Here is a 57671-nt window from a genome sequence, read left to right as displayed (position 1 = left end):
GGCAGCACCGGCGCTCCGCGGCAGAAGCTGGAAAAAGTGGTCATCCGCTTCGCCGGCGACTCCGGTGACGGCATGCAGCTTACCGGCGATCGCTTCACCTCGGAGGCCGCCCTTTTCGGCAACGACCTGGCGACCCAGCCGAACTACCCCGCCGAGATCCGGGCACCACAGGGCACCCTGCCCGGTGTGTCGTCGTTCCAGATCCAGATCGCCGACTACGACATCCTCACCGCCGGTGACCGGCCCGACGTCCTCGTCGCGATGAACCCCGCGGCGCTCAAGGCCAACGTCGGCGACCTCCCGCGCGGCGGCCTGATCATCGCCAACTCCGACGAGTTCACCAAGCGCAATCTCGCCAAGGTCGGATACGACGCCAACCCGCTGGAGACCGAGGAGCTGTCCGACTACGTCGTGCAGTCGGTGGCCATGACCACCCTGACCCTGGGCGCCGTCGAGGCGATCGGCGCCACCAAGAAGGACGGCCAGCGCGCCAAGAACATGTTTGCGCTCGGACTGCTGTCCTGGATGTACGGCCGCGAGCTAGCGTCCAGCGAGTCGTTCATCCGCGAAAAGTTCGCCCGCAAACCCGAGATCGCCGAGGCCAACGTGCTGGCGCTGAAGGCCGGCTGGAACTACGGCGAGACCACCGAGGCGTTCGCCACCACCTATGAGGTCGCCCCGGCGAAGCTGAAGTCCGGCGAATACCGCCAGATCTCGGGCAACACCGCGCTGGCCTACGGCATCGTCTCCGCCGGTCATCTCTCCGGTGTCCAGGTGGTGCTGGGCACGTACCCGATCACCCCGGCCAGTGACATCCTGCACGAGCTGTCCAAGTACAAGCACTTCAATGTGATGACGTTCCAGGCCGAGGACGAGATCGCCGGTATCGGTGCCGCGATCGGCGCGTCCTATGGCGGCGCACTCGGTGTCACCAGCACCTCGGGTCCGGGTGTGTCGCTGAAATCCGAGGCGATCGGCCTGGCGGTCATGACCGAGCTGCCGCTCATCGTCATCGACGTGCAGCGCGGCGGCCCGTCCACCGGACTGCCCACCAAGACCGAGCAGGCCGACCTGCTGCAGGCGCTCTACGGCCGCAACGGCGAATCGCCGGTCGCCGTATTGGCGCCGTGCTCACCGTCGGACTGCTTCGACATCGCGGTGGAGGCCGCCCGCATCGCGATCGGCTATCACACCCCGGTGATCATCCTGTCCGACGGCGCGATCGCCAACGGATCCGAACCGTGGCGCATCCCGGACATCAGCACCTACCCGGCCATCGAGCACACGTTCGCCAAGCCCGGTGAGCCATTCGAGCCCTACGCCCGTGACCCGGAGACGCTGGCCCGCCAGTTCGCCGTGCCGGGCACCCCGGGCCTGGAGCACCGCATCGGTGGGCTGGAAGCGGCCAACGGTTCGGGCAACATCTCCTACGAACCCAAGAACCACGATCTGATGGTGCGGTTGCGTCAGCTCAAGATCGACGGCATCGCGGTGCCCGATCTGGTGGTCGACGATCCGACCGATGATGCCGAGCTGCTGATGCTCGGCTGGGGCAGCTCGTACGGCCCCATCGGCGAGGCGTGCCGGCGGGCGCGCCGCAAGGGCATCAAGGTCGCGCATGCCCAGCTGCGCCACCTCAACCCGTTCCCGTCCAACCTCGAAGAGGTGCTGCGCCGCTACCCCAAGGTGGTCGTGCCCGAGATGAACCTCGGCCAGCTCGCCCTGCTGTTGCGCGGCAAGTACCTGGTCGACATCCAGTCGGTCACCAAGGTCGAGGGCATGGCCTTCCTGGCGGACGAGGTCGAGGGCATCATCGATGCGGCGCTGGACGGCACGTTGCGCGAGAAGGAAACTGACAAGGCGAAGTTCGCCCGGCTGGCCGCCGCCACCGTGGAATCTGTGGGAGCAGGAGCATGACCGACCTCGTTGGCTCTGATCTGGGCCTGACCGAAGCCCTCAGCAAGACGGCGCTGGTGCCGACGACGGACCAGCCGCAGAAGGGCAAGGACTTCACCAGCGACCAGGAGGTCCGCTGGTGCCCCGGGTGCGGTGACTACGTCATCCTCAACACCATCCGCAACTTCCTGCCGGAGTTGGGGCTGCGCCGCGAGAACATTGCCTTCGTCAGCGGTATCGGTTGCTCGAGCCGGTTCCCGTACTACCTGGAGACCTACGGTTTCCACTCCATCCACGGGCGTGCCCCGACCATCGCGACCGGCCTGGCGCTGGCTCGCGAGGACCTCTCGGTGTGGGTCGTCACCGGCGACGGTGATTCGCTGTCGATCGGCGGAAACCATCTGATCCACGCGCTGCGCCGCAACATCAACATCACCATCCTGTTGTTCAACAACCGGATCTACGGTCTGACCAAGGGTCAGTACTCGCCCACCTCCGAGGTCGGCAAGGTCACCAAATCCACCCCGATGGGCTCGTTGGACTACCCGTTCAATCCGGTGTCGCTGGCGCTGGGAGCCGAGGCCACCTTCGTCGGGCGCGCCCTGGACTCCGACCGCAAGGGCCTGACCGAGGTGCTGCGGGGCGCCGCTGCGCACCGCGGTGCGGCACTCGTGGAGATCATGCAGGACTGCCCGATCTTCAACGACGGATCCTTCGACGCGCTCCGCAAGGAAGGCGCCGAGGACCGGTTGATCAACATCACCCACGGCGAGCCGATCACCTTCGGCGCCGATGGTGAGTACGCGGTCATCAAGTCCGGGTTCGGCCTGGAGGTCGCCAAGACCGCCGACGTGCCCGCCGATCAGATCGTGGTGCACGACGCCACCCTGGACGACCCGGCGTACGCGTTCGCGCTGTCGCGACTCTCCGAGCAGAACCTCGACCACATGGTGATGGGTATCTTCCGGCAGGTGAACAAGCCGACATACGACGACGCCGCCCGCAACCAGATCGCCGCGGCGCGGGATGCCAAGGTGCACGACACGGCCGCACTGCAATCGCTGCTTCGCGGCAAAGACACCTGGTCGGTGGACTAACCTGCTGGTGTGACCCCGCGCACACCCCCGGCCGCCGTCGTGCTGGCCGGTGGCGCGTCGCGCCGGATGGGGCGGGACAAGGCGACCCTGGTGTTCGAGGGGCGCACCCTCGTCGAACGGGTCGTCGACACCGTCGCCGGCCGCTGTGATCCGGTGTTCGTCGTGGCCGCGCCGGGACAGGCGTTACCTGCCGTGCCCGCCCGGGTGCTGCGGGATGAGGTGCGTGGCCTCGGCCCGTTGCTTGCCACGGCGCGTGGGCTGCGCGCAGCCGCCGATGCCGGCGCCGAGTGGGCCTTCGTATGTGCGGTCGACATGCCGTATCTGGACGGCGCATTCATCGACCAGCTGACCGGACCCGCGGCGACCACCCGGGCAGCGGTGCTGCTGGTGTGGGATGGCCGGGACCATTACCTGGCCGGCCTCTACCGGACTTCGCTCGCCGACCTCGCCGATGATCTCGTTGCGGCCGGTGAGCGCAGCATGCGGGCACTTGTGGACGCCGCGGACACCCAGCGCATCGTGACCGAGCCCCAGCGCGCGCTTACCAACGTCAACACCCCGGACGACCTGCCGGTCTGAAATCCGGGCGGACGCCAGCAAATCAGCAATTCGGACGCCTTCGGGGCCGAATTTGTGCGCCATCATTTCATGAATTGTTGATCACGGTCCTATAACTGCGCGGTGAATGAAACAATTCGGCGTTCCCATGGGAGCACGCGGTGGCGGCCGATGCCATCGGCTCACACGAGATATGTTGTGGTGAAACACTATTCGGTGAGAGCGGGGGCGTCGCGAAACCACCCTGTGCGGTGCCGAATTCGAGATCGAAGAATAGTTACCGAGGCTAAGTCCCTGCCGGCGATAACGGCGTGCGGCGGCCCACCCCCGGCCGCGGAGGCGGTCGGCGACCCGCGGCGGATCACCGCCCCATTCGTCACGCAATCAGTCTGGGAAACAACGACATTCATGGGACGACGGGCCAATCCTGCTGTGTATCGGTCCGGTTGGTGCCATGCGCCAGATCTCTCGTAAATGCCTGTGCGTCAACGTGAGTGGTGTGTTCGACGCGGATCCGGCCGCGGCGGTCCGGCAGCGAACCGCGGGGCGGGAATACGGCCGAGGGGAGGTGTCAACGGACGATGCCGGGGGTACACACCGCTATGCGACTCGTGCCGACGTGCCGGCGCGTGGTCCAGCTCACAAAATGTCTGTGATCTGTCCCACGTGCGCGCCCTCGACCTGCGATTAAGGGTTTGTGGCCGATATTGCCGTTGACCTGCGTGCTTTTCGGCAACCGCGCACCGTGATCATCCTGTGATCTGAGAGCGACACGTTCGACATCAAAGTGACTTCGAGTTCGGTCTTTTGTACGTTCATTTCCAGTTCCGGTACGGAGCAAACAATTTCATATTCAAGCATTTGCGTGTGAGTGGGCCGGATGCGAACTGCCGAGTCGTTCGCCGGTCACCGGGTGAAGCCACCCGGTGAGACGCCATGTTGTCTCCCACTGTCGTGCCTGACCGAGACGGCACGCCCCAATCCCACCGCCTGAGTTGTCAGGCATTGCGCGTCCGCTTCTCCGGCGGGCGTGTTCATTGGCGCGCGCGTGGCGAGAGGATTGACTTTGAAGAACATCCGCAAGACGTTCGGTATGGCCGCCATCGCCGGGGCGCTGGGTGCAGCCCCCCTGATGCTGGCGACCGGAACCGCACATGCGGACTCCGTGAACTGGGATGCCGTCGCGGCCTGCGAGTCGGGCGGCAACTGGTCGATCAACACGGGTAACGGTTACTACGGTGGCCTGCAGTTCACCATGGGCACCTGGCAGTCCAACGGCGGCGCGGGTGCTCCGCACGCTGCCAGCCGCGAAGAGCAGATCCGCGTCGCGGAGAACGTCCTGCGCAGCCAGGGCATCGGCGCATGGCCGACCTGCGGTGGCCGGGGCTGATCCCGCAATAGCAGATTTCCGCACAATGGCGCCGGGCTTCACGCCCGGCGCCATTGTTTTCTCATGAATACCGCCCGCCACATAAGAAACTGCTAAAACTTCAGCCTCCCCAGTAACGGGTGATATCGGTCACTCGACAGACCGGATAACCGCGTCGCAAGAGCACATCACACTTGATGTCGCGGTCTCGTATACCGGTCGGGGAAGGACCGCACTGCAATGACGAACCGCATGAGCAGCATTCGCGCCCGCATCACCAGCATCGTCGCCAAGAGCATCTGGGTGGCCGCTGCGACCGGCGCCCTGTCGGTGGCCCCGATGGCCATCTCGGCGACCGCAAGCGCCGACAGCGTCAACTGGGACGCCATCGCGCAGTGCGAATCGGGCGGTAACTGGGGCATCAACTCGGGCAACGGCCACTTCGGCGGTCTGCAGTTCAAGCAGGCGACCTGGAATGCCAATGGCGGGGTCGGCTCGCCGGCCCGGGCGACGCGCGCCGAGCAGATCCGCGTCGCCGAGAACGTGCTGCGGACCCAGGGCCTGAAGGCGTGGCCGAAATGCGGTTCGCGCGGGGCAGCCCCCGCGGTGTGGGGGACCCCGAACCTGCCGCAGGCCCCGGCGCCGGCGGCGACCGGATGTCAGGCCATCCGCGGCGGTGCCGTGCTGGGGATCTTCGACTTCCGTCAGATGTGCGTGGCGCTGGAGAACGTGGGACGCACGTTCCAGCCGCGCTGACCCCTACCCCGGCAGCACGAATGCCGAGCGTCCCGCGATGCTCGCCAGGTGTCGGGCCAACATTCTCTCCGGCACCAACGCCGATGCCCGACTGGCCACGGCGCTCAGCAGTGCAGGCCGCAGGTTCACGATCTGTCCGATGGTGCGCGCCTCGCCGACCAGCGCACGCACCCGGCGCCGCCGGACCGCCGCGAAGCGTGTGAAGGCCGCGGACAGATCGGCCCCGCCGGCGGTCAATGCGGCCAGGATGGCCGCGTCTTCGAGCCCCTGGCACCCGCCCTGTCCCAGATGAGGGCGCATCGGGTGGGCCGCATCGCCCACGATGACCACCCGACCCTGCGCCCACCGGTCGGCACGGGCCCGGTCATAGAGGTCGTTGCGCAACACCGCCGCGGGATCGGTTGCGGCCAACAGCGCGGGAATGGGTTCCGGCCAGCCACCGAAGACGTTCTGCAGATGAGCCAGCTCGCCGCCGGCCGAGGTCGCACCCCGGGGCGCGCGCTGCGTGGCGAACCAGTAGGTCTGCCGGGCGCCGAGCGGAACATGGCCCACCTCGAGTCCGGGGCCCATCGTCTCGCCGGCGAGTTCGGGATCCAGCGCGTACTCGGCGATACCCCGCCACGCCGTATAGCCGGCATATCGCTTCGCCAGGGTGCCGTTGAGGTGGCGCGCCACCATCGAATCGACGCCGTCGGCCCCGACGACGGCGTCCGCGCTCACCACCGCGCCGTCGGCCAGCGCGACCCGGACGACATCGGGCCCCACCTCCAGCTGCGCCGCGGTGCAGTCGTGCCTCACCGACCCGGCCGGCAACGCCGCGGCCAGGATGTCGGTGAGTGCGCGGCGGTGGATGACCACCAGCGGTTCGCCGAGCGCCCGCACGATCCGGTCGGGCGCAGGACGCCGTAGCCATCGGCCGTCATGCCAGCGGACCGCGCCGGCGCTGACCCGCCCGCCCGCCGCCCGGACGTCACCACCGAGGCCGAGGACGTCGAGCGCGGCGAGGGCGTTGGGCCAGATGCTGATGCCGGCGCCGGTGCCCGCGTCGGTTTCGGCCCGTCCCTCGATCACCTGCACATCGTGTCCGGCGTGGCGCAGCGCCAGGGCGGTGGACAGGCCGGCGATCCCGGCGCCGACGACGATGATGTGGTGTGGCATGGCCCTCCAGCGTAGGTGTCGACGAACCGAGACATCGGGAGCACGCCAGAGAGCAGCGGTGCCCCGTGGGCCCGCCCGTCCAGGACAGCCCCGCACACCGAAGTTGGGATCGGTAGCGGTCGGACGGCGGCACCGTCATCACCATGACCAGATACCCGCGCCTCGGTGTCGGCCTCGCCGCCGCCGCCCTTTCCATCTCGCTGCTCACCGGTTGCTCGCAGATCGAGCAGATCGAGCAGATCACCGACGCCGCTGCGACCGCCGTCGAGCAGCTCGGCGACACCGCCGACGGACTCGTCGACGTCGCCACCGGCGGCATGCTCGCGGCCGAACCCATCGACAAGGCCATGGCCGCCATCAGCGCAAAGGTGGGCGCCGACCCGATGCAGGTGGTCGAATTGGTCTTCACCGATCTGTCGGTCACCGTGCAAGCCGTCGATCCCGCCGCGCCCACCGAGCTCAACCAGTGGACCTACACCGCAGGCACGGTCGGCCCGCTGCGACCGGTCGACTACGGCGATGATGCCGAGGCGTTGCGGCAGAACGTGTTCGCCGCCGACGACGTATCCACCGCGGCCATCATCACCGCCATGGACAACGCCGTGCCGGCGAGCGGAATCGCCGACGGCGCCGTGCAATCGGTCGTCGTCAAGCGCAACCTACCGTTCACCGACGAGGTGCAGATCCTGCTCAACATCCAGGGTGAGCGCAGCACCAAGCAGGTCCGCGCCGACATCACCGGAACGGTCACCGACGTCGTCTGAGGCCGGCGAAGCGACCGGGTCGTGCCGTGACCCGCCCACTACGGTGGAACCATGACGCCGTTCGACGATCTCGACAGCTATCTGGCACTACCCCGGGTGGCCGGCCTGGCCGTCACCCCGGGTGGTGACCGGGTGGTCACCACCGTCAGCGAGCTCGATGCCGACGGCACCGAATACGTCACGGCGATCTGGGAATTGGATCCCGCGGGAGTCCGGTCGGCCCGGCGGCTGACCCGCGGTGCCAAGGGCGAGTCCGGGCCGGTCTTCACCGCGGACGGCGACCTGTTGTTCCTGGCGGGCCGGGCCAAGCCGGGGGAGGACTCCCCACCGACTGCGCTGTGGCGGCTGCCGAAGGACGGCGGCGAGGCCGTCGAGGAATTCGCGCCGGCAGGCGGGGTGTCGGCGGTGCACACCGCGGGGCGGGCGGCCAGAATCGTGGCGACCGCCCCGTTATTGCGTTCTGCCGCCGGATTGGACGACGACAAGCGACTGCGGACACAGCGCAAGGACAACAAGGTCTCGGCAATCCTGCACCGCGGTTACCCGGTCCGGCACTGGGACCACGACCTGGGTCCGGATCTGCCGCACCTGTTCGACATCGACGGAAAGCAGAACCTCACGCCGGATCCCGGGGCAGCACTGCGCGAGACCGCGCTCGACGTCAGTGCCGACGGCACCTTCGTGGTCACCAGCTGGCACGCGCCGGTGGCCGGGGTGGCGCTGCGATCGCGGATCGTGCGCATCGACATGGCCACCGGTCGGCGCACCGTGATCGCCGACGATCCCGGCGCGGATCTGGACGGGCCGGTGATCGCACCGGACGGCCGGCGCATCGCGTTCGTGCGGGAGACCACCTCCACCCCCACACAAGCGCCCCGGACCACGTTGTGCTGGGCCGATATCGGCGGGACTTCCTCGCCGGACGCGACGGGTCGGGGATGGACCGAGCTCACGGAATGGGACCGCTGGCCGGCGTCGGTGACGTGGAGCGCCGACGGCACCCGGCTGATCGTCACCGCGGACGACAACGGCCGGCATCCGGTGTTCGCGGTGGATCCCGCGACCCGCGCGGTGACCCGACTGACCGACGACGACCACGCCTACACCGATGTGTGTGCAGCCCCGGGCGGGGTGATCTTCGCCCTGCGCAGCTCGTATCTGGCGCCGCCGCACCCGGTGCGCATCGACCCCGACGGCACCGTCACCGTCCTGCCGTGCGTCGAGTTACCCCCGGTGCCCGGCACCGTGGCGGAACTGACCGCGGCGACACCGGACGGCGCGGCGGTGCGCTCCTGGCTGGTGCTGCCGAACGGGACCGAACCCGCCCCACTGCTGCTGTGGGTGCACGGCGGTCCGCTGGGCAGCTGGAACACCTGGCACTGGCGGTGGAACCCGTGGCTGCTCGCGGCCCAGGGATATGCGGTGCTGCTGCCCGACCCGGCGCTGTCCACCGGGTACGGGCAGGACTTCATCCAACGGGGGTGGGGTGCCTGGGGCGGACCGCCGTACACCGATCTGATGGCTGCCACCGACGCGGCGTGCGCCCACCCGCGGATCGATCCGGAGCGGACCGCCGCGATGGGCGGCTCGTTCGGTGGGTATATGGCCAACTGGATCGCCGGGCACACCGACCGCTTCGCCGCCATCGTCACCCACGCCAGTCTGTGGGCGCTGGATCAGTTCGGACCGACCACCGACGGCGCGTACTGGTGGGAGCGGGAGATGACCGAGCAGATGACACAACAGAATTCGCCGCACCGGCACGTCGAGCAGATCCGCACCCCGATGCTGGTGATCCACGGCGACAAGGACTACCGCGTGCCGATCGGGGAGGGCCTGCGGTTGTGGTACGAACTGCTCAGCCGGTCCGGTCTGCCCGCCGACGAGGACGGCGCGAGCCCGCACCAGTTCCTGTACTTTCCGTCCGAGGGGCACTGGGTGGCCGCGCCGCAGCACACCAAGATCTGGTACCAGGTGATCTCGGCGTTCCTGGGCAACCATCTGTTCGGCCGGGAGGTGTTTGTGCCCGAGCTCCTCGGGTAGCTTCGGGACCCATGACCTCTCCGCAGCGGGAATTCGACATCGTTCTGTACGGCGCCACCGGCTTCGCAGGCAAACTCACCGCGCAGTATCTGGCCCTGGCCGACTCGGGGGCGCGGATCGCACTGGCCGGGCGTTCGCTGGCCAAGGTGCGCGATGTCAGGGACAGCCTCGGGCCCAAGGCGCAGGACTGGCAGCTCGTCGAGGCCGACGCCGGCTCACCCTCGACGTTGGCCGACATGGCCGCGCGTACCCAGGTGGTCATCACCACCGTCGGGCCCTACACCAAGTACGGGCTGCCGCTGGTGCAGGCATGTGCCGCCGCGGGCACCGACTATGCCGACCTCACCGGCGAGACGTTGTTCATCCGTGACAGCGCCGAGCAGTTCCACAAGCAGGCCATCGACACCGGCGCGCGGATCGTGCACTCGTGCGGATTCGACTCGGTCCCATCGGATATCACGGTCTACGCACTGCACGACCGGGTGACCGCCGACGGTGCCGGCGAGCTGACCGAGACCAACCTGGTGTTGCGCACCTTCGCCGGCGGTGTCTCCGGCGGGACCGCAGCATCGATGATCGAGTTCATGCGGACCGCTGCCGAGGACCCCCAGTCCCGTCGCGATCTGGAGGACCCGTACACGCTGACCACCGACCGCGGCGCCGAACCGGAACTGGGCCACCAGTCCGACAACCCGTGGCGGCGCGGGCGCGATATCGCGCCGGAACTCGACGGCATCTGGACCGGCGCCTTCGCGATGGCCGCGCCCAACTCACGCATCGTGCGGCGCAGCAATGCCCTGCTGGATTGGGCGTACGGGCGCAACTTCCGCTACGCCGAGCAGATGAGCCTGGGTTCCTCGGTGCTGGCGCCGGCGGCCGCCGCCCTGGAGACCGCCGCCAGTGTCGCGACCTTCAGCCTCGGCAGTCGCTACATCAACAAGGTACCGACCGGCCTGCTCGAACGGATCCTGCCGAAGCCGGGCAGCGGGCCCAGCGAACGTACCCGCGACAACGGCCACTACCGCATCGAGACCTACACCACGACCACCACCGGGGCCCGGTACCGCGCGACCATCGCCCAGCAGGGTGACCCGGGGTACAAGGCCACCGCCGTGCTGTTGGCGGAGTGCGGGCTGGCGCTCGCGCTCGACCGGGATCAGCTCTCGGATCTGCGCGGGGTGCTGACGCCGGCCGCCGCGGCGGGTTCGGCGCTGCTGACCCGGCTGCCCGCCGCCGCGGTCACGCTGGAGACCGCCCGGCTGGACTGACCGAATGTGGCGTCGCACCCGGGATCGGTACGGGTGCGACGCCTCAAACCGCAGGGAGTCGGGGGCTTGTGTGGCGGCCGCGGCCGTTTACCTAGAATCGAGCGGTGACTGCCAGCCCCTCTTCGCGCGCCGATGCCCTGCCCAAGTCCTGGGAGCCGGGTGCGGTAGAGAGCGACCTGTACCAGGGTTGGGTCGACGCCGGGTATTTCACCGCGGACCCCGGCAGCGACAAGCCGCCGTACTCGATCGTGTTGCCGCCGCCGAACGTGACCGGCAGCCTGCACATGGGGCACGCCCTGGACCACACCCTGATGGATGCGCTGACCCGCCGCCGCCGGATGCAGGGTTATGAAGTGCTCTGGCTGCCCGGTATGGACCACGCGGGCATCGCGACCCAGTCGGTGGTGGAGAAGCAGCTGGCGGCCGACGGCAAGACCAAAGAGGACTACGGCCGCGAGCTGTTCATCGACAAGGTGTGGGACTGGAAGCGTGAGTCCGGCGGCACCATCGGCGGCCAGATGCGCCGCCTCGGCGACGGGGTGGACTGGAGCCGTGACCGGTTCACCATGGACGAGGGCCTCTCCCGTGCCGTCCGCACCATCTTCAAACGCCTGTACGACGCCGGGCTGATCTACCAGGCCGAGCGGCTGGTGAACTGGTCTCCGGTGCTGCAGACCGCGATCTCCGACCTCGAGGTCAAATACGAGGACGTCGAGGGCGAGCTGGTGTCGTTCCGGTACGGCTCCATGAACGACGACGAACCGCACATCATCGTCGCCACCACCCGGCTGGAGACCATGCTCGGCGACACCGCGGTGGCGGTGCACCCCGATGACGAGCGCTACCGCGCACTGGTCGGCAGCACGTTGCCGCACCCGTTCCTGGACGACCACACCATCGTGATCGTCGCCGACGCGCACGTGGACCCCGAATTCGGCACCGGTGCAGTCAAAGTCACCCCGGCGCACGACCCCAACGACTTCGAGATCGGACTGCGGCACAACCTGCCGATGCCGTCCATCCTGGATACCGCGGGTGCCATCACCGGCACCGGGACCCGTTTCGACGGGATGGATCGCTTCGAGGCGCGCGTCGCGGTGCGCGAGGCGCTGGCTGCGCAGGGACGTATCGTCGCGGAGAAGCGCCCGTATCTGCACAGCGTCGGCCATTCCGAGCGCAGTGGCGAGCCGATCGAGCCTCGGCTGAGCCTGCAGTGGTGGGTCAAGGTCGAGTCGCTGGCGAAGGCCGCCGGTGACGCAGTTCGCAACGGCGACACCGTGGTTCACCCGGCCAGTCTGGAGCCGCGCTGGTTCGCCTGGGTGGACAACATGCACGACTGGTGCATCTCGCGTCAGCTCTGGTGGGGCCACCGCATCCCGATCTGGCACGGCCCCGACGGGCAGCAGGTCTGCCTGGGCCCCGACGAGACCCCGCCGGAGGGCTGGGAGCAGGACCCCGACGTCCTGGACACGTGGTTCTCCTCGGCACTGTGGCCGTTCTCCACCATGGGTTGGCCGGACGCCACCCCGGAACTGCAGAAGTTCTATCCCACAACGGTTCTGGTGACCGGCTACGACATCCTGTTCTTCTGGGTGGCGCGGATGATGATGTTCGGCACCTTCGTGGCCGGCGACGACGTCATCGATCCCGGTTCGGTGCCGTTCGAGAACGTCTTCCTGCACGGTCTGATCCGCGATGAGTTCGGTCGCAAGATGAGCAAGTCCAAGGGCAACGGCATCGACCCGCTGGACTGGGTGGAGAAGTTCGGTGCCGACGCGCTGCGCTTCACCCTGGCCCGCGGCGCGAGCCCCGGCGGCGACCTCTCGATCGGTGAGGACCACGCCCGCGCCTCGCGCAACTTCGCGACCAAGTTGTTCAACGCCACCAAGTTCGCGCTGATGAACGGTGCGGAACTGACCGACCTGCCGGCGGCGGATCAGCTCACCGATGCCGATCGCTGGATCCTGGGCCGCCTCGAGGAGGTGCGCGCCGAGGCCGACGCCGCGCTGGAGGCCTACGAGTTCAGCCGGGCCTGCGAGGCGCTGTACCACTTCGCCTGGGACGAGTTCTGCGACTGGTACCTGGAGCTGGCCAAAGTCCAGGTGTCGCAGGGCTATTCGCATACCCCAGCGGTGCTGGCGGCCGTGCTGGACACACTGCTGAAGCTGCTGCACCCGGTGATGCCGTTCGTCACCGAGACGCTGTGGAAGACACTCACCGGTGCCGAGTCGGTCGTCATCGCAGACTGGCCGGTCGCCTCTGCCCACACCTCCGACGCCACCGCGACCCGCCGCATCGCCGACATGCAGAAGCTGGTGACCGAGGTGCGGCGGTTCCGCAGCGATCAGGGCCTGGCCGACCGGCAGAAGGTGCCGGCGCGGCTGAGTGGGCTGGATGCCGCCGACATCGAGTCGCAGGTGCCCGCCGTCACCGCGCTGGCGTGGCTCACCGAGCCCGCCGACGGATTCACCGCGTCGGCGTCGGTCGAGGTGCGGTTGACCGTTGGCACCGTGACCGTCGAGGTGGACACCTCGGGCACCGTGGACGTCGCCGCCGAGAAGCGCCGGCTGGAGAAGGACCTGGCGGCCGCACAGAAGGAACTGGCGCAGACCGCGGGCAAGCTCGGCAACGCCGACTTCCTGGCCAAGGCGCCCGAGGCGGTCGTCGAGAAGATCACCGCCCGTCGGCAGTTGGCGCAGGAGGAGGTGGAGCGGATCACCGCCCGCCTCGCAGCGCTGGCATGAGGACAGCGAGTAGCGAAGCGGACCGCGGATGACACAGCCCACCCCCGACGAGGTCGCCGCACTGCTGCAGGTCGAGCACCTGCTCGACCAACGCTGGCCGGAGACCAAGATCGAGCCCAGCACCACCCGCATCACCGCGCTGCTGGAACTGCTCGGCGCGCCGCAGCGTGCATACCCGTCGATCCACATCGCGGGCACCAACGGCAAGACCTCGGTGGCCCGCATCGTCGACGCCCTGCTGATCGCGTTGCACCGCCGCACCGGCCGCACCACCAGCCCGCACCTGCAGTCCGCGGTCGAACGCATCTCGATCGACGGAAACCCCATCAGTCCAGCGCAATACGTGGCGACCTACCGCGAGGTCGAACCGTTCGTCGAACTCGTCGACCAGCAATCCGAGGCCGGCGGTGGTCCCAGGATGAGCAAGTTCGAGGTGCTCACCGCGATGGCATTCGCGGCCTTCGCCGACGCGCCCGTCGACGTCGCCGTCATCGAAACCGGACTGGGTGGCCGGTGGGACGCCACCAATGTCGTCGACGCCCCGGTCGCGGTGATCACCCCGATCGGGTTGGACCACACCGACTATCTCGGTGACACGATCGCCGAGATCGCGGGGGAGAAGGCCGGCATCATCCACAAGCAGGACGACGCGCTCATCCCCACCGACACGGTCGCCGTCATCGCCCGCCAGGTCCCAGAGGCGATGGAGGTGCTGCTGGCCGAGACGGTGCGTGCCGACGCCGCTGTGGCACGCGAGGATTCGGAATTCGCGGTGGTGGACCGGCAGATCGCGATCGGTGGGCAGCTGTTGACCCTGCAGGGCCTCGGCGGCGTATACGACGAGATCTTCCTCCCGCTGCACGGCGAGCACCAGGCCCACAACGCAGTCCTGGCGCTGGCCGCGGTGGAGGCCTTCTTCGGCGCCGGTTCCCAACGTCAACTCGACATCGACGCGGTGCGCGCGGGTTTCGCCGCGGTGGCGAGCCCGGGCCGGCTGGAGCGGGTGCGCAGCGCGCCGACGGTGTTCATCGATGCGGCGCACAACCCGGCCGGGGCGGCCGCGCTCACCCGGGCGCTGGGCGACGAATTCGACTTCCGCTACCTGGTCGGCGTGCTCTCGGTGATGGCCGACAAGGATGTCGACGGGATACTGGAGGCCCTCGAGCCGGCCTTCGACATGCTGGTGGTCACGCACAACGGGTCACCGCGTGCGATGGATGTGGACGGTCTGGCCGCGCGGGCCGAGGAACGTTTCGGACCCGACCGGGTGGTCGCCGCCGCCTCGCTGCCCGACGCGATCGAGGCGGCCACCGCGCTGGTCGAGGAGTCCGGTAACGATGGTGAGGGCTTCTCCGGCAGCGGCATGGTCATCACCGGATCCGTCGTGACCGCCGGTGCGGCCCGCACCCTGTTCGGGAAGGACCCCGCCTGACATGAGCGACGCGTGCAAGCGAATCAACGGTCGGACATGTGACAGCCGAGCCTGCGAGGCAGTCACATGAGCGACGCCGACCAGCCTGCCGTGACACCCGGCGAGTCACCCGACCCCGATGCTGCGCCCGCGGTGACCGGCTCGGACCCGTGGAAGAGCTTCCGCGGCATCATGGCCGGCACGCTGATCCTGGAGGCCATCGTGGCGCTGCTGGCGCTGCCGGTGGTCGCCAGCGGCGCGGCCGGCCTGACCGCGGCCAGCGGCGGGTTCCTGATCGGGTCGGCCGTCGTGCTGGTGCTGATGTCGGGAGTGCAGGGTCGCCCCGGCATCATCTGGGTCAATTTCGGCGTGCAGTTCGTGCTGATCGCCGGGGCGTTGGTGCACGCCGCGATCGGCTTCATCGGCGTGGTGTTCGCCGCGGTGTGGGCGCTGATCATCTATCTGCGCGCCGAGGTGAAACGCCGCCAGGATCGCGGCCAACTGCCGTGGCAGCAGACGGCCCGCCGACCCGACGCCGAGTAGTCGTTACTGCCCGGTAGGCTGTGCGCCGTGACTGAGCGGACTCTCGTGTTGATCAAGCCCGACGGCGTACAGCGGAACCTGATCGGCGAGGTGCTCGGCCGGATCGAGCGCAAGGGCCTGACCTTCGCGGCGCTGGAACTCAAGACCGTCAGCGAGGATCTGGCCCGGCAGCACTATGCCGAGCACGACGGCAAGCCGTTCTTCGGTTCGCTGCTGGAGTTCATCACCTCCGGGCCGGTGGTGGCCGCGGTCGTCGAGGGGGAGCGGGCCATCGCCGCGTTCCGCCAGATTGCCGGCGGCACCGATCCGGTCGAGAAGGCCACCCCGGGCACCATCCGCGGTGACTTCGCCCTCGTGACCCAGGAGAACCTGGTGCACGGTTCCGACTCGCCCGAGTCGGCTGCGCGCGAAATCGCGCTCTGGTTTCCCGCCCTGACCGGCTCTTAGCGCCCGCTTTCGCCGCCTTGGTCAGATTCGGGCGAGCGATATGGGATAATGAACTCGGGAGACCGGCGCCACACTGGGGCCGGGAACCCGGATGAAGACTTCGACGAGTGCGACCATCGTGACTGCGGTGCGGCGCCAGACCGTCCAGCCATCATTCAGCCAGGCACCGAACGGGTTCGTCGTGGACCCCTCGGGGCGAGACCATAACAAGTTCGGGAGAAGTTCCCCGGACCCATAGCGGAAGCCCTCGCGTGGCCGCGTCGTAGGACGCGCCCGGGGGCTTGAGGAGAATTGTGGCCGAAGATGCCTCTAACCAAGACCTATCCGAAAACACCGCGCACAGCGAGGAACTGCCGGCGAAGCTGAGAGTCCACTCGCTGGCCCGTGTGCTCGGGACCACCAGCAAGCGGATCGTCGACGCGCTGGCCCAACTCGACGGCCGGGCGCGCAGCCCGCACTCGACCGTCGCCCGCGACGAGGCTGAACGCATCCGCGAGGTGCTCAACGCCGAGGCCGCCGCGTCCGCCGTCGAGGTTCCGGCCACCGCCGAGCCCTCGCCTCCCGCTGAGCCTCCAGCCGACGCGGACGTCGCAGTAAATGACGTCGTGGTGGACACGGTCGTCGAGGTCACCGCTACCCCGACCGAGGTGGTCGTCGTCGAGGAGACCATCACCGAAGTTCCGCAGGCCGCCGTCGAGCCCGCTGAGCAGGTGATCGAGGAGCCCGAGTCCCGGCTGCTGCTGGAGGCACCGCCCACACCGCCGCCGGCCGAAGAACCCGCGCCCTATATGCCGTTGTTCGTGGCACCGCAGCCCGTCGAGTTCGCACCGCGTCCGCCCGCACCCGAGCCGGCCACCGACACCGAGGCCGAGGACGGCGATGTCGACACCGACACCGACACCGACGCCGAAGACGCCGACGGCGATGATTCCGAGCGGCCCGCCGCCCGCCGCCGCCGTCGCGGTCGCCGGGGCCGGGGCCGTGGTCGTGGCGAGCAGAACGGCGAGGACGGCGAATCCGACTCCGACGGCGACGCCGAGTCCGCCGAGCAGACCACCGACGATGCCGAGGACTCCGAGGACGCCGAGGACTCCGACGAGGACAACGGTGAGGAGGGTGCCGGCGGTGAGGCCGGCAGCCGTCGCCGCCGTCGTCGCCGTCGCCGCAAGTCCGGCTCGGGCGATTCGGACGACAGTGCCTCCCCGGACGATCCGCCCAACACCGTCGTGCACGAGCGCGCGCCGCGGGCCAAGGCCGGATCTTCCCGCGACGGGAAAGATTCAGACGAGATCCAGGGCATCTCGGGATCGACTCGGTTGGAGGCCAAGCGGCAACGCCGCCGGGACGGCCGGGACGCCGGTCGCCGTCGCCCGCCGATCCTGAGCGAGGCCGAATTCCTGGCCCGCCGGGAAGCGGTCGAGCGGACGATGATCGTGCGTGACAAGGTCCGCACCGAACCGCCGCACGAGGGCGCCCGCTACACCCAGATCGCGGTGCTGGAGGACGGCGTCGTCGTCGAGCACTTCGTGACCTCGGCGGCATCGGCCTCGTTGGTCGGCAACATCTACCTGGGCATCGTGCAGAACGTGCTGCCCTCCATGGAGGCGGCGTTCGTCGACATCGGCCGTGGCCGCAACGGCGTGCTCTACGCCGGTGAGGTCAACTGGGAAGCCGCCGGGCTCGGTGGCGCGCAGCGCAAGATCGAACAGGCCCTCAAACCGGGCGACTATGTCGTGGTGCAGGTCAGCAAGGACCCCGTCGGGCACAAGGGCGCCCGACTGACCACCCAGGTCTCGCTGGCCGGCCGCTACCTGGTCTACGTGCCCGGGGCGTCCTCGACCGGGATCAGCCGCAAGCTACCCGACACCGAACGGCAGCGGCTCAAGGAGATCCTCAAGGAGGTGGTCCCGGCAGGCGCCGGTGTCATCATCCGGACCGCGTCGGAGGGCGTGAAGGAATCCGACATCCGCACCGACGTCAACCGGCTGCAGGAGCGGTGGACCCAGATCGAGGCCAAGGCCGCCGAGGTCACCAGCAAGAAGGCCGGTGCGGCGATCGCGCTCTACGAAGAGCCCGACGTGCTGGTCAAGGTCATCCGCGACCTGTTCAACGAGGATTTCTCCGGGTTGATCGTCTCCGGTGACGAGGCCTGGAACACCATCAACGATTACGTCAATTCGGTTGCCCCTGAACTCGTTCCGCGGATGACGAAGTACGAGCCGAGCTCGCCGGACGGGCCGGACGTGTTCGCAGTGCACCGCATCGACGAGCAGCTGGCCAAGGCGATGGATCGCAAGGTCTGGCTGCCCTCGGGCGGCACGCTGGTGATCGACCGCACCGAGGCGATGACCGTCGTCGACGTGAACACCGGCAAATTCACCGGTTCGGGCGGAAACCTGGAGCAGACGGTCACCAGGAACAATCTCGAGGCGGCCGAGGAGGTCGTCCGCCAGCTGCGGTTGCGCGATATCGGCGGCATCATCGTCGTCGACTTCATCGACATGGTGCTCGAATCCAATCGCGACCTGGTGCTGCGTCGGCTGACCGAGGCGTTGGCCCGGGACCGCACCCGCCACCAGGTGTCCGAGGTGACATCGCTCGGACTGGTGCAGCTGACCCGTAAGAAGCTGGGCACCGGACTGATCGAGGCATTCTCGACCACCTGCTCGCACTGCGCGGGGCGCGGCATCATGCTGCACGCAAATCCCGTCGATTCGGCCGCACCGTCGGGTAATGGCCGCAAGTCCGACTCCGGCAACGGCGGCGGTAATGGTGGCGGCGGCAGTCGGCGCAGCAAGCGCGGAAAGAAGTCCGGCGCCAAAGCCGAGGAGTCGCAGGAAGCCATCCAGATGGCGAAGGTGCCCGCGCACGCCGCCGGTGAGCACCCGATGTTCAAGGCGATGGCCGCAGCGGGTCGCGATGAGGACGACGAGGATCAGACCGACGAATCGGCCGAGATCGATGCGGTCGAGCAGAACGGCGTGCCCGGGTCCGAGGCGGGCGAGCCGGTGCCGACCGACACCGAGGACCCCGAGGACGACCTCGATACCGAGGACGACGACACCGAGGACGACGACACCGAGGACGACGACGCCGAGCCCGGTATCGACGATGACATCGACGTGCTGGATGACGAGGACGACGAGTCGGACGATGACGACGAGTTCGACGACTCCGATGACGACGACTCAGACGAAGACGACTCCGACGATGACGACTCCGACGAAGACGAAGACGACGACGAGTCCGATGAGGACGACTTCGACGACGAGGACGAATCCGACGACGACGACTCCGACGATTCCGACGACGACGATTCAGACGACGACGAGTCAGACGACGACGCCGATGACGAGGACGATCAGCCGGTCGCCGTCGCCCCGGTACGCAGGCCCCGTCGTCGTGCCGCGGCCCGCCCGGCGGGCCCGCCGGTGGGAGAGGACTGACACCGAACAGCCGGTTTGACCCTCTCCACGCTGGTCACGTACCCTTGACCAGTTGTCGCGGGGCTTGCAGCCGCAACTGCTGGCTCGGCCCGCACCCAAGACCCGCACGTGCATGCTCCATAGTGCGCGCGCCCAGATGAACGAAGCAGAGGTAGATCCACGATGGCAGCCGAGAACGCCACGTACGCAATCGTCAAGACTGGCGGCAAGCAGTACAAGGTCGCCGTCGGTGACATTGTCAAGGTCGAGAAGCTGGAGTCCGAGCCGGGCTCCTCGGTCTCCCTGCCGGTCGCACTGGTCGTCGCCGGTGCCGAGGTGACCACCTCCGCCGACGACCTGGCCAAGGTCGCCGTCGCCGCCGAGGTGCTCGAGCACACCAAGGGTCCGAAGATCCGCATCCACAAGTTCAAGAACAAGACCGGCTACCACAAGCGGCAGGGGCACCGTCAGCAGCTGACCGTGCTGAAGGTCACCGGAATCAAGTAAAGGGCGGTAGGAGACATGGCACATAAGAAGGGCGCATCCAGCTCACGCAACGGTCGCGACTCAGCCGCCCAGCGGCTCGGCGTCAAGCGCTTCGGCGGCCAGGTCGTCAAGGCCGGCGAGATCCTCGTCCGCCAGCGCGGCACCCACTTCCACCCCGGGGTGAACGTCGGCCGTGGTGGCGACGACACCCTGTTCGCCACCGCCCCCGGTGTGGTCGAGTTCGGCGCCAAGCGCGGTCGCCGGACGGTCAACATCGTCCGCCTCGTGCGCTCGGAGGCCTGACTCATCTAGGGCGGCCTCCAGGGACCGTACAACCAACAGTGAAGCTGCTGCGAGTTCTCTAGAGAACACTCGCAGCAGCTTCACTGTTTTCATCGGAAGGACTCGCAATGCCCCGGTTCGTGGACCGTGTGGTCATCCACGCCCAGGCCGGCAACGGCGGTAACGGCTGCGCCTCGGTGCATCGCGAGAAGTTCAAGCCCCTCGGCGGACCCGACGGCGGCAACGGGGGCCGCGGTGGCAGCATCGTGCTGGTCGTCGACCCCCAGGTGCACACGCTGCTCGATTTCCACTTCCACCCGCACGTGGTCGCCCAGTCCGGTAAGCCCGGTGCGGGCAGCAACCGGGACGGCGCCGCGGGCGCTGACCTCGAAGTCCACGTGCCCGACGGGACTGTCGTGCTCGACGACGACGGCCGCCTCATCGCCGATCTGGTCGGCGCGGGCACCCGGTTCGAGGCCGCCATGGGCGGTCGCGGCGGACTGGGCAACGCCGCGCTGGCGTCTCGAGCCCGCAAGGCGCCCGGCTTCGCGCTGCTGGGTGAGAAGGGCCAGATCCGCGATCTGACGCTGGAACTCAAGACCGTGGCCGACGTCGGCCTGGTCGGCTTCCCGTCGGCCGGCAAGTCGTCGCTGGTGTCCACCATCTCGGCGGCCAAGCCCAAGATCGCCGACTACCCGTTCACCACCCTGGTCCCCAATCTCGGCGTGGTGTCCGCCGGCGAGCACACCTTCACCGTCGCCGATGTGCCCGGGCTGATCCCGGGCGCATCCGACGGGCGCGGGCTCGGCCTGGATTTCCTGCGCCACATCGAGCGGTGTGCGGTTCTGGTGCACGTGGTCGACTGCGCGACGATGGAACCCGGTCGTGACCCGATCTCCGACATCGACGCTCTGGAAGCCGAACTGGCGGCGTATCAGCCGACCCTACAAGGGGATACGACACTCGGGGACCTCGCCGACCGTCCACGCGCGGTGGTACTCAACAAGATCGACGTCCCGGATGCGCGCGAGCTTGCCGACTTTGTCCGTGACGAGGTCGCCGAGAAGTACGGCTGGCCGGTCTACGAGATCTCCACGGTCAGCCGGGATGGCCTACGGCCGTTGATCTTTGCGCTGTGGGAGATGGTTGCCGCCTACCGGGCCGCCCAACCCGAAGTGGCCCCGCGCCGCCCGGTCATCCGCCCCATCCCCGTCGACGAGACCGGATTCACCGTTACCTCGGACGGCCAGGGTGGTTTCATCGTGCGCGGTGCCCGGCCGGAACGCTGGATCGCCCAGACCGCCTTCGACAACGACGAGGCCGTCGGCTATCTCGGCGACCGCCTCGCCCGTCTGGGTGTGGAGGACGAACTGGTCAAGCAGGGCGCCACGCCCGGTTGCGCGGTCACCATCGGCGACGTGACCTTCGACTGGGAGCCTCAGACCCCGGCCGGTATCGACACCATGATGTCGGGCCGTGGTACCGATGTCCGGCTGGAGCAGACCGAGCGGGTGTCGGCCGACGAGCGCAAGGCGGCCCGGAAGGCGCGCCGGGAGCATCGCGAATGAGCGACGTTTGCGGAGCGAATGATGACCGGCGCGACGCGTGCGGAGCGAATGATCAGGTCGTGAGCGAGACCAGGCGGGCGATCCGGAGCGCCCGCAGCGTCGTCGTCAAGATCGGCACCACCGCATTGACCACCCCCACCGGTGTATTCGATGCGGGCAGGTTGGCCGCGCTGGTCCAGGCGATCGAAGGCCGCATGCGGGCGGGCTCCGATGTGGTGATCGTGTCCTCCGGTGCCATCGCCGCCGGGATCGAACCGCTGGGCCTGACCAAACGCCCGACCGATCTGGCGACCAAGCAGGCCGCGGCCAGCGTCGGCCAGGTGGCGCTCGTGAACGCCTGGAGTGCCGCCTTCGCCCACTTCGACCGCACCGTCGGCCAGGTGTTGCTGACCGCTCATGACATCGCTATGCGGGTCCAGCACAACAACGCCCAGCGCACCCTGGATCGGTTGCGGGCGTTGCACGCGGTGGCGATCGTCAACGAGAACGACACCGTGGCGACCAACGAGATCCGCTTCGGTGACAACGACCGGCTCTCGGCGCTGGTGGCCCAGTTGGTGGGGGCCGATGCGCTGGTCCTGCTCTCCGATATCGACGGTCTCTATGACTCCGATCCCCGCAAGGGCAATGCCCGCTTCATCCCCGAGGTGGCCGCCGAGGGCGACCTCGACGGGGTGGTCGCCGGCCGGGGCAGCAGCCTGGGCACCGGCGGGATGGCCTCGAAGCTGTCCTCGGCGCTGCTGGCCGCCGACGCGGGCGTGCCCGTTCTACTGGCCGCGGCCGCCGACGCCGCCGCCGCCCTCTCCGACGCGTCGGTCGGCACGGTGTTCGCACCGCGGCCCGAACGCATGTCGGCGCGGCGGTTCTGGGTGCGCTACGCGGCCGAGGCCACCGGCGTGCTGACCCTCGACGAGGGTGCCGTACGCGCGGTGACCGCCGGGCGTCGCTCGCTGCTGCCCGCCGGCATCACTGCGGTATCCGGCCGGTTCCACGGTGGTGATGTGGTGGAACTGCGCGGACCAGACGGTCCGGCCGTGGCACGTGGTGTGGTGGCCTATGACGCGGTGGAACTTGCCGCCATGATCGGGCGGTCGACACCCGATCTGCCGCCCGAGCTCCGCAGGCCGGCAGTGCATGCCGATGATCTGGTCGCGATCTGAGAACCACCGCGCAGCTGCCGGGATGCCGGCCCCTCCCGCTGTGCAGCTAACACCGGTTGGCAAATAACGCAGACGTCAATGGCAATGTTTGCCGCTACTTTCGGGTCAAATTTGCCGTTTGGCAGAATCTGCCGCAACTGTCATGTCATCATTCCCGGTTGAGCTAATCCGGACATGGGGGCGATTGTCGGGGTATGCTCCGTCAAAGTTGAGTGTCAGCAAAGTGGAAGCTGGGGGCATGACACGTCGTTCGGTTCTTGCAGTCGGGGCACATCCCGACGATATCGAGCTGGGCTGCGGGGGCGCTCTGGCCAAACATGTTGCTGCCGGTGATCTTGTCACGATGCTTGTCGTCACCCGCGGCGAAGAAGGGCCCGGTCGGTCGGCGCAGCGCGTCGCCGAACAGCAGGCCGCCGTCGACGTGCTGGGCATCGACAGGTTGATCTGGGGCGAGGGCTTTCTCGACTGCCGGGTGTCGCTGCAGGAGTTCGAGCTGGTGCACCTGATCGAGGACGCCATCGAACAGGTCTCGGCGACAGTCATATATACCCATATGGCCAATGACAGCCACCAGGATCACCGGGTCGTCTCGCGCTGCACGATGGGCGCCGCGCGCTGGGTCTCGACGATCATGGCCTACGGCGGTCCGTCCGCGGTCGGGTTCAATCCCACTGCCTTCATCGACATTTCCGACTGCCTGGACAAGAAGATCGAGGCACTGATGTGCCACGTGTCCCAAGCCGAGGCCAGCGAGAAGGTCAGTGCCTCCTGGGTGCGCAGCTCGGCTGAGCACTACGGATTCCTCTGCAGGCGACCGTTCGCCGAGGGATTCGAACCGATCCGCCAGGTCGTCGACTTCTGAGCTGTGCCAACCTTTCTCGTCATCGGTGCCGGTACCACCGGCATCGGAGCCGCCGTCCGGCTGACCGAATTGGGCATCGACCATCTGGTAGTCGACGGGGGGAAGCGCATCGGCGGGATGTCGGCCTCGATCACCGACGACGCGGGCTTCACCTGGGATCTGGGCGGCCATGTGCTGCACAGTCATTTCGAGGATTTCGACCGGGCGGTGGCGGCCAGCGGTATCGCGCTCAACCACGTGACGCGCAACGGCTGGGTGTGGCTGCGCGGCGACGGGCCGGACAGCCTGGTGCCGACCCCCATCCAGCAGCAGTTGCGCGAGTGGCCCACTGACCTGGAACCCGACGCGCCGGTCAACCATCTGGCCGACTACTACCGCAACAACTTCGGTAGTCGGCTCTACGAAGAATTCTTCGAGCCGTACAACCGCAAGATGTGGACGCTGCCGCTGGATCGGATCGACGACGAGTGGACCTCGTTGCGCAGCGGCAGCGCCGCGCGCAACGTACCCGCGTTGGCCCTGGCCGGCACGACGACCGCTTCGCCCTCCACGTTCCCGTATCCGGTCGGCGGCACCGGTGCGCTGTGGCAGGCGGTGCACGACACCATGATGACGCCGGCTTCGGTGCGGCTGGGTACCAGGGTGCTCGAGGTCGACCCGCAAGCCCGGCGGGCGCATCTCGACGACGGCAGCACGGTGTCGTTCCGCTACTGCATCAGCACCGCCCCTATCACCACCGCGCTGGACTGGATCGGCTGGACGGATCGGGCGGCGACCTTGCGCGCCAGTCGACTGCACGCCGTCGGTATCGGGTTCGACGGCGATCCGCCACCGGCGCTGGCCGACAAGACGTGGCTGTACTGCCCGGACGAGGCGGTGCCGTGGTATCGCGCGACCATGCTGAGCAACTACGACGAGGCCAATGCCGGCCCCGGCCGCTGGAACATCCTGTGTGAGGTGCCGGTGTTCGACGAGACGCCCGTCTCGGCGGCCGACGCCGTCGCGGGCGTCCTTGCCTCGCTTCGGCAGCTGGGTGCCGACCCGGCACGGGTCGCCGCCCGTTTCGTCACGACCCTGGAGCACGGGTATCCGGTGCCCACCATCGGTCGCGACGACCTGCTGCGCGAGGCCGACAAGCAGCTGCTGGCACACGGCATCTACAGCCGCGGGCGATTCGGCGGCTGGCGCTACGAGTCGTCGAACCAGGACTACGGATACGTCCAGGGGCGCCAGGCCGTCGATCATGCGCTGTACGGCACCGCCGAGGATGTGTACTGGCACCCCGAGCGCTTCTGAGGCTGCCGCCCGTGCGCCGATTCAGCCCTCCAGATACAGCGCGCCGCGGATGATCTCGGTGAGCGCGGTGGCCAGCTGCGGGTCGTAGTCCGCTGTCCGGCCGGGCAGATTCTGCTGGCACACCCGCTCCACCATCCACACCAGGCTGCTGGCCGTGGGGGCGGCGAGCAGGCCGGGCCGGATCGATCCGTCGGCCTGGCCTTCCTCGATGACGGTGGTGAACTGGGCGGTGATGCCGGTCAACAGCTCGCGGTAGGTCGCACCGACCTGGGCGTCGTAGGCCGCCATCTCGTTGAGCGCCACCAGCACGGGTTGGTGCGTGCGGTAACTGGCGATCAGGCGGGTCATCGAGGCGTGGATGTCCGCGGGGTCGCGGCGGCCGGCCACCGTCCACCACTGCGCGGCGTCGGCGGTCAGGTCCCCGAACACCTGGGTGGCCAGCCGGCGCAGCAGATCACCCTTGTCCTCGAAGTAGATGTAGAAGCTGGCCCGCGAGATGCCGGCCTCGGTGGCCAGCCGGTCCACGCTGAGTTCGGTGAAGCTGGCGCCGTCAGCCATCAGGCGGTCGGTCGCGTCGAGGAGCTGGCGTTCGATCTGTTCGCGGCGTTCCTGACGGCTGGCCTGCGGTTTGCGGGTCGTTCGGGTCACCGAGGCCATGGCAGCAGCGTATCGCTTCACTGGCCATCTTGCTTAGACAGTGCGTCTAGGCTTATTGTCAGCGACATGACTGTGTCACCGATCACACCCGCCGAGCGGGCCTACGATCCGATCGATCTGTCCTCGCGGGCGTTCTGGGCCACCACGGCCGCCGACCGCGAGATCTCCTTCGCCGAACTGCGCGACCAGCGCCCGGTGAGCTGGCATCCGCCGGTCGAGGATTCGCTGATGCCGGACCCGGGCGACCGTGGGTACTGGGCGGTGACCCGGCACGCCGACGTGGTCGAGGTCAGCCGCAACAGTGAGGTTTTCCTGTCCGGGCAGGGCGTGCTGTTCGAGAACGTCCCCCAGGAACTGCTGGGGGCCTCCCAGTCGTTCCTGGCGATGGACCCGCCGCGGCACACGTTGATCCGCAAGGTGGTGCACTCGGCGTTCACCCCGCGCCAGGTGCGCCGTATCGAGGATTCGATCAAGGCCAACGCCGCCGAGATCGTCACCGAACTGCGGGCCGCGGGCAGCGGCGCCGACTTCGTCGACCTGTGCGCCAAGGAACTGCCCATCCGCACCCTCTCGGATATGGTCGGTATCCCCGAATCCGAGCGCCACCAGGTCGCCGCCGCCGCCGATGCGTTGGTCTCCTGGGGTGACCCGGTGTACCTCGACGGCCGAAACCCGTTGGAGGTACTGGTCACCAATCAGATGTACCTGCATCAGGTCGCGCTCGCGCTGGCCGCCGAGCGGCGGGAGAACCCGGGTGACGACCTGTTCAGTGCCCTGGTGCACGCCGAGGTCGAAGGCTCCCGGCTGACCGATCAGGAGGTGGCGGCCTTCTTCGTGCTGCTCGCCGTGGCCGGCAACGACACCACCCGACAGACCACCAGCCACGCGATGAAGGCGCTGACCGACAACCCCGACCAACGAGCTTGGCTGCTGGGCGATTTCGAGGGCCGGATCGGAACGGCGGTCGAGGAATTCATCCGCTGGGCCACTCCGGTCATGACGTTCCGGCGCACCGCGGCCGAGGATTACGAACTCGGCGGCGCACAGATCAGCGCGGGGGAGAAGGTGGTGATGTTCTACTCTTCGGCGAACTGGGACGGCGCGGTGTTCAGCGATCCCGGCCGGCTCGACCTGGGTCGGCATCCGAATCCGCATGTCGGCTTCGGCGGTGGCGGCCGGCACTTCTGCCTCGGCGCGCACGTCGCCCGGGCCCAGTTGCGGGCCATCTTCGGCGAACTGCTGCGCCAAATACCCAATCTCGAGGTCGGCGAACCATCCTATGTGGCAGGCAATTTCGTCCACGCCGTGCGGGCGCTGCGGTGTGAGTTCTAGCGCGTCGTGGTGGCGGTGAGCTCACCGGCCAACAGCGTGAGCAATTCCGAACAACCGCCCTCGACCTTCACGGTGGCCAGGTCGTCGCCGCGGGTCGGTCCCCGGTTGACGATCGCGATCGGCATACCGGCGGCCGCGGCGTGCCGGACGAAGCGGTAGCCGGAGAAGACCGTCAGCGACGAACCCGCGACCAGCAGCGCGTCGGCCGCGTCCACCATCGCGAACGCTTGCTGCACACGTTCCTTGGGAACGCTCTCGCCGAAGTAGACGATATCGGGCTTGAGCATGCCCGCACACCGCGGACAGTCCAGGTAGCGGAAGCCGGCGGTGTCGTCGATGACGGCGTCCGCGTCGGGCGCCACCGCGATGCCGCCGACCTGTTCGGCGCGTTCGGCGAACCCCGGATTGAGCGCCTCGAGTTCGTCGGCCAACGTGGCGCGGCTCATGGTTAAACCACACGCCAGGCACACCACCTGCCGGTAGGTGCCGTGCAGATCGACGACATGCCGGCTGCCGGCCTTGGTGTGCAGCAGATCCACATTCTGGGTGATGAGCCCGGTGACCACGCCGTCGCGCTCCAGCTCGGCCAGCGCGCGATGACCGGCATTGGGCACCGTCTCATCCATGTGCCGCCACCCCACGTGGTTGCGCGCCCAGTAGCGCTGCCGGTACACCGGGTCGGACCGGAACTGGGCGATGGTCATCGGATTGCTGGGCGGTGAATCCGGCCCCCGGTAATCCGGGATGCCCGAATCCGTCGACATCCCGGCCCCGGTCAGCACCGCGATGCGGTGACCCGCGAGCGCGGCGACCAGTTCGGGGGCTTCCATTCCTTCGAGGATAGGCCGCCATGGCAGGGTGGACCGTATGGCGTGGGTTTCTGCTGATCAGCTCGCCGACCGCACGCAGCGCGCCGCGCAGGCCGCCCTCGACGCCGGCCGGGCGCTGGGGTTGGCCGCCGACCGCGCCACCGTGCTGCACGACGTGTTCTCCGTCGTCGTGCACCTGGAGCCGACACCGGCGGTGGCGCGCATCCAGGTGGTGCTTCCACCGGGTTACGGCCCGGAACTGCAGGCCGCGCGCCAGCAACGCGAGCTCGACGTGGTCAGTTGGCTGGACGCCCGGGGGGTGCCGGTCGTACCACCCAGCCCGCTGGTTCCGCGCGCACCCGTCCGTCGCGACGGGTTCGGCATGACGTTCTGGGAGCTCGCCGACCTCGCGCCCGATCACCAGGCGTACTCGGGCGTCGCGATCGCCAAGAGCGCCGAGCTGCACGCGGGTCTGGCCGGCTACCCGGCGCCGCTGCCCTTCCTGGTGCCGTTCACCGAGACCGGGCCGGCCCTGTTCGCGGCGTTGGAACCCTCGGATCTGTTGACCGTCAACGACATCGACCGCGCCCGAGCCCAGTTCGCCGAGCTGTCGGCCGTGCTGGGCGATGCCACGGCCTTCGCAGCCCGCCACCCCGGCGTCACCGTGCAACCCCTGCAGGGAGATGGCCCGTCGCACAACGTGATCCGAACCACCTCCGGTGTCAGGTTCGCCGACTTCGAGGATGTCTGTGCCGGCCCGGTGGAATGGGACCTGGCGATGCTGGGGGCGGAGGCCACCGCCGAATACGACGACGCGGCCGCGGCACTCGGACTGCGCCGGACCGACCCGCAGGTCCAGCGGCTGATGGACAGCGCGCGCACGTTGCAGTTCGTCGGGTGCGCCGTGCTGGCGCCGCAACTGCCCGTTTTGGTCGAGGGGTTGTCGACGGTGATAGCCGACTGGCGCAAGCAGCCCGCGATGTGAGCTCTCCGGGTGCGGGCAATGCCAGAATGGCCGGGTGGACTTCTACTCCGCCTACCGGCACGGGTTCGTCCGGACGGCCGCTTGCACGCACCGCACCACGCTCGCCGATCCGGCAGCCAATGCCGAGTCCGTGCTGGGGCTGGCTCGGGAGTGTCACGACGACGGGGTGGCGCTGGCGGTCTTCCCGGAGCTGACGCTCTGCGGTTACTCGATCGAGGACATCTTGCTGCAGGACACCCTGCTCGACGCCGTCGAGGAGGCGGTGGCGACCGTGGTCGCCGCGTCCGCGGATCTGTTGCCCGTGCTCGTGATCGGAGCACCGCTGCGGCACCGCAACCGGGTCTACAACACGGCCGTGGTGATCCACCGCGGCGCCGTCCTCGGCGTGGTCCCCAAGTCGTATCTGCCCAACTACCGCGAGTTCTACGAGAAGCGCCAGCTCGCCCCCGGGGACGGGCTGGCCGGGGTCATCCGGCTGGGCGGCGCGGATCTGCCCTTCGGTTCCGATCTGCTGTTCACCGCGACCGACCTGCCCGACTTCGTCCTGCACGTCGAAATCTGCGAGGACATGTGGGTGCCGGTGCCGCCCAGCGCACGGGCCGCGCTGGCCGGCGCGACGGTGCTGGCCAATCTGTCCGGCAGCCCCATCACCATCGGCCGCGCCGATGACCGCAAACTGCTGGCCAAGTCGGCGTCCTCGCGCTGTCTGGCTGCCTACATCTATGCCGCCGCCGGCGAGGGGGAATCCAGCACCGATCTGGCCTGGGACGGACAGACCATGATCTACGAGAACGGGGTGCTGCTCGCCGAGTCGGAGCGCTTCCCGAAGGGTGAGCGGCGCAGCACCGCCGATGTCGATGTGGCACTGCTGCGTGCCGAGCGGTTGCGGATGGGCAGTTTCGATGACAATGCACGCCGCCAGGGGGTCGAGGACTTCCGCCGGATCGAGTTCACGGTCGACCCGCCTGCCGGCGATATCGGGCTGCTGCGGCGGGTTGAGCGCTTCCCGTTCGTGCCCTCGGATCCGGCTCGGCTGCAACAGGATTGCTACGAGGCGTACAACATCCAGGTGTCCGGACTGGAGCAGCGGCTGCGCGCCCTGAACTATCCGAAGGTCGTCATCGGGGTGTCCGGCGGCCTGGACTCCACGCACGCCCTGATCGTCGCCGCCCGCGCGATGGACCGGGAGGGCCGCCCACGCAGCGACATCCTCGCCTTCACGATGCCGGGGTTCGCCACCGGCGACCGCACCAAGGGCAACGCCATCGCGCTGAGCGAGGCGCTCGGGGTGACCTTCGCCGAGATCGACATCCGCGACACCGCGCAGCTGATGCTCACCGAGATGGACCACCCGTTCGGCCGCGGTGAGAAGGTCTACGACGTCACCTTCGAAAACGTGCAGGCCGGCCTGCGGACCGATTATCTGTTCCGGTTGGCCAACCAGCGCGGCGGCATCGTGCTGGGCACCGGTGACCTGTCCGAGCTGGCGCTGGGCTGGTCCACCTACGGCGTCGGCGATCAGATGTCGCATTACAACGTCAACGGCGGTGTCCCGAAGACGCTGATCCAGCATCTGATCCGCTGGGTCATCTCCTCCGGTGAGTTCGACGACTCCGTGGGCACCGTGCTGCAGTCGGTGCTCGACACCGAGATCACCCCGGAACTCGTTCCCGCGGGTGAGGACGAGGAGATCCAGAGCAGCGAGGCCAAGGTGGGTCCCTATGTGCTGCAGGATTTCTCGCTGTTCCAGGTGCTGCGCTACGGGTTCGGCCCGGCCAAGGTGGCGTTCCTGGCCTGGCACGCCTGGCACGATGCCGAACGTGGGCACTGGCCGCTGGGCTATCCGCTGGACAAGCGCCCGCAGTACTCGCTGAGCGAGATCCGGCGCTGGCTCACCGTCTTCGCGCAGCGGTTCTACTCGTTCTCCCAGTTCAAGCGTTCGGCGCTGCCGAACGGTCCCAAGGTCTCCGCCGGCGGCGCGCTGTCCCCGCGCGGCGACTGGCGCGCGCCCTCGGACATGTCGGCGCGGATCTGGCTCGACGCGATCGAACGCGACATCCCGCAGGACTGATCCCGAGCGGCGATCCCGTCGCCGGATGCGCTACAACCGGCCCTCGGTGCGCAGCTCGGGGTGCACCCAGTCCGGTGATCGGCGTTCCTTGAATGCCACGAACCCCAGCTTCGCCTCCGGACCGCTGTAGCTGGCCTTCATCCCGATCCGGTCGAACAGGCCCAGATAGTTGTCCAGGTTCGACTTCACCACCGACCGCGCACCCGGTGCGGTCCGGCATACCTGGGCCAGCACCTCTTTCGCCTCGACGAGTAGATCGTCATGAGCGACCACCCGGGCGATCAGACCCCAGTCCAGTGCCTCGGCCGCAGTGAGGACGCGGCCGGTGAACATCAGATCGCGGGTGCGCACCGGACCGATGAGGCGGGCCAGCAGCTGGCTGTAATAGGTGTCGGCGATACCGCGGAACAGTTCGGGCACCCGAAAGGTGGCGCGGTCGCTGACCACCGCCATATCGCTGCACAGCGCAATCTGCATGCCGCCGCCCTGGGCCAGACCGTTGACCGCCGACACCACCGGCTTGACCGACTGGCGCAGCGTCTCGAACGGTGTGACGTCCATCGACAGCGCCGAACCCCATGGCATCCAGTGATCGGAGCCGTCCCCGCCGCCCAGATCACCACCGGGGGAGAACACGTCACCGGTGCCGGTGATCAGCAGGCCGGCCAGATCGGGATCGGATTCGACGTGGCTGACGGCGTACCGGATGCCGAAGTACATGGCCGGGGTCATCGCATTGCGGGTCTGCGGCCGGTCCAGGGTCACCACACCGAAGGGGTCCTGGCGTTCGAATTTCAGGTACGGAGTGCCGAGCCAGTCGCCCTCCGGCGGTCGCGCTGTCATGGCTGCCGACTATAACGCCAACTGTTGACGGTTCAGTTCCGGTGATTCAGCCGAGCGCGTCCTCGATGGCCTCGTCGGTGGGGGCGCAGTCGCCCGCGCCCGGCACCAGGGTGGCCAAGGCGCCCGCCGCGCCCGCTCGCCGCAGGGCCCGTTCAGCACCGTCCGGCCAGCCGGCGGCCAGCACGCCGGCGAACACGTCACCGGCCCCGGTGGTGTCCACCGGCTCCACCTCCGGTGCGCCGACGTGGACCTCACCGGACGCGGTGCGCAGCGTCGCACCGCGGGCACCCAGCGTGGTCACCAGATTGGGTACCGGCCAACCCCATTGCCGGGCCTCGGTTTCGTTGACGATGACGAGATCGGTCAGCTCGGCGAGTTGGGCGAGGATGGTCGGGTCGGCACCGACCGGCGAGGCGTTGAGCACCACCACGGCGCCCGCGTCCCGGGCGATGCGAGCCGCGGTCAGCGCGGTCTCGACGGGGATCTCCAGCTGGACCAGCAGCACCTCGCAACCGGCGACGACATCGCGTACCTGTGGCGAGTTCAGCGACAGGTGAGCGTTGGCGCCCGCGGCCACCACGATCATGTTCTCAGCGGCACCGTCGACGATGATGCCCGCGGTTCCGCTGGGCATCGGCAGCTGAGCGACGCCCGCGGTGTCGACCCCGTTGTCCTCCAGGTGCGCCAGCAGATCGGCCGCGGCGGCATCCGAACCGACCGCGCCGACGAAACTCACCTGGGCACCCGCCCGCGCCGCCGCGATCGCCTGGTTGCCGCCCTTGCCGCCCGGGGACTGCAGCAGGGTCGAAGCCAGCACGGTGGCACCGGGCCCGGGCAGCGCCTCGACGGTGAAGACCAGATCCATGTTCACGCTGCCGACCACGCACACCCGCGTCATGAGGCTCACCGTAACCCCAACCGTCCGATCCCGGCGGATGGTCGATACGCTGGCTCGATGAGCGTAAAGGCTTCGGAGGGCAGGAGCGCAGCGACCCGGGAAATGGTTTCGGAGGGCAGGAGCGCAGCGACCCGGGAAACGGCTCCAGATCTCAGGCAGCAGGTCCACGATGCGGCCGCTGCGGCGCGCACCGCATCGCGCCGCCTGGCCGTGCTGAGCACCGCCGAGAAGAATCGCGCCCTGCACGCGGCCGCCGACAGCGTCCTGGCCCGGGTCGAGGAGATCCTGGCCGCCAACGCCGAGGACCTCGACGCCGCCCGCGCCGCCGGTACCGCCGAGGCCATGCTGGACCGTCTCGCCCTCAACCCGCAGCGCGTGGACGGGATCGCCGCCGGGCTGCGACAGGTCGCCGGGCTGCCCGACCCGATCGGTGAGGTGCTGCGCGGCAGCACGCTGCCCAACGGGCTGCAGCTGCGCCAGCAGCGGGTGCCGCTCGGCGTCGTCGGCATCGTCTACGAGGGCCGGCCCAACGTCACCGTCGATGCGTTCGGTCTCACCTGCAAATCGGGTAACGCCGTGCTGCTGCGCGGCAGTTCGTCGGCGGCCCGGTCCAATGCGGCGCTGGTGTCCGCGTTGCGTGCCGCGCTGGTCGCCGAGGGGCTGCCCGCCGACGCGGTGCAGCTGCTGCCCAGCGAGGACCGCGTCACCGTCACCCACCTGATCCAGGCGCGCGGTCTGGTCGACGTGGTGATCCCGCGCGGCGGCGCGGGCCTGATCGACGCGGTGGTGCGGGACGCCACCGTGCCGACAATCGAGACCGGCGTCGGCAACTGCCACGTATTCGTGCACGCCGCAGCCGATCTCGATGTCGCCGAGCGCATCCTGCTCAACGCCAAGACGCGCAGGCCCAGCGTCTGCAACGCCGCCGAGACGCTGCTGGTCGACCGGGCCGTCGCCGACACCGCGCTGCCCCGCCTGGTGACCGCGCTGCAGGACGCCGGGGTGACCGTGCACCTGGACCCCAGCGAGGAGGAACTGCGCGAGGAGTTCCTGTCGATGGATATCGCCGTGCAGATCGTCGACGGCGTCGACGGCGCCATCGCGCACGTCAACGAATACGGCACCGGACACACCGAGGCCATCGTCACCACCGAACTCGCTGCCGCACAGTCGTTTACCGGCCAGGTCGATGCGGCCGCGGTGATGGTCAACGCCTCGACCTCGTTCACCGACGGTGAGCAGTTCGGATTCGGCGCCGAAATCGGGATCTCGACCCAGAAACTGCACGCCCGCGGCCCGATGGGGCTGCCCGAACTGACCTCGACCAAGTGGATCGTGTGGGGCTCGTCTCCCGAAGGCCACATTCGGCCGGCCTGACCCGCCCGGAACACAGAGAAAAGAGACCATGTTGAGCGTTCCCGCCCGTCCGGCGCCCCTGTTCGCCGACATCGACGACGTCGCCAAGCGGCTCGCCGAAACCGGTTATCTGCCCGACAAGGCCACCGCCACGGCGGTGTTCCTCGCCGACCGGCTCGGCAAGCCGCTGCTGGTGGAGGGACCGGCCGGGGTCGGCAAGACCGAACTGGCCCGCGCCATCGCGCAGACCACCGGCAGCGAGCTGGTCCGGCTGCAGTGCTACGAGGGCGTCGACGAGTCCCGCGCGCTCTACGAGTGGAACCACGCCAAGCAGATCCTGCGGATCCAGGCCGGTACCGCCCAGACCGGGGACTGGGACCAGACCAAGACCGATGTGTTCAGTGAGGAGTTCCTGCTCAGCAGGCCGCTGCTGACCGCCATCCGCCGCACCGACCCCACCGTGCTGCTGATCGACGAGACCGACAAGGCCGATATCGAGATCGAGGGCCTGCTGCTGGAGGTGCTGTCCGATTTCGCGGTCACGGTGCCGGAGCTGGGCACCATCAAGGCCGAGCGCGCCCCGCTGGTGGTGCTGACCTCCAACGCCACCCGCGAGCTGTCCGAGGCGCTCAAACGGCGCTGCCTGTTCCTGCACATCGACTTTCCCGATGCCGAGCTGGAGCGGCGCATCCTGCTCTCGCGCGTCCCGGAACTGCCCGAGACCATCGCCTCGGAACTGGTGCGCATCATCGGGGTGCTGCGCGGCATGCAGCTCAAGAAGCTGCCGTCGGTGGCCGAGACCATCGACTGGGGACGCACCGTGCTGGCCCTGGGCATGGACACCATCGACGACGAGATGATCGCGGCCACCCTCGGCGTCGTCCTGAAACATCAGTCCGATCAGACCAAGGCGGCTGGGGAATTGAGATTGAACTGATGCGGCTCATCCGATGACCCCTCGACGCACCCGCCCGCCACAACCGCTGGCCCCGCACGGAATTCCCGGCCATCTCGTGGAGTTCGTCGAGGCGCTGCGCGGGGTGGGTATCGCGGTGGGCCCGTCGGAGACCGTGGACGCCGGCCGGGTGCTCAACGTGCTCGGGCTCGGCGACCGCTCCGCACTGCGCGAGGGGCTGGCCTGCGCGGTGCTGCGCCGCTCAGATCACCGGGACACCTATGACGCGATGTTCGACCTGTGGTGGCCCGCAGCGCTCGGGGACCGCACTGTCGTGGACGATGAACCCGATGCCGACGGCGACGAACCGGGGATGCCGCCCGAGGACGTCGAGGCGATGCGCGCGGCGTTGATCGACATGCTGGGCTCCGAGGCCGAACTGGAGAATTTCGACGACCGACTGGCCGCGATGATCGCCCGCATCGTGGAGGCCTACGGCCGGTACAACTCCAGCCGCGGACCGTCGTACTCGTCCTATCAGGCACTCAAGGCGATGGCACTCGACGAGCTGGAGGGCAGGTTGCTGGCCGGGCTGCTCGCGCCGTACGGCGAGGAGCCGACACCGACCCAGGAGGAGATCGCCAAGGCGCTGGCCGCGCAACGGGTTTCGCAGCTGCGGCGGATGGTCGAGGCCGAGACCAAGCGCCGCACCGCCGAACAGCTCGGCCGCGACCACGTGCAGATGTACGGGGTGCCGCAGCTGGCCGAGAACGTCGAATTCCTGCGTGCCTCCGGTGATCAGCTGCGCCAGATGCGCAAGACCGTGCAACCGCTGGCCCGCACCCTGGCCACGCGATTGGCGGCCAAACGCCGGCGCGCGCGCAACGGCGAGATCGACCTGCGCAAGACGCTGCGCAAGTCGATGTCGACCGGCGGTGTGCCGATCGACGTCGTGCTCAAGAAGCCGCACCCGGCCCGGCCGGAGCTGGTCGTGCTCTGCGATGTGTCGGGCTCGGTGGCCGGGTTCAGCCACTTCACGCTGATGCTGGTGTCGGCGCTGCGCCAGCAGTTCTCCCGGGTGCGGGTGTTCGCCTTCATCGACACCACCGACGAGGTCACCCACATGTTCGGGCCGGAGGCGGACCTGGCCGTCGCGGTGCAGCGCATCACCCGGGAGGCCGGCGTCTACACCCGCGACGGGCACTCCGACTACGGGCACGCGTTCGTCTCGTTCACGCAGAACTTCCCGAACGTGCTCTCGCCGCGGTCCTCGTTGCTGATCCTGGGCGACGGCCGTAACAACTACCGCAATCCCGAGACCGATCTGCTGACCCGGATGGTCAACGCCAGCAGACATGCGCACTGGCTCAACCCCGAGCCCAGGCACCTGTGGGGTAGCGGGGACTCGGCGGTGCCGCGCTATCAGGATCTGATCCCGATGCACGAGTGCCGGTCGGCCAGACAACTCGCCGCGGTGATCGACGCGCTGCTGCCCGTCTGATCCCCCCCGTTTCCGGCGAGCGTGCGCGTCTGCTGCCCGACACGCCGCTGCGGTGGCCGAGTCCGCGCACGCTCGCCAGGTTCGGGCTCGCCCGATCACTCCCGTAAGCTGCCTGTTCGTGGCCACGCGACGCAGGTTGGGAGTGATGGGCGGGACGTTCGATCCCGTACACCACGGGCATCTGGTGGCCGCCAGCGAGGTGGCCGATCAGTTCGACCTCGACGAGGTGGTGTTCGTCCCCACCGGGCAGCCCTGGCAGAAGCGTGACCGCGCGGTCACCGCGCCCGAGGACCGCTACCTGATGACGGTGATCGCCACCGCGGCCAACCCCAGGTTCTCGGTCAGCCGCGTCGACATCGACCGTGGCGGCCCGACCTACACCAAGGACACCCTGCGTGACCTGGCCGCCCTGAATCCCGATACCGACCTGTACTTCATCACCGGCGCCGACGCGCTGGCCTCCATCCTGTCCTGGCAGAACTGGGAGGAACTGTTCTCCCTGGCCCGCTTCGTCGGGGTGAGCCGACCGGGCTACGAGCTCGACGGCGAGCACATCGCCGCGGCGATGAAGGAGCTCCCCGCCGAAGCGCTGTCGCTGGTGGAGATCCCCGCCCTGGCGATTTCGTCCAGCGACTGCCGGCTGCGCGCCCAGCAGTCCCGGCCCATCTGGTACCTCGTGCCCGACGGCGTGGTCCAGTACGTGTCCAAACGCAATCTCTACACACCCACCGCTGAGGAGGCCCGGTCGTGACGGCAACGACAGAAGCAGTCGAGATGGCCACCGTTGCGGCCCGGGCCGCCGCCGACAAGCTGGCCGACGACGTCGTGGTCATCGATGTCTCCGAACAGCTGGTCATCACCGACTGCTTCGTGATCGCCTCGGCCTCCAACGAGCGGCAGGTCAACGCCATCGTCGACGAGATCGAGGACAAGATGCGCGAGGCGGGGCACAAACCCGCCCGGCGCGAGGGAACCCGGGAGGGCCGCTGGACCCTGCTGGACTATGTCGACATCGTGGTGCACATCCAGCACACCGAGGAACGCGAGTTTTACGCGTTGGAGCGGTTGTGGCGCGATTGCCCGACGGTGCCCGTCAACCTCGGCGAGCAGCCGGACGGTTCGCAGTGACGGTGCGCCGGCTCGTCCTGCTACGCCACGGCCAGACCGAGTGGAACGCCGGCAGCCGGATGCAGGGCCAGCTCGATACCGACCTGACCGATCTGGGCCGTGAGCAGGCGGCCGCGGCGGCCGAGGTGCTGGCCAAGCGGCAACCGGTCGCCATTGTCTCTTCCGATCTGCGCCGCGCACTGGACACCGCCACTGCTCTCGGTGAGCGGGCCGGCGTCGCGGTGCGCGTCGACGAGCGGTTGCGGGAGACGCATCTGGGGGACTGGCAGGGGCTGACCCACATCGAGGTCGACGCGCTGGCGCCCGGTGCGCGACTGGCCTGGCGCGATGACGCGCGTTGGGCGCCCCATGGGGGCGAGAGCCGCGTCGACGTCGCCGCCCGTAGCGTGCCGCTGGTGCAGGAGCTGCTCGCCGCCGAATCCGACTGGGGTATCGACGGTTATGACCGCCCGGTGGTGCTGGTGGCGCACGGCGGTCTGATCGCCGCGCTGACCGGTGCCCTGTTGGATCTGCCGGTGGACAACTGGCCGGTGCTCGGCGGGATGGGCAATGCCAGCTGGGCCCAGCTGTCCGGGCACGTGGTCGACGAGGCGATCAAGTGGCGTCTCGATGTCTGGAACGCCTCGGCCCAGGTGGCCAACGATGTCCTCTGAGCAGCGCAGGACCCTGCTGGTCTTCTGCGATTCGCTGTCCTACTACGGCCCGACCGGCGGACTGCCCGCCGACGATCCGCGCATTTGGCCCAATATCGTTGCCGCGCAGTTGGGTTGGGATGTCGAGCTGATCGGCCGGATCGGCTGGACCTGTCGCGACGTGTGGTGGGCGGCCACCCAGGACCCGCGTTCGTGGGCTGCCCTGCCGCGTGCCGGTGCGGTCATCTTCGCGACCTGCGGCATGGACTCCCTGCCGTCACCGTTGCCCACGGCTTTGCGAGAGTTGATCCGCTATATCCGCCCACCGGTGCTGCGGCGTTGGGCCCGGGACGGCTATGGCTGGCTGCAACCGCGGCTCTCGGCGGTGGCCCGCCCGGCGCTGCCCCCGCACCTGTCCGTCGAGTACCTCGAACAGACCCGGGCCGCAATCGACTTCAACCGCCCCGGGATACCCGTGGTGGCCACCGTGCCGTCGGTGCACATCGCCGAGACCTACGGCAGGTCGCACCGCTGGCGGGATGCCACCGTCAAGGCGATCACCGGTTGGGCCGGCGAGCACCGGGTACCGGTGGTCGATCTCAAGGCGGCGGTCGGCGAGTACGTGATGAGCGGGCAGGGTAACCCCGACGGGATCCACTGGAATTTCGAGGCACACGCCGCAGTGGCCGACTTGATGCTCAAGGGGCTTGCCGAAGCCGGGGCGTACTCGCCCGAAACTCGTTCTCTGCCATGACCGTTCAGGTGGTGACCGACTCGTCGGCGCGGCTGGCGCCCGAGGAGTTGGCCAGGTGGTCGATCCGGCAGGTGCCGTTGCACGTGCTGGTCGACAACATCGATCTGCGTGACGGGGTCGACGAGATCCCGTACGACATCCATGAGCGAAGCCAGGTCACCACCTCGGGGGCGGCCCCGGCCGACCTCGCCGAGGTCTACCGCGAGGCATTGGCGGCCAGCGCCGGTGACGGCGTCGTCGCGGTGCACCTGTCGGCGGCGCTGTCGAGCACGTACTCGACCGCCGCTGCGGCCGCCCGGGAATTCGGTTCCGCTGTGCGCGTGGTCAACTCGCGGTCGGCCGCGATGGGTGTCGGGTTCATCGCGCAGGCCGCGGCGCGGGCGGCGGCGGGCGGGGCGCGCCTCGATGCGGTCGAGGCCGCGGCGCGCGCGGCGATCCCGCGCGGGCGGGTCTTCATCGTCGTGCACCGGCTGGACAACCTGCGGCGCAGCGGCCGGATCGGCAAGGGCGCTTCGTGGTTGGGCACCGCGCTGTCGCTCAAGCCGCTGCTGCACCTCGACGTCGACGGTCGGTTGGTGCTGGCGCAGCGGGTGCGCACGGTGTCCAAGGCGCATGCGGCCATGGTGGATGCAATCGCCGAGACGGTGGGTGAACGGTCGGCGTCGGTCAGCGTGCACCACGTCGACAACCACGATGCGGCAGCCGAACTCGGAGCCGCCCTGACCGCGCGGCTGCCACAACTGAAATCGCTGACGGTCACCGACATGGGGGCCGTGCTGGCCGTGCATGTGGGCGGCGGTGCCGTGGGCGCGTGCGTCAGTCTCGCGGACTGAACCGGCCTGTCACCGGCGGCAGATCCTTGAGCGTGACGATGCCGGGGGCGGCGGCCACCACGGCGGGCACGGCATTGGTCACCGGCATGGCGGTATAGATCATGCCCAGCCCCATGAAGCCGGGCTCGGTCCAGTCCTTGGGCGGCAGACAGTGCAGTACGGTGCGCATGTTGGGCATGCCGAACACCTGGATGACGTGGCCGTGCTCAAGCGGTTTGGGTGGCGTCACCTTGTCGCCCATGGTCCAGTTGAACCCGACGCTGACGACGTTGCGGTCACCCACCCAGCCACGGTGGTAGCCGAGCACGCTGCCCACGGTGCCCGCCGGGATCTTCATGAACCCGAGGTCGGAGTCCCCGGTTGCGGCGGTGAACGTGACATCGAAGGTCATCCGGTCCAGTTGCGCCCCGATCGCGTCGGCCATCATCGCCGCGGACTCGGCGAAGACCTCGCTCTCCCGACGTACGCTCTCGGCCAGCCCCGGGGTGTCGGGGTCCTGCGAGAAGCCCATGGCGGTCTGGGTTTCGGCCGACTCGTAGGTCGAGCAGTCGACCGACTCGGTGATCCGGATCTCGTCGACCCGTTCGCAGGAGCCGGACAGCACCATGCCGACCATGTTCGTCATACCCGGGTGGGCGCCGCTGCCGAAGATCGTCGAATTGCCCTTGCTGCAGGCTTTTCTGATGCGCTCCAGATCTTCCGGTGTCTGTTTGCCGCCGGTGATCCAGGCCGCACTGGAACACACGTTGACACCCGACTCGAGCAGGGCCACCAGTTCGTCGATGTTCGGCCACAGCGGGTTGTAGCAACAGGCGTCCGGCTTGAGCGCGATCAGCTCGTTGATGTCGTTGGTGGCCTCGATACCGGTCGGGGTCGGCCAGCCGGCGAGCTCGGCGGCATCGACGCCCACCTTGTCGGCGCCGTGGGCGTAGACGCCGACGAGTTCCATGTCATCGCGGCCGATGATGGCGTGCAGCGAGCGCCGGCCGATGTTGCCGGTGGTCCACTGGATGACGCGCAGGGGTGGGCGGGTGCCGGAGATGAGATCAGACATGGGGTGGACACTATTCGCACACTGTTCACCGATGTGGCGTTTGAGTAAGTCGGCGTCGGCCGCAGTGGTGATCCCGGGGCCATCAGCGCGGCGATCCTGGAACTCGTCGACGCCGCGCAGCCGCCTGCCCGATTGATCCTCGGCCGGGTGCTCCCGGACATCGAGGCGATCTATCAGGATCGCCTGCAGACCTGGCGGTCGTGGCAGGCCGTGCCGGAGCGTGCCTTCGGGCCGGTGGTCGACAGCGACTGAGTCGTGCGCGGTTGTCGTCCGGGCGTCGTGTTGTTTACGATACGAAACGTGTCGTACTCTAACCCGCGCGAGGCGCCCGACCGCCCCGGTGGCCGGCCCCGTGACGATGCGCGCGAGGCGCACATCCTGGAAGTGGCCTTCGCCCTGCTGACCGAGGTGGGCTACGACGGGCTGACGTTCGAGGAGGTGGCGCGCCGCGCCGGGGCCTCCAAGGCGACCCTGTACCGGCGCTGGAAGAGCAAGCGCGACATGGTGAGTGCCGCGCTCAGGGCGGTGCCGGCCCGCCGCGACGGCGCCGACGAGATCGACACCGGCAGTCTGCGGGGCGATCTGCTGGCGTTGTGCCGGCGGCTGCTCGCCACCATGCAGTCCACCGACGGTCAGACCGCGCTGGTGCTGCTGCAGGCCGGGCTCGAAGACCCCGACCTCTGCGATGAGATCGAGCGGACCGTGGGGCCGACCGGCGCGCGGCTGCCGAAAAGCGTCATCGATGCGGCCGTGCGCCGCGGCGAACTGCCCTACGAGGTCCATCCGTTCGCCTTCGAAGAGGTCGTCGGCGCGGCGCTGCTCCTGCGTCGGATGAACGGACTCGACTGTGGCGACACCTACCTGCAGGCGCTCGTCGACTCCGTTGTGTTGCCCGCACTGTGTGCCGCGCCGGCCGCGTCCGGGCACCTGCCCGCCGGAATCTTCTCCGGACACCCCGATCGTCCGAAGGAAATATGAGAACCGCTCTGAGAATTGCCGAATTCACCTACTCGACGCTGCCGGGCGCCGACGGTGTCGGCATCAACGTGGCCGTCGGCGGCAATGGCCCGGCCGTCGTTCTGCTGCACGGGTTTCCACAGACGCACTACATGTGGCGACGCGTCGCCCGGGAGCTCGCCGATGCGTACACCGTCATCATGCCCGATCTGCGCGGCTACGGTGCGAGTGCCAAACCAGCCGCGTCCGGACCCGACACCTACTCCAAGCGCACGATGGCCCGCGACATCGTTGAGGTTGCAAAGTCGCTGGGCCACCATCGGTTCGGGGTGATCGGTCACGATCGCGGCGCTCTGGTCGCGGTCCGGGCCGGGCTCGACCACCCGCAGATTGTGCAGTATCTGGGCATTCTCGATGTGCTGCCGACGCTGGACACCTGGTCGGTGTTGTGTGGCGTCGAGGCGAAGGTTGCCTGGCACCTCTACCTGATGGCACAACCGCCCGGCCTGCCCGAGAAGATGATCGCCGCGGTGGCCGAGGAGTTCTTCGCGTCCTTCCTGGACGCCTGGGACGCCGACGGGTCCACCTTCACCGCCGATGCGCGCAGGCACTATCTCGACAGCTCGGTGGCAGCGGTGGACTCCATCGTCGCCGATTACCGGGCAAGTGCGGGCATCGATCTGGAGATGGACCGCGCCGACCGCGAGGCGGGTCGGCAGTTGCAGATGCCGGTCGGCGTCATCTCCCAGGATTGGGGCGCGCAGCTCGGCTTCGATCCCACCGCCATCTGGGGTGCCTGGGCGCCGGATCTGCGGTACCAGCCGCTCGACGCCGGTCATTTCATGGCCGAGCAGAAGCCGGCCGAGATTACGCAGTTCATCCGCACCCTGTCGGCTCGATGACGCCTTAACCTGTCTGTATGGCAATGGATTCCGCGACGGTGCAGAGATGGTTCGACCACTACCTCGACGTGTTCGCCGCCGCCACCCGCGGTGAGCGGCCGATGGCTGAGCTGCTGAACTGCTACGCCGTACCGTTGACCCTCACCACCGACGAAGGCGCGCTCAGCCTCACCTCCCGCGATCAGGTCGCGGCGGTCATGCAGGGGCAGGTCGACGGGCTACGGGCTCAGCGGTACCAGACCAGCACGCTGCTCAGCGCCGCGGTGACCGAGCTCAACGCGGCGTCCGCGCTGTACCGCGGAGCGTTCGTCCGCTGCGACACCGAGGGGGCCGAACTGGGCCGGATCGCCGTGACCTACCTGGTCGTGGACGGCCCGGAGGGCCCGCAGATCGCGGTGCTCGCATCGCACGGCGGGTGAGCGACCATGCCCATCAAATTGGAGAATGTCGCCATCGCCGTCGAGGACCTGGACGCCACCATCGCGTTCTTCACCGACCTGGGCCTCACCGTGATCGGCCGCGACACCGTGTGCGGCGAGTGGGCAGACACCGCGGTCGATCTGGACGGCAACCACTGCAAGATCGCCATGCTGCAGACACCGGACGGTCACGGCCGCCTCGAACTTTTCGAGTACATCCATCCGGCCGCGATCCCGACACATCCGACCCGTCCCAACGAGATCGGCATGCATCGCGTCGCGTTCTCGGTCGACGATATCGATGAGGCACTCGCGATCGCCGCGCGGCACGGGTGTCATCCGCTGCGGGGTGTGGCGACCTACGAGGACAGCTACAAACTCACCTACGTCCGCGGCCCCAGCGGGATCATCGTGATGCTCGCCCAGGAACTGCCACCGGCCTGACCGGGTTATCCACAGTCTCGGGTTCGTCCACAGCCGCGCGCGGCTGAGCGGCTGACCTCCCGATCGGGTCGGGGGCGGTGCCTACCGTCGGGCGCATGGACACCGAATCGCCGGCACAGCGGCTCTCCCGTCGGATGGGCGCCGGCCGCGACAACTCCGCGGACCCGGCCGTCACCGATGATCCCGACGACGGGTCCGATGCCATCCTGGCCCGCTGGCTGCCCGACGGGTCGGCTCCTCGCACACCGCGCGACTGGATGGCCACGTTGCGCGCCGACCCGGGAAGGGCGGGTGTCGCGGCGCTGCTCGGGGTGGGGGTGATCGCGGTGCTGGTCACGGTGTTCACCGTCGTGCGCAGCCCGGACCGTCCGGTCACCGCGGCGAATCTCCCACCGGTGCAGATGGTCTCGACCGCCGCCGAGTCGGCGCCGGCGCCACCGCCGGAGGGACCCGTTGTGGTCAGTGTGGTCGGTCTGGTGCACAGCCCCGGCCTGGTGACGCTCACCGTCGGCGACCGCATCGCCGACGCCGTGGAGGGGGCCGGCGGCGCGCTCGACGGTGCCGATCTGATGGGGCTGAACATGGCGCGACGGGTCACCGACGGCGAACAGATCATTGTCGGCATCGCCGCGCCGCCCGGATCGCCTTCGCCGATGGGCAGTTCGGTCAGTTCGATGACGGCGGAGGAATCCGCTGCGCCGCGCCCCGACGGCCCCGCCGACACCGGTGCGCTGAACCTGAACACCGCCACCGCCGAGGAACTCGACGCACTACCCGGTGTGGGACCGGTCACCGCCGCGGCCATCATCGCGTGGCGAGATGCCAACGGTCCCTTCGCCAGTGTCGACCAACTCGGCGAGGTGGACGGCATCGGCCCGGCCCGACTGGACAAACTGCGCGATCGGGTGGTCACGTGAATGACCGTCTCGAACCCCGAGGAGCGTCCGCTCGATATCCGGCTGGTGCCGGCTGCGCTGACCACCTGGGCGGTCACCGCGGTGGGGATCATGTGGCCAGGCGCAACGATGATGCTCACCGCGGTGCTGCTGGCGGCGGTTGCCACGTTCGCGCTGTCGCGGTGGGGTGCCGTGCAGATGGGAATCGCCGGGATCGGTGCCGTCGCGGTCATCGGTACGGCGTTCGGGGTGTCGGTGGCGCTGCGTACCGAGCAGGTGCGCCACCATCCGGTCGCCGACCGCTACGGCGGGTCGGCCACGGTGACGGTCGCGCCGACCGAGTCGCCGCGCTCGCTGGGGCGCGGGCGGATGATGTTCCGCGCCGGCCTGCGCGTGGTCGACGGCGACCCGATGACCGGAATGGTGCTGGTGTTCGCGCCGGTAGCGGACTTCGCCGACCTGACCGTGGGCCGCCCCGCCACCTTCCGCGCCCGGATCGGCCGTCCGCTGCGGGCCGATCTGAGCGTCGCGGTGCTCACCGCGGTGGGGGAGCCGACACTGGGGGACGCTCCGGGAGTCCGTCGGCTCGCCGGGCACGTGCGGGCACGGTTCGCCGCCGCCGCGCGCCGGGTGCTGCCCGCCGAGCAGGCCGCGATGCTGCCGGCCCTCGTGCTCGGAGACACCTCCGCGGTCACCGCCACCACGGCCGCCGACTTCAAGACATCGGGCCTGACGCATCTGACGGCGGTCTCCGGAGCCAACGTGACCATCGTGTGCGGGGCGGCGCTGCTGTCGGCGGCGCTGGTGGGACCGCGACTCGCGGCCGGGCTGGCGCTGCTGGTGCTCATCGCGTTCGTCATCGTGGTGGAACCGTCGGCCAGCGTGTTGCGGGCCGCCGTGATGGGCGCCATCGGCCTGTTCGCGGTGGTGTCGCACCGGCGTCGGCAAGCCATCCCGGTGCTGTCGTCGACGGTGATCGCCCTGATGGCGGTGGCACCGCAACTGGCGGTGGACGCCGGTTTCGCGCTGTCGGTGGTGGCGACCGCGGCGCTGGTGCTGATCGCTCCGGTGTGGTCGCGCCGGCTCGTGGCGCGCGGCTGGCCGAAGCCGCTGGCCGACGCGGTGTGTATCGCCGCGGCCGCGCAGGCGGTCACCGCGCCGCTGATCGCCGGGATGTCGGGCAGCGTCAGTGTGCTCGCCGTGCTTGCCAACCTGCTTGTGGGAGCCGTGATCCCGCCGATCACGGTGATCGGCACGGTGGCCGCGGCGCTGTCGGCCGGGTGGTCGCCGGGTGCCGAACTGCTGATCCGGTTCACCGGTCCCGAGCTGTGGTGGCTGCTGGTCGTGGCCCGGCGGGTCGCCGCGGTGCCGGGCGCGACGGTGTCGGTGCCGTCGGGGGTCGTGGGCATGGTGCTGGTGGCCGCGGTCACCGTCGCGGTGATCGCGACCTGGCGGTGGCGCTGGTGCCGTCGTCTCACCGCTGGCGGACTGTGCTGCCTGTTGGCCTGGACCGTGTCCGGCATTGTCGGGTCGGCGTGACACGATCAGTACGTGAGCGAAGCGTGCGAGCGAATCACCAGCACTGCGCGTGACGGCCGAGCCGGCGAGGCGGTCACGTGAGCGAGGGACTGCACCTGGTGCTCGGTGACGAGGAACTGCTCGTCGAGCGCGCCGTGGCGAGCGTGTTGCGGGCGGCGCGTAAACGGGCCGGCACCACCGACGTCCCGGTGGACCGGCTGCGCGCCGGGGAGGTGAGCACCAGCGAGCTCGCCGAACTGCTGAGCCCCTCGCTGTTCGCCGACGAGCGGGTGGTGGTGCTGGAGGCAGCCGGTGAGGCCGGCAAGGACGCGGTGGCGCTGATCGTCAGCTCGGCCGCAGACCTGCCGCCGGGCACCCTGCTGGTCGTGCTGCACTCCGGGGGCGGGCGCGCCAAGGCGATGGCCGGCCAGCTCGAAAAGCTTGGCGCCGAGGTGCATTCCTGCGCCAAGATCACCAAACCGGCCGAGCGTGCGGATTTCGTCCGGCGCGAGTTCCGCGCATTGAAGACGAAGGTCGACGATGCCACCGTCACCGCGATCCTCGACGCGGTGGGCTCCGACATCCGCGAACTGGCGGCGGTGTGTTCGCAGTTGGTGGCCGACACCGACGGTCCGGTCGACGTCGCCGCGGTCCGCCGCTATCACAGCGGGAAGGCCGACGTGAAGGGGTTCGAGATCGCCGACAAGGCGGTCACCGGTGACGTGCCCGGCGCGGCGGAGGCGCTGCGCTGGGCCATGCACAGCGGAGAGCCGCACGTGGTGCTGGCCGACGCGCTGGCCGAGGCTGTGCACACGATCGCCCGGGTCGGACCGGTGCAGGGCGACCCCTACCGGCTCGCCGGCGAGCTCGGCATGCCGCCGTGGCGCATCCAGAAGGCGCAGAAGCAGTCGCGGCGATGGTCACGCGACCGGGTTGCCGAGGCGATCCGGGTGGTCGCCGCGCTCAATGCCGATGTGAAGGGTGCCGCCGCCGATGCGGACTTCGCCCTGGAGAAGGCGGTCCGCCGGGTGGCTGAGCTGGCGTCGGACTGACGGCGACCAGCCGGCACAGCGCGCGGCCTGCGGGCGGTGCGCAGCGGGCCTGACGGCACAGCGCACGCGTTCTGCGGCCGGTGCGCACCGGGCTTGCCGGTACAGTGCGCGCGGCCTGCGGGCGGACATCAGGCCGCCGACCCGGCCGACCCCGGGCACGCAAAAACCCGCGCGTGACGATCATCGTCGACGCGCGGGTCAGTCGAACAGCGTCAGAGCTTGTTGACGGCCAGCGACAGCGCAGACTTCTTGTTGGCCGCCTGGTTCTTGTGGATGACACCCTTGCTGGCGGCCTTGTCGAGCTGACGGTTGGTCGCCACCAGCAGAGCGCCGGCCTTGTCCTTGTCGCCGGCCTCGATGGCCTCGCGCAGTCCGCGGACAGCCGTGCGCAGCGACGACTTCACGGACTGGTTGCGCAGACGCCGGCGCTCGTTGGTCTTGATGCGCTTTTCCTGCGACTTGATGTTGGCCACGCGTGTAGTTCCTTCGCAAAACGTCGGTTGGTGTAAGTCTTCAAGGCCCGGCTGATCAACGACCGCTGGGCAGCGGTTGTCCAGGTTACCAGCGCGGGCGCGAAACACCCAAAGCGAGCGGACTAACCTGCCGAAACGCGGGGGATGCGGCAGCATGGCACCGGTGAGTCTACGAACCCTTCCCCATGAGTCCGTCCGCACCTCACGCTCCAACCCCCGCACGGCCAAACGTCAGTCCGGGGTCTTCGACGGCTACGGCGACTCGGGCAGGTACTCCGCGGCCTTCGACGAGATGTTCGACGCCGAAGGCAACGTCCGCGCGCCCTACAAGGGGATCTTCACCGAACTCTCGCCATCGGATGCCTCCGAGCTGGAGGCGCGCTCCGAGGCGCTCGGCCGCGCCTTCGTCGACCAGGGCATCACCTTCTCGCTGTCCGGTCAGGAACGCCCCTTCCCACTCGACCTGGTGCCCCGGGTCATCTCGGCGGCCGAATGGTCCCGGCTGGAGAAGGGCATCGCTCAGCGGGTCAAGGCCCTCGAGCTCTACCTCGACGACATCTACGGCGAGCAGGAGATCCTGCGTGACGGCGTCATCCCGCGCCGACTGGTCACCTCCTGCGAACACTTCCACCGCGAGGCGGTCGGTATCGTCCCGCCCAACGGCGTACGCATCCACGTCGCCGGCATCGACCTGGTCCGCGATGCGCAGGGCACCTTCCGGGTGCTGGAGGACAACCTGCGCTCGCCCTCGGGTGTGTCCTATGTCATGGAGAACCGCCGCACCATGGCGCGGGTGTTCCCGAACCTGTTCGCCAGCCACCGGGTGCGCGCGGTCGGCGACTACTCCTCGCACCTGCTGCGCGCCCTGCGCAAGGCGGCGGCCACCAACGAGGCCGACCCGACGGTCGTGGTGCTGACGCCGGGTGTCTACAACTCCGCCTACTTCGAGCATTCGCTGCTGGCCCGGCAGATGGGCGTCGAGCTCGTCGAGGGCCGCGACCTGTTCTGCCGCGACAACACCGTCTATATGCGCACCACCGAGGGTGAGCGTCAGGTCGATGTCATCTACCGCCGCATCGACGACGACTACCTGGACCCGATGCAGTTCAAGCCGGACTCCGTGCTGGGGGTGGCCGGGGTGGTCAACGCCGCGCGGGCGGGCAACGTGGTCATCTCCAGCGCCATCGGCAACGGCGTCGGCGACGACAAGCTGGTCTACACCTACGTGCCGACGATCATCCAGTACTACCTCGGCGAGAAGCCGCTGCTGGCCAATGTCGACACCTACCGCTGCTGGCTCGACGACGAGCGCGAAGCCGTCCTCGACGCGGTCGCCGACCTGGTGATCAAGCCGGTGGAGGGGTCCGGGGGCTACGGCATCGTGTTCGGTCCCGACGCGTCGCCCAAGGAGCTCGCCGCGATCTCGAAGAAGATCCGGGCCGACCCGCGTGGCTGGATCGCGCAGCCGGTCGTGCAGTTGTCGACGGTGCCGACCAAGATCGACGACAAGCTGGTGCCGCGCCATGTCGATCTGCGCCCGTTCGCGGTCAACGACGGTGACGATGTCTGGGTGCTGCCCGGCGGGCTGACCCGGGTGGCGTTACCGGAGGGATCCCTGGTGGTGAACTCCAGTCAGGGCGGCGGCTCGAAGGACACCTGGGTGCTGGCCTCGCGCACCTCCGCCGCGGATCGGGAGCTGGCCGCCGCCGAGGTGGTGCGCTCGCTGCCCGACACCACCAAGAACGCCAAGGCCTCGGTCGCGGAGAAGGTGTCCCGCAGTAGCAAGGCGGGCCGGGACGGCAAGAGCGAGTCGGCCTCCCAGACCCAGCAGCAGTCGCGCGACGCCTGGGGTTCCTCCGAACAGCAGCAACAGCAACAGCAGCAGCAACAGGCGGAGGTCGACTGATGCTGGCACGCAACGCGGAATCGCTGTACTGGATCGGCCGCTACGTCGAGCGCGCCGACGACACCGCGCGCATCCTGGACGTGGTGGTCCACCAGCTCCTCGAAGACTCCAGTGTCGATCCCGACCAGACGTCGCGGGTGCTGTTGCGGGTTCTGGACATCGAACCGCCCGAACAGCAGTTGGACGTCTGGTCGCTGACCGATCTGGTCGCCTTCAGCCGGGACACCGGCGGTGGTTCCTCGATCGTCGAATCCATCACCGCCGCGCGCGAGAACGCCCGCGGCGCACGCGAAGTCACCTCGACCGAGATGTGGGAGTGTCTCAACACCACCTACAACGCGCTCGCCGAACGCGAGCGCGCAGCCAGGAGGCTGGGCCCGCACGAGTTCCTGGCCTATGTCGAGGGCCGCGCCGCCATGTTCGCCGGGCTCGCCGACTCCACGCTGTCCCGCGATGACGGCTACCGGTTCATGGTGCTGGGCCGGGCCATCGAACGCGTCGACATGACGGTACGCATGCTGCTGTCCCGCGTCGGCGACAGCGGATCGTCGCCGGCGTGGGTGACGGTGCTCAGATCGGCGGGCGCCCACGACACCTATCTGCGCACCTACCGCGGTGTGCTCGATGCCGGCCGGGTGGTCGAATTCCTGCTCCTGGACCGGCTTTTCCCGCGCTCGGTGTTCTACTCGCTGCGGTTGGCCGAGCACAGCCTCGACGAGCTGATCAACAGCAGGCACAACCGCGTCGGCTCCACGGCGGAAGCGCAGCGTCTGCTCGGCCGGGCCCGCAGTGAGCTGGAGTTCCTGCGTCCCGGTCTGCTGCTCGAATCGCTGGAGGACCAGCTGGCCGAACTGCAACGGACCTGCATCGAGGTAGGAGAGGCATTGGCACTGCAGTACTTTCACTCCGCCCCCTGGGTGGCGTGGACCGATGCCGGGCGCGCCAACGGCGCCGTCATCGAAGAGGGGGAGATCTGATGTGGCGCATGCGGGTGGTCCATGCCACGGGCTACGCCTACAAGTCGCCCGTGACGGCATCGTTCAACGAGGCGCGCCTGACCCCGCGATCCGATTCGCGGCAGAACGTCATTCTCAACCGGGTCGAGACCATCCCCGCGACCCGTCAGTACCGCTATGTCGACTACTGGGGTACCGCGGTGACGACATTCGATCTGCACGCGCCGCACGCCGAGTTGGAGGTCACCGCCTCCTCGGTGGTGGAGACCGAGAAACCCGACCTGCCGGAGTCGACGGTCACCTGGGACGATCTCGCCTCCGAAGCGGTGGTCGACCGTTTCGACGAACTACTCACCCCGACGGTCTACACGCCGGCCAGCAAGCGCATCGAGCGGGTCGGCCGACAGTTCGTCAAGAGCTTCGAACCGCAGCAGGCGGTGATCGAGGCCGCGCGCTGGGTCAACGGTGAACTGCAGTACGTGCCGGGAACCACCGGTGTGCACTCGTCGGGGCTGGATGCGCTGCGCGAGGGGAAGGGCGTCTGCCAGGACTTCGCACATCTCACGCTGATCCTGTTGCGCAGCATGGGGATTCCGGCTCGCTATGTGTCGGGGTACCTGCATCCGCGGCGGTCGGCCAAGGTCGGGGAGACCATCGAGGGCCAGAGCCACGCCTGGATCCAGGCCTGGACCGGTGACTGGTGGCACTACGACCCGACCAACGACAAGGACATCAACGAGCAGTACATCAGCGTCGGCGTCGGACGTGATTACGCCGATGTCACCCCGTTGAAAGGCATCTACTCCGGCGAGGGATCCACCGATCTCGACGTCGTCGTGGAGATCACCCGGCTGGCCTGACGCAGACACCGGGATGTACCTGCACCCGGTGCAGGTCGTCACCCAGCTCGATCTGGCGGCCGAATCGGGCCGCGGCCAACGCGCGCCACTGGTCCTCGGTCCCGGGCACCATCGCCGGGACGTAATGCGTCAGGATCAGGATGCCCACTCCGGCCCGGGCGGCGGTATCGGCCGCCTGCTCCACGGTGGAGTGGTAGTCGCAGATGTCGCGGATCCGCTGCAGCGGCACGGCGTCGACCAGATCCTTGCGGATCACGGTGTGCACCAAGGCGCCGGCACCGGCGGCCAGCGTGTCGAGCGACGCGCACGGGACGGTGTCACCGGCCAGCACAACCGACGCCCCGGCGTGTTCGACGCGGAACCCGATCGTCGGCGCGACCGGGCGGTGATCGGTGGGCGCGGCCAGTACGCGCACCTCGGCCGTGTCCCACACCGTGCCGTCGGTGTACTCCGACACCTGCACCTGCGGTGGCCCGGTCAGGTCGGCGTGGTGGGCGATGCGGTAGCCGATGTCGTGGCCGAAGGCCGTCAGCATCGCCTGCACCGCCGCCGCGGTCCCGGGTGGGCCGATGATCGGCAGCGGTGCCGGGTCCGGGCCGAAGGTGCTGATCCACCGGGTGATCAGCACATCGCCCAGATCGGCGATGTGGTCACTGTGCAGGTGGGTCAGCAGCAGCGCGCTGAGCTGGTTGGCCGCCGATCCGGCCGCGGCCAACCGCTGCAGCACCGCGCGACCGCAATCGACCAGGAACGTCTGCCCGCCGGCCCGGACCAGGGTGGACGGGCCGGCCCGCGCGGGGTCGGGGATGGGACTGCCGGTGCCCAGCAGCGTCACCTCGATCATGGGCCCACATATACGCGGATTCGGGCGCCGAGTGCGGACAATCGACCAATCGGGTGCCGATCGGAGGCTGATCGGACGTAGCCTGGAGTGTGTCCGGAGTCACATTCGCAGGAGGTCGCCATGCGGATCGCCGATGTGCTGAAGGCCAAGGGTGCGGCGGTCGCGACCATCACGCCGGAGACATCGGTCGCCGACCTGCTGGCCGGACTGGTCGAGCGGAACATCGGAGCGATGGTGGTCGTCGGTCCGGATGGTCCGGTGGGCATCGTCTCCGAGCGGGATGTGGTGCACCGGCTGCACGCGCTGGGCGCCGATCTGCTGACCAGGCCGGTCAGCGAGATCATGACCACGCATCTGGTGTTCTGCGCACCGCAGGATTCGGTCGACAGCCTCACCGCGGCGATGACGCATCACCGGGTGCGACACATCCCGGTCCTGGCGGACGGCAGGCTCGCCGGCATCGTCAGCATCGGTGACGTGGTCAAGTCGCGCATGCAGGAACTGGAATCCAGCACAGAGCACTTGCAGGCGTACATCACGCAGGGCTGAATGGATGGTGTGAGCGATCCCGAGGTGCGACCCGCCGTCCGATCGGACATCGCGGAGCTGTCGAAGGTGCTGGGCCGCGCCTTCTTCGACGATCCGGTGATGGCCTGGATGCTGCCCGACCCGCAGGCGCGGCGGCACAAACTGCACAAGCTGTTCGCGGCGCTGACCCGCCACCATCATCTGGCTCGCGGCGGGGTGGAGGTGGCCGGCGCGGCGTCCGGTATCGCGGCCGCGGCCCTGTGGGATCCCCCGGGGCAGTGGCGGCACACCACCGCCGAGGAACTGCGCGCCGCGCCGTCGATGCTGCTCACCTTCGGTGCCGCGGTACGGCGCGGCATGGCTGTGTCGGAGTTGATGAAACAGTCGCATCCGGATGAGCCGCACTGGTATCTCGCGGTGATCGGCAGCGATCCGCAGGTACGCGGCGGCGGTTACGGGCATGCCCTGATGCGGTCGCGGCTCGACCGCTGCGACGCCGAGTTCGCCCCCGCCTACCTGGAGTCCAGCAATCCCGACAACATCGGCTACTACCAGCGTTTCGGCTTCGAGGTGACCGGGGAGATCACGGTTGCCGGCGGCGGGCCGACGCTGTATCCGATGTGGCGCAATCCGCGGTGACCCCGGGCGTTCCTGCCGCACGGTAGAGTCCGGTTCGACCAGCAGGGGAATCCGGTGACAATCCGGAGCTGACGCGCAGCGGTATGAGGTCTGACCTCGAAGCCCGAATGCCTGCGGTCGTTGAACCGTCGACGGCCCCGCGCCTGGGCCCTGCACCGAAGGATGTCACTGCTGTGCGTGCATTGATCACGCTTGTCTGCCTCGTTCTCGCCATCACCGCCTGCAGCCGGTCCGATGCGCCCGCCCCGGTGCCGTCGGCCGCCGCGCAGGCCGGCCACACCAGCTACCCACTGACACTGCAGAACTGCGGTGTCGAGGTCACCTTCGAGCGGGCACCGCACCGCGCGGTCTCGCTCTATCAGGCGTCCACCGAGATCCTGCTGTCGTTGGGGTTGGCCGACCGCATGGTCGGCACCTCGACCTGGTTCGACCCGGTGCTGCCCGACCTGGCGGCCGACAACGAGCGGGTGCCGCGGATCGCCGACAACGACCCGAGCCTGGAGGCGGTGCTGGACCTCGAGCCCGATCTCATCACCTCGGCGAGCGCGCACACCTTCACCGCCGCGGTCGTCGGTGAGCGCGCCCGACTGGCCGACCTCGGCATCCCCAGCTATCAATCGCCGTCGGTGTGCACCGACGCCGTCGTGGAGGGCGAGACGGTCACCCGCACCGGCCCGCTGCGAATGGACACGCTGTTCCGCGAGATCACCGAACTGGCACAGATTTTCGATGTGCAGGACCGCGGAGCCCGGCTGGTGGACGAACTGCGCAAGCGGCTCGAGGACGCCCCGACCGGCCCGGCGCGGGACGCCACCGTCGCGTTCTGGTTCTCCGGACTGCGCACCCCGTATCTGGCCGGCTGCTGTTCGGCGCCCGGTCTGTACGCCCGGGAAGTGGGGGCCACCAACGTGTTCGCCGATGCGCACGAGGACTGGCCCGAGATCAGTTGGGAGGCATTGGCAGACCGTGATCCCGATGTCCTGGTGCTGGCCGACCTGAGCCGCAAGCGCATCGACGGTGACGCCCTGGACACCAAGATCGCGTTCCTGGAATCCAATCCGGTCACCCGGACCATGACCGCGGTGCAGCAGCGGCGCTATGTCGTGCTGTCCGGCTCGGAGCTCGACCCCGGCATCCGCCAGATCGACGCGGTGGAAAAACTCGCCGCGGGGTTCACGACGGTCGGGGAGCCGCAGTGATCGGCCGCGGGATCGTTGTGCTGGCCGCGGTACTGGCGCTCGGCGGTTGCGGGCAGACCGCGGCATCGGAGCGGCAGGACGGCGCGGCGACGGGTTTCCCGATCACGGTGTCCAACTGCGGCCGCGATGTCGTCATCGACGCACCGCCGCAGCGCGCGGTCGCACTGAACCAGGGGTCCACCGAGATCCTGCTGTCGCTGGGGCTGGCCGACCGGATGGTGGGCACCGCCACCTGGACCGACCCGGTCCGGTCGAACCTCGCCGAGGCCAATGCCGGCGTGCCGAAGCTGGCCGAGAACAAGCCGTCGCTGGAAACGGTGCTGGACACCGAGCCCGATTTCGTGTCGGCGTCGTTCGCCGGAACCCTCGGCCCCGGCGGTGTGGCCGACCGTGATCAGTTCGCGTCCCTGGGTGTGCCCACCTATCTGGCGCCGAGCGATTGCGTGGGCAAGGTCTCGGTCAACGCCGACGGCGCGCGCACCGAACCGTTCACCATGGACGCCGTCTACACCGAGATCCGGGATCTGGCCCGCATCTTCGGCGTCGTCGACCGCGGTGAGGACCTGGTCGCCGAGCTGGAGCAGCGGATGCAGGCCAGTCGGCTGACCGCCGACGCCGACCTGGCCTACTGGTTCTCCGACATCCGCGCCCCGTACTTCGGGGGTTGCTGCGGCTCACCCGGGGTCATCACCGACACCGTCGGCGCCCGCAACATCTTCCTCGACACCACCGAGGAGTGGCCGCAGGTCAGCTGGGAGGTGATCGCCGACCGCGACCCGGACGTGCTGGTGCTCGCCGATCTGAGCCGACGTACCATCGACGGTGACGCTCTGGACGCCAAGATCGCGTTCCTGGAGGGCAATCCGGTGACCTCGCGGCTGGCCGCGGTGCAGCAGAAGCGCTACATCGTGGTCAACGGCGCCGACCTGAACCCGTCGATCCGCACCGTGGACGGTGCCGAGAAGGTCGCCGAGGGACTGCGCCGCTTCGGATTCGCCGCCGAACGGTGACGCTGCGCACGCCGTCGCCGGCCGTCCTGTGGGTGCTCGGCCTGGTATTGCTGGTCGTCTCCGGTGCGGTGGCCATCACGATCGGCCCGGCCGCCCTCTCGGTCGCCGACGTGTACGGCATCGTTGCCGAACACCTGGGTGCCGGCCCGTCGGGCGCCACCAGGATCCAGGACGGCATCGTCTGGCAATTGCGGTTACCGCGGGTGCTGCTGGCGGCGGTCTGCGGTGCCGGACTGGCGCTGTGCGGGGCGATCCTGCAGTCCCTGCTGCGTAATCCGCTGGCCGACCCCTTCGTGCTCGGGGTGTCCTCGGGTGCGTCGACCGGGGCCGTGCTGATCGCGGTGCTCGGTGTCGGGGCGGGCACGTTGACGCTGTCCGGGGGTGCGTTCGTCGGCGCGGTGCTCTCCTTCGGGGTGGTGCTGCTGCTCGCCTATGCCGCCGGCGGCGGCACCGACCGGGTGGTGCTCGCCGGCGTGGCTGCCACCCAACTGTTCTCGGCGCTCACATCGTTCATCGTGCTGTCCTCGGCCGATGCCGAGCAGACCCGCGGTGTGCTGTTCTGGTTGCTGGGTTCGCTGGCCGGGGTGTCCTGGACCGACGTCGCCGTGTGCAGCGCGGTCGTCGGCATCGGCCTGGTGTGCTGCCTGGCCTACGCCCGGGCGTTGGACGCCTTCGCCTTCGGCGATGACGCCGCCGCCTCACTCGGGGTGTCGGTGCGGCAGGCGCGCATCGTGCTGCTGGTGATGACGGCACTGATCACCGCGGCGCTGGTCAGTGCGGCCGGTGCGATCGGGTTCGTCGGACTGGTGTTGCCGCACGCGGCCCGGTTTGTCGTGGGGCCCGCGCATCGGCGGCTGTTGCCGACGGTGGCGATCTTCGGTGCGGTGTTCATGGTGTGGGTGGATACCCTGGCCCGCACCGTCTTCGCCCCGCAGGAGCTGCCCACCGGCGTGGTGACCGCACTGCTCGGAGTACCGGCGTTTGCGCTGATCCTGTTGCGCCGCCGGGGGATGCCGTCATGACGCTGAAGGCCGATCAGGTCAGCTGGACGCGTTCGGGTCGGCTGGTGCTCGACGGCGTCACCGTCGAGCCGGCACCGGGCAGCACCGTCGGCCTGCTGGGCCCCAACGGCTCGGGCAAGTCGTCATTGCTGAAGCTGCTGGCCGGGGTGGACCGGCCCGATCGGGGCATCGTGGCACTCGACGGTGAACCGGTCGCGCGGGTGCCGCGGCGGGCGCTGGCCCGGCGGGTGGCGATGGTCGCCCAACACAACGAGACCGAGCTGCACATCACGGTGCGCGATGTGGTGCGGCTGGGCCGGATTCCCTACACCGGGATGATCGGGACCGACACCGAGGGGACGGCCGTGGTCGACGGTGCACTGGCCGCCACCGGGCTGCAGGACATGGCCGGGCGGTACTGGCACACGCTGTCCGGCGGGGAACGGCAGCGGGTACAGATCGCCCGGGCGCTGGCGCAGGACCCGGATCATCTGCTGCTGGACGAACCGACCAACCACCTCGACATCGCCCACCAGCTGGAGATCCTGACGCTCGTCCGACGGCTGGACATCACGACAGTCGTCGCGCTGCACGACCTCAACCTGGCGGCGATGTTCTGCGACCACATCGTGGTGCTCTCCGACGGTGCGGTGGTGGCCGCCGGCACGCCGGCAGATGTGCTGACCGAACAACTCATCGGTTCGGTCTACCGGGTGCGCTGTCACGTCACCGTCGAAGACGGCCGGCCGCACGTCCGTTTTGCGCTGCGCTAAGCGCTGGTGCCCAGCGGTTGCGCAACCTGATCGGCCAGCGAGTTGTCGGTGAACGCGCCGCGGTAGCGCGCGGCGGGATGACGGTCCGGCAACCGGTCGCCCTTGCCGAGCAGCTTGTGCCGCAACGTGCCCGACTTGTCGGTGCCGATCAGCCCGCGTTCGCGCAGCGTGGGGAACAGCCGGTCGGCGACCTCCCGGAAGGACTGCGGCACCGTGGCGTGGTAGACGTTGATGCCGTCGACACCGGCCTCCCGCCACTCTTCCAAGCGGTCCGCGATCTCGTCCGGGGTGCCCACCACCCGGTTGGCGCCCTCCATCACCCAGGCCATGTCCCGGATGGTGGGTTCGTCGTTGCCGGACACCTCGGCGGCCCAGCGTTTGAAGCTCTGGATGCCGGTGAACTCGCCGAGCTC

55 protein-coding genes and 1 riboswitch (2 of these 56 running past the window's edge) are annotated in these 57671 nt (G+C 68.9%); of the genes, 46 read left to right on the top strand and 9 right to left on the bottom strand.

Annotation, left to right across the window (positions count from 1 at the left end; translation table 11 throughout):
- From BST17_RS05665 to BST17_RS05645, 5 genes are all read left to right on the top strand, one after another.
- Positions 1-1917, top strand: the 3' portion of a protein-coding gene (locus BST17_RS05665; protein WP_083055999.1) for a 2-oxoacid:acceptor oxidoreductase subunit alpha. It extends 12 nt beyond the left edge of the window; the window shows 1917 of its 1929 coding nt (coding positions 13-1929); its start codon lies beyond the left edge, outside the window; the stop codon is at positions 1915-1917.
- Positions 1914-2993: a 2-oxoacid:ferredoxin oxidoreductase subunit beta gene (locus BST17_RS05660; RefSeq protein WP_083055997.1), complete on the top strand. Its 1080-nt coding sequence runs from the start codon at positions 1914-1916 to the stop codon at positions 2991-2993. Before BST17_RS05665 ends, BST17_RS05660 begins: the two co-directional genes overlap by 4 nt.
- Before the next feature lie 9 nt (positions 2994-3002).
- Positions 3003-3572 carry a molybdenum cofactor guanylyltransferase gene (gene mobA, locus BST17_RS05655; protein ID WP_083055996.1) on the top strand — a complete coding sequence of 190 codons (570 nt, stop codon included), beginning with the start codon at positions 3003-3005 and terminating at the stop codon, positions 3570-3572.
- A 1045-nt stretch (positions 3573-4617) separates the two neighbouring features.
- Positions 4618-4941, top strand: a complete 324-nt coding sequence (locus tag BST17_RS05650; protein WP_083055995.1) for a transglycosylase family protein — start codon at positions 4618-4620, stop codon at positions 4939-4941.
- A 231-nt stretch (positions 4942-5172) separates the two neighbouring features.
- Complete coding sequence (locus BST17_RS05645; RefSeq protein ID WP_083056092.1) at positions 5173-5676, top strand: transglycosylase family protein; 504 nt, start codon at positions 5173-5175, stop codon at positions 5674-5676.
- Between the two features lie 3 nt (positions 5677-5679).
- Here the strand turns inward: BST17_RS05645 and BST17_RS05640 are convergent, their stop codons facing one another.
- Positions 5680-6834 carry an FAD-dependent monooxygenase gene (locus tag BST17_RS05640; protein ID WP_083055994.1) on the bottom strand — a complete coding sequence of 385 codons (1155 nt, stop codon included), beginning with the start codon at positions 6832-6834 and terminating at the stop codon, positions 5680-5682.
- A gap of 143 nt (positions 6835-6977) precedes the next feature.
- Between BST17_RS05640 and BST17_RS05635 the strand changes: the two genes are divergently transcribed.
- From BST17_RS05635 to BST17_RS05570, 14 genes are all read left to right on the top strand, one after another.
- Complete coding sequence (locus tag BST17_RS05635) at positions 6978-7598, top strand: hypothetical protein (RefSeq protein WP_083055993.1); 621 nt, start codon at positions 6978-6980, stop codon at positions 7596-7598.
- 51 nt (positions 7599-7649) lie between these two features.
- Positions 7650-9641 carry a S9 family peptidase gene (locus BST17_RS05630; RefSeq protein ID WP_083055992.1) on the top strand — a complete coding sequence of 664 codons (1992 nt, stop codon included), beginning with the start codon at positions 7650-7652 and terminating at the stop codon, positions 9639-9641.
- Positions 9642-9652: 11 nt separating this feature from the next.
- Positions 9653-10909, top strand: coding sequence for a saccharopine dehydrogenase family protein (locus tag BST17_RS05625; protein ID WP_083055991.1), 1257 nt, complete (start codon positions 9653-9655; stop codon positions 10907-10909).
- 104 nt (positions 10910-11013) lie between these two features.
- Positions 11014-13653 (top strand): valine--tRNA ligase, encoded by a 2640-nt coding sequence (locus tag BST17_RS05620; RefSeq protein WP_083055989.1) that lies wholly within the window; start codon positions 11014-11016, stop codon positions 13651-13653.
- A gap of 28 nt (positions 13654-13681) precedes the next feature.
- Positions 13682-15085 (top strand): bifunctional tetrahydrofolate synthase/dihydrofolate synthase, encoded by a 1404-nt coding sequence (gene folC, locus BST17_RS05615; RefSeq protein ID WP_083055987.1) that lies wholly within the window; start codon positions 13682-13684, stop codon positions 15083-15085.
- 66 nt (positions 15086-15151) lie between these two features.
- Entirely contained in the window at positions 15152-15607 is a 456-nt protein-coding gene (locus BST17_RS05610; RefSeq protein WP_109750009.1) for a DUF4233 domain-containing protein, read from the top strand.
- Between the two features lie 27 nt (positions 15608-15634).
- Positions 15635-16054, top strand: a complete 420-nt coding sequence (gene ndk, locus BST17_RS05605; RefSeq protein ID WP_083055985.1) for a nucleoside-diphosphate kinase — start codon at positions 15635-15637, stop codon at positions 16052-16054.
- A gap of 293 nt (positions 16055-16347) precedes the next feature.
- A complete protein-coding gene (locus tag BST17_RS05600) occupies positions 16348-19500 on the top strand; it encodes a ribonuclease E (RefSeq protein WP_083055983.1) in 3153 nt (1050 codons plus the stop codon).
- 162 nt (positions 19501-19662) lie between these two features.
- The gene (gene rplU / locus BST17_RS05595; RefSeq protein ID WP_083055981.1) at positions 19663-19986 is read left to right on the top strand and encodes a 50S ribosomal protein L21; all 324 of its coding nucleotides are present in this window, start codon (positions 19663-19665) and stop codon (positions 19984-19986) included.
- Positions 19987-20001: 15 nt separating this feature from the next.
- Positions 20002-20268, top strand: a complete 267-nt coding sequence (gene rpmA / locus BST17_RS05590; protein ID WP_019513236.1) for a 50S ribosomal protein L27 — start codon at positions 20002-20004, stop codon at positions 20266-20268.
- Between the two features lie 107 nt (positions 20269-20375).
- Entirely contained in the window at positions 20376-21815 is a 1440-nt protein-coding gene (gene obgE, locus BST17_RS05585; protein ID WP_083055979.1) for a GTPase ObgE, read from the top strand.
- 59 nt (positions 21816-21874) lie between these two features.
- The gene (gene proB / locus BST17_RS05580; protein WP_083055977.1) at positions 21875-22975 is read left to right on the top strand and encodes a glutamate 5-kinase; all 1101 of its coding nucleotides are present in this window, start codon (positions 21875-21877) and stop codon (positions 22973-22975) included.
- A 238-nt stretch (positions 22976-23213) separates the two neighbouring features.
- Positions 23214-23837, top strand: a complete 624-nt coding sequence (locus tag BST17_RS05575) for a PIG-L deacetylase family protein (protein ID WP_083055975.1) — start codon at positions 23214-23216, stop codon at positions 23835-23837.
- Positions 23838-23840: 3 nt separating this feature from the next.
- Positions 23841-25133, top strand: coding sequence for a protoporphyrinogen/coproporphyrinogen oxidase (locus tag BST17_RS05570; protein ID WP_083055973.1), 1293 nt, complete (start codon positions 23841-23843; stop codon positions 25131-25133).
- Between the two features lie 21 nt (positions 25134-25154).
- Here BST17_RS05570 and BST17_RS05565 read toward each other — a convergent pair whose 3' ends face one another.
- Complete coding sequence (locus tag BST17_RS05565) at positions 25155-25781, bottom strand: TetR/AcrR family transcriptional regulator (protein WP_165762221.1); 627 nt, start codon at positions 25779-25781, stop codon at positions 25155-25157.
- A gap of 75 nt (positions 25782-25856) precedes the next feature.
- Between BST17_RS05565 and BST17_RS05560 the strand changes: the two genes are divergently transcribed.
- Positions 25857-27122, top strand: coding sequence for a cytochrome P450 (locus tag BST17_RS05560; protein ID WP_083055969.1), 1266 nt, complete (start codon positions 25857-25859; stop codon positions 27120-27122).
- Here BST17_RS05560 and BST17_RS05555 read toward each other — a convergent pair.
- Positions 27119-27952 (bottom strand): NAD-dependent protein deacetylase, encoded by an 834-nt coding sequence (locus BST17_RS05555; protein WP_083055967.1) that lies wholly within the window; start codon positions 27950-27952, stop codon positions 27119-27121. The two genes, BST17_RS05560 and BST17_RS05555, sit on opposite strands and share 4 nt — an antisense overlap.
- 37 nt (positions 27953-27989) lie before the next feature.
- On the opposite strand from BST17_RS05555, the gene BST17_RS05550 reads away from it, so the two are divergent.
- Both BST17_RS05550 and BST17_RS05545 read left to right on the top strand, forming a co-directional pair.
- Positions 27990-28916, top strand: coding sequence for a phosphotransferase family protein (locus tag BST17_RS05550; protein ID WP_083055966.1), 927 nt, complete (start codon positions 27990-27992; stop codon positions 28914-28916).
- A 34-nt stretch (positions 28917-28950) separates the two neighbouring features.
- A complete protein-coding gene (locus tag BST17_RS05545) occupies positions 28951-30987 on the top strand; it encodes an NAD(+) synthase (RefSeq protein ID WP_083055964.1) in 2037 nt (678 codons plus the stop codon).
- A 30-nt stretch (positions 30988-31017) separates the two neighbouring features.
- Here BST17_RS05545 and BST17_RS05540 read toward each other — a convergent pair whose 3' ends face one another.
- Positions 31018-31830 carry an enoyl-CoA hydratase/isomerase family protein gene (locus BST17_RS05540; protein WP_083055962.1) on the bottom strand — a complete coding sequence of 271 codons (813 nt, stop codon included), beginning with the start codon at positions 31828-31830 and terminating at the stop codon, positions 31018-31020.
- A gap of 46 nt (positions 31831-31876) precedes the next feature.
- Positions 31877-32728, bottom strand: a complete 852-nt coding sequence (locus BST17_RS05535) for a ribokinase (protein WP_083055960.1) — start codon at positions 32726-32728, stop codon at positions 31877-31879.
- Between the two features lie 57 nt (positions 32729-32785).
- Here BST17_RS05535 and BST17_RS05530 point away from each other — a divergent pair, with 57 nt between their 5' ends.
- The 8 genes from BST17_RS05530 to BST17_RS05495 all read left to right on the top strand — a co-directional run bounded on the left by BST17_RS05530 (position 32786) and on the right by BST17_RS05495 (position 39827).
- Entirely contained in the window at positions 32786-34105 is a 1320-nt protein-coding gene (locus tag BST17_RS05530; RefSeq protein WP_407937733.1) for a glutamate-5-semialdehyde dehydrogenase, read from the top strand.
- A gap of 31 nt (positions 34106-34136) precedes the next feature.
- Positions 34137-35021 carry an AAA family ATPase gene (locus BST17_RS05525; protein WP_083056088.1) on the top strand — a complete coding sequence of 295 codons (885 nt, stop codon included), beginning with the start codon at positions 34137-34139 and terminating at the stop codon, positions 35019-35021.
- A 13-nt stretch (positions 35022-35034) separates the two neighbouring features.
- The gene (locus tag BST17_RS05520) at positions 35035-36480 is read left to right on the top strand and encodes a vWA domain-containing protein (protein ID WP_083055956.1); all 1446 of its coding nucleotides are present in this window, start codon (positions 35035-35037) and stop codon (positions 36478-36480) included.
- A gap of 118 nt (positions 36481-36598) precedes the next feature.
- A complete protein-coding gene (nadD, locus tag BST17_RS05515) occupies positions 36599-37231 on the top strand; it encodes a nicotinate-nucleotide adenylyltransferase (protein WP_083055954.1) in 633 nt (210 codons plus the stop codon).
- Entirely contained in the window at positions 37228-37608 is a 381-nt protein-coding gene (gene rsfS / locus BST17_RS05510) for a ribosome silencing factor (RefSeq protein WP_083055952.1), read from the top strand. The genes nadD and rsfS overlap by 4 nt, the downstream gene beginning before the upstream one ends.
- Entirely contained in the window at positions 37605-38261 is a 657-nt protein-coding gene (gene gpgP / locus BST17_RS05505; protein ID WP_083055950.1) for a glucosyl-3-phosphoglycerate phosphatase, read from the top strand. Before rsfS ends, gpgP begins: the two co-directional genes overlap by 4 nt.
- On the top strand, positions 38251-38994 hold the full coding sequence (gene octT / locus BST17_RS05500) for a diglucosylglycerate octanoyltransferase (protein ID WP_083055948.1): 744 nt from the start codon (positions 38251-38253) through the stop codon (positions 38992-38994). Before gpgP ends, octT begins: the two co-directional genes overlap by 11 nt.
- On the top strand, positions 38991-39827 hold the full coding sequence (locus tag BST17_RS05495; protein ID WP_083055946.1) for a DegV family protein: 837 nt from the start codon (positions 38991-38993) through the stop codon (positions 39825-39827). The genes octT and BST17_RS05495 overlap by 4 nt, the downstream gene beginning before the upstream one ends.
- Here the strand turns inward: BST17_RS05495 and BST17_RS05490 are convergent.
- Positions 39811-40881 carry an NAD(P)H-dependent amine dehydrogenase family protein gene (locus BST17_RS05490; RefSeq protein WP_083055944.1) on the bottom strand — a complete coding sequence of 357 codons (1071 nt, stop codon included), beginning with the start codon at positions 40879-40881 and terminating at the stop codon, positions 39811-39813. The genes BST17_RS05495 and BST17_RS05490 overlap by 17 nt on opposite strands.
- Before the next feature lie 300 nt (positions 40882-41181).
- Between BST17_RS05490 and BST17_RS05485 the strand changes: the two genes are divergently transcribed.
- From BST17_RS05485 to holA, 7 genes are all read left to right on the top strand, one after another.
- The gene (locus BST17_RS05485; protein WP_083055942.1) at positions 41182-41859 is read left to right on the top strand and encodes a TetR/AcrR family transcriptional regulator; all 678 of its coding nucleotides are present in this window, start codon (positions 41182-41184) and stop codon (positions 41857-41859) included.
- Positions 41856-42740 (top strand): alpha/beta fold hydrolase, encoded by an 885-nt coding sequence (locus tag BST17_RS05480; RefSeq protein ID WP_083055940.1) that lies wholly within the window; start codon positions 41856-41858, stop codon positions 42738-42740. The genes BST17_RS05485 and BST17_RS05480 overlap by 4 nt, the downstream gene beginning before the upstream one ends.
- Positions 42741-42757: 17 nt before the next feature.
- The gene (locus BST17_RS05475) at positions 42758-43159 is read left to right on the top strand and encodes a DUF6841 family protein (RefSeq protein WP_133053511.1); all 402 of its coding nucleotides are present in this window, start codon (positions 42758-42760) and stop codon (positions 43157-43159) included.
- 6 nt (positions 43160-43165) lie between these two features.
- Positions 43166-43603, top strand: a complete 438-nt coding sequence (locus tag BST17_RS05470; RefSeq protein WP_083055936.1) for a VOC family protein — start codon at positions 43166-43168, stop codon at positions 43601-43603.
- A gap of 95 nt (positions 43604-43698) precedes the next feature.
- Positions 43699-44520: a ComEA family DNA-binding protein gene (locus BST17_RS05465; RefSeq protein WP_083055934.1), complete on the top strand. Its 822-nt coding sequence runs from the start codon at positions 43699-43701 to the stop codon at positions 44518-44520.
- Positions 44521-46038: a ComEC/Rec2 family competence protein gene (locus BST17_RS05460; RefSeq protein ID WP_083055932.1), complete on the top strand. Its 1518-nt coding sequence runs from the start codon at positions 44521-44523 to the stop codon at positions 46036-46038. It begins immediately after the preceding gene.
- 77 nt (positions 46039-46115) lie between these two features.
- Positions 46116-47069: a DNA polymerase III subunit delta gene (holA, locus tag BST17_RS05455; RefSeq protein ID WP_083055930.1), complete on the top strand. Its 954-nt coding sequence runs from the start codon at positions 46116-46118 to the stop codon at positions 47067-47069.
- A 212-nt stretch (positions 47070-47281) separates the two neighbouring features.
- Here holA and rpsT read toward each other — a convergent pair whose 3' ends face one another.
- Positions 47282-47542 (bottom strand): 30S ribosomal protein S20, encoded by a 261-nt coding sequence (gene rpsT / locus BST17_RS05450; protein ID WP_083055928.1) that lies wholly within the window; start codon positions 47540-47542, stop codon positions 47282-47284.
- Positions 47543-47696: 154 nt separating this feature from the next.
- Here rpsT and BST17_RS05445 point away from each other — a divergent pair, with 154 nt between their 5' ends.
- The 3 genes from BST17_RS05445 to BST17_RS05435 are packed head-to-tail and all read left to right on the top strand — an operon-like array spanning position 47697 to position 51264.
- Positions 47697-49448: a circularly permuted type 2 ATP-grasp protein gene (locus BST17_RS05445; RefSeq protein WP_083055926.1), complete on the top strand. Its 1752-nt coding sequence runs from the start codon at positions 47697-47699 to the stop codon at positions 49446-49448.
- Entirely contained in the window at positions 49448-50425 is a 978-nt protein-coding gene (locus BST17_RS05440) for an alpha-E domain-containing protein (RefSeq protein ID WP_083055924.1), read from the top strand. The genes BST17_RS05445 and BST17_RS05440 overlap by 1 nt, the downstream gene beginning before the upstream one ends.
- On the top strand, positions 50425-51264 hold the full coding sequence (locus BST17_RS05435) for a transglutaminase family protein (RefSeq protein ID WP_083055922.1): 840 nt from the start codon (positions 50425-50427) through the stop codon (positions 51262-51264). Before BST17_RS05440 ends, BST17_RS05435 begins: the two co-directional genes overlap by 1 nt.
- On the opposite strand, the gene BST17_RS05430 is transcribed toward BST17_RS05435, so the two are convergent.
- On the bottom strand, positions 51248-52108 hold the full coding sequence (locus tag BST17_RS05430; protein ID WP_083055920.1) for a ribonuclease Z: 861 nt from the start codon (positions 52106-52108) through the stop codon (positions 51248-51250). The two genes, BST17_RS05435 and BST17_RS05430, sit on opposite strands and share 17 nt — an antisense overlap.
- 120 nt (positions 52109-52228) lie before the next feature.
- Here BST17_RS05430 and BST17_RS05425 point away from each other — a divergent pair, with 120 nt between their 5' ends.
- From BST17_RS05425 to BST17_RS05400, 6 genes are all read left to right on the top strand, one after another.
- The gene (locus BST17_RS05425) at positions 52229-52657 is read left to right on the top strand and encodes a CBS domain-containing protein (protein WP_083056085.1); all 429 of its coding nucleotides are present in this window, start codon (positions 52229-52231) and stop codon (positions 52655-52657) included.
- On the top strand, positions 52658-53275 hold the full coding sequence (locus tag BST17_RS05420) for a GNAT family N-acetyltransferase (RefSeq protein ID WP_083055918.1): 618 nt from the start codon (positions 52658-52660) through the stop codon (positions 53273-53275).
- A riboswitch (cobalamin riboswitch) is annotated at positions 53265-53408 on the top strand. It overlaps the preceding gene by 11 nt.
- Positions 53409-53448: 40 nt before the next feature.
- Entirely contained in the window at positions 53449-54474 is a 1026-nt protein-coding gene (locus BST17_RS05415; protein ID WP_083055917.1) for an ABC transporter substrate-binding protein, read from the top strand.
- Positions 54474-55484: an ABC transporter substrate-binding protein gene (locus BST17_RS05410; protein ID WP_407937734.1), complete on the top strand. Its 1011-nt coding sequence runs from the start codon at positions 54474-54476 to the stop codon at positions 55482-55484. The genes BST17_RS05415 and BST17_RS05410 overlap by 1 nt, the downstream gene beginning before the upstream one ends.
- Positions 55481-56506, top strand: a complete 1026-nt coding sequence (locus BST17_RS05405; protein WP_165762217.1) for a FecCD family ABC transporter permease — start codon at positions 55481-55483, stop codon at positions 56504-56506. Before BST17_RS05410 ends, BST17_RS05405 begins: the two co-directional genes overlap by 4 nt.
- Positions 56503-57258, top strand: coding sequence for an ABC transporter ATP-binding protein (locus BST17_RS05400; RefSeq protein WP_083055912.1), 756 nt, complete (start codon positions 56503-56505; stop codon positions 57256-57258). Before BST17_RS05405 ends, BST17_RS05400 begins: the two co-directional genes overlap by 4 nt.
- Here BST17_RS05400 and BST17_RS05395 read toward each other — a convergent pair.
- Positions 57255-57671, bottom strand: the 3' portion of a protein-coding gene (locus BST17_RS05395; RefSeq protein WP_083055911.1) for an NtaA/DmoA family FMN-dependent monooxygenase. Its footprint extends 1002 nt past the window's final position; only the last 417 of its 1419 coding nucleotides appear in the window; the start codon falls outside the window, past its right edge; its stop codon occupies positions 57255-57257. The genes BST17_RS05400 and BST17_RS05395 overlap by 4 nt on opposite strands.

The organism is Mycolicibacterium bacteremicum (assembly GCF_002086115.1).
Taxonomy (GTDB): Bacteria; Actinomycetota; Actinomycetes; order Mycobacteriales; family Mycobacteriaceae; genus Mycobacterium; species Mycobacterium bacteremicum.
Note: the sequence above shows the minus strand (reverse complement) of the source record. Positions and strands in the feature narration are given on the sequence as shown.

Excerpts from the sequence above, each read along its gene's own strand:
- BST17_RS05660 (WP_083055997.1), top strand. The coding sequence starts at position 1,914 with ATGACCGACCTCGTTGGCTCTGATCTGGGCCTGACCGAAGCCCTCAGC.
- BST17_RS05645 (WP_083056092.1), top strand. The coding sequence starts at position 5,173 with ATGAGCAGCATTCGCGCCCGCATCACCAGCATCGTCGCCAAGAGCATC.
- BST17_RS05640 (WP_083055994.1), bottom strand. The coding sequence starts at position 6,834 with ATGCCACACCACATCATCGTCGTCGGCGCCGGGATCGCCGGCCTGTCC.
- BST17_RS05635 (WP_083055993.1), top strand. The coding sequence starts at position 6,978 with ATGACCAGATACCCGCGCCTCGGTGTCGGCCTCGCCGCCGCCGCCCTT.
- BST17_RS05630 (WP_083055992.1), top strand. The coding sequence starts at position 7,650 with ATGACGCCGTTCGACGATCTCGACAGCTATCTGGCACTACCCCGGGTG.
- BST17_RS05625 (WP_083055991.1), top strand. The coding sequence starts at position 9,653 with ATGACCTCTCCGCAGCGGGAATTCGACATCGTTCTGTACGGCGCCACC.
- folC (WP_083055987.1), top strand. The coding sequence starts at position 13,682 with ATGACACAGCCCACCCCCGACGAGGTCGCCGCACTGCTGCAGGTCGAG.
- BST17_RS05610 (WP_109750009.1), top strand. The coding sequence starts at position 15,152 with ATGAGCGACGCCGACCAGCCTGCCGTGACACCCGGCGAGTCACCCGAC.
- rplU (WP_083055981.1), top strand. The coding sequence starts at position 19,663 with ATGGCAGCCGAGAACGCCACGTACGCAATCGTCAAGACTGGCGGCAAG.
- rpmA (WP_019513236.1), top strand. The coding sequence starts at position 20,002 with ATGGCACATAAGAAGGGCGCATCCAGCTCACGCAACGGTCGCGACTCA.
- obgE (WP_083055979.1), top strand. The coding sequence starts at position 20,376 with ATGCCCCGGTTCGTGGACCGTGTGGTCATCCACGCCCAGGCCGGCAAC.
- BST17_RS05575 (WP_083055975.1), top strand. The coding sequence starts at position 23,214 with ATGACACGTCGTTCGGTTCTTGCAGTCGGGGCACATCCCGACGATATC.
- BST17_RS05560 (WP_083055969.1), top strand. The coding sequence starts at position 25,857 with ATGACTGTGTCACCGATCACACCCGCCGAGCGGGCCTACGATCCGATC.
- BST17_RS05555 (WP_083055967.1), bottom strand. The coding sequence starts at position 27,952 with ATGGAAGCCCCCGAACTGGTCGCCGCGCTCGCGGGTCACCGCATCGCG.
- BST17_RS05550 (WP_083055966.1), top strand. The coding sequence starts at position 27,990 with ATGGCGTGGGTTTCTGCTGATCAGCTCGCCGACCGCACGCAGCGCGCC.
- BST17_RS05540 (WP_083055962.1), bottom strand. The coding sequence starts at position 31,830 with ATGACAGCGCGACCGCCGGAGGGCGACTGGCTCGGCACTCCGTACCTG.
- BST17_RS05535 (WP_083055960.1), bottom strand. The coding sequence starts at position 32,728 with ATGACGCGGGTGTGCGTGGTCGGCAGCGTGAACATGGATCTGGTCTTC.
- BST17_RS05530 (WP_407937733.1), top strand. The coding sequence starts at position 32,786 with ATGAGCGTAAAGGCTTCGGAGGGCAGGAGCGCAGCGACCCGGGAAATG.
- BST17_RS05520 (WP_083055956.1), top strand. The coding sequence starts at position 35,035 with ATGACCCCTCGACGCACCCGCCCGCCACAACCGCTGGCCCCGCACGGA.
- octT (WP_083055948.1), top strand. The coding sequence starts at position 38,251 with ATGTCCTCTGAGCAGCGCAGGACCCTGCTGGTCTTCTGCGATTCGCTG.
- BST17_RS05495 (WP_083055946.1), top strand. The coding sequence starts at position 38,991 with ATGACCGTTCAGGTGGTGACCGACTCGTCGGCGCGGCTGGCGCCCGAG.
- BST17_RS05490 (WP_083055944.1), bottom strand. The coding sequence starts at position 40,881 with ATGTCTGATCTCATCTCCGGCACCCGCCCACCCCTGCGCGTCATCCAG.
- BST17_RS05480 (WP_083055940.1), top strand. The coding sequence starts at position 41,856 with ATGAGAACCGCTCTGAGAATTGCCGAATTCACCTACTCGACGCTGCCG.
- BST17_RS05475 (WP_133053511.1), top strand. The coding sequence starts at position 42,758 with ATGGCAATGGATTCCGCGACGGTGCAGAGATGGTTCGACCACTACCTC.
- BST17_RS05470 (WP_083055936.1), top strand. The coding sequence starts at position 43,166 with ATGCCCATCAAATTGGAGAATGTCGCCATCGCCGTCGAGGACCTGGAC.
- BST17_RS05465 (WP_083055934.1), top strand. The coding sequence starts at position 43,699 with ATGGACACCGAATCGCCGGCACAGCGGCTCTCCCGTCGGATGGGCGCC.
- BST17_RS05460 (WP_083055932.1), top strand. The coding sequence starts at position 44,521 with ATGACCGTCTCGAACCCCGAGGAGCGTCCGCTCGATATCCGGCTGGTG.
- BST17_RS05445 (WP_083055926.1), top strand. The coding sequence starts at position 47,697 with ATGGCACCGGTGAGTCTACGAACCCTTCCCCATGAGTCCGTCCGCACC.
- BST17_RS05440 (WP_083055924.1), top strand. The coding sequence starts at position 49,448 with ATGCTGGCACGCAACGCGGAATCGCTGTACTGGATCGGCCGCTACGTC.
- BST17_RS05435 (WP_083055922.1), top strand. The coding sequence starts at position 50,425 with ATGTGGCGCATGCGGGTGGTCCATGCCACGGGCTACGCCTACAAGTCG.
- BST17_RS05430 (WP_083055920.1), bottom strand. The coding sequence starts at position 52,108 with ATGATCGAGGTGACGCTGCTGGGCACCGGCAGTCCCATCCCCGACCCC.
- BST17_RS05425 (WP_083056085.1), top strand. The coding sequence starts at position 52,229 with ATGCGGATCGCCGATGTGCTGAAGGCCAAGGGTGCGGCGGTCGCGACC.
- BST17_RS05420 (WP_083055918.1), top strand. The coding sequence starts at position 52,658 with ATGGATGGTGTGAGCGATCCCGAGGTGCGACCCGCCGTCCGATCGGAC.
- BST17_RS05400 (WP_083055912.1), top strand. The coding sequence starts at position 56,503 with ATGACGCTGAAGGCCGATCAGGTCAGCTGGACGCGTTCGGGTCGGCTG.